Annotated in this window: 46 protein-coding genes and 1 tRNA gene (1 of these 47 only partly in view); 29 read left to right on the top strand and 18 right to left on the bottom strand. The window is 61.2% G+C overall.

All coding sequences use genetic code 11. The features are described from left to right. The 5 genes from purH to VWY60_RS19700 form a co-directional block, all read left to right on the top strand. A protein-coding gene (purH, locus tag VWY60_RS19680; protein WP_416537640.1) for a bifunctional phosphoribosylaminoimidazolecarboxamide formyltransferase/IMP cyclohydrolase crosses the window boundary here: on the top strand, nucleotides 1–811 show its 3' portion. Its footprint begins 779 nt before the window's first position; only the last 811 of its 1,590 coding nucleotides appear in the window; the start codon falls outside the window, past its left edge; its stop codon occupies nucleotides 809–811. 71 nt (nucleotides 812–882) lie between these two features. Then, on the top strand, nucleotides 883–1,365 hold the full coding sequence (gene lspA / locus VWY60_RS19685) for a signal peptidase II (RefSeq protein ID WP_340546889.1): 483 nt from the start codon (nucleotides 883–885) through the stop codon (nucleotides 1,363–1,365). 53 nt (nucleotides 1,366–1,418) lie between these two features. Next, complete coding sequence (locus tag VWY60_RS19690) at nucleotides 1,419–1,934, top strand: DUF3035 domain-containing protein (RefSeq protein ID WP_416541515.1); 516 nt, start codon at nucleotides 1,419–1,421, stop codon at nucleotides 1,932–1,934. A 293-nt stretch (nucleotides 1,935–2,227) separates the two neighbouring features. After that, nucleotides 2,228–3,652, top strand: coding sequence for a M16 family metallopeptidase (locus tag VWY60_RS19695; RefSeq protein WP_416541516.1), 1,425 nt, complete (start codon nucleotides 2,228–2,230; stop codon nucleotides 3,650–3,652). Then, nucleotides 3,649–4,968 carry a M16 family metallopeptidase gene (locus tag VWY60_RS19700; RefSeq protein ID WP_416537637.1) on the top strand — a complete coding sequence of 440 codons (1,320 nt, stop codon included), beginning with the start codon at nucleotides 3,649–3,651 and terminating at the stop codon, nucleotides 4,966–4,968. Before VWY60_RS19695 ends, VWY60_RS19700 begins: the two co-directional genes overlap by 4 nt. A 106-nt stretch (nucleotides 4,969–5,074) precedes the next feature. On the opposite strand, the gene VWY60_RS19705 is transcribed toward VWY60_RS19700, so the two are convergent. Next, nucleotides 5,075–7,411 carry an aldehyde dehydrogenase family protein gene (locus tag VWY60_RS19705; RefSeq protein WP_416534494.1) on the bottom strand — a complete coding sequence of 779 codons (2,337 nt, stop codon included), beginning with the start codon at nucleotides 7,409–7,411 and terminating at the stop codon, nucleotides 5,075–5,077. A gap of 86 nt (nucleotides 7,412–7,497) precedes the next feature. After that, nucleotides 7,498–8,487 carry a deoxyribose-phosphate aldolase gene (gene deoC, locus VWY60_RS19710; protein ID WP_340546884.1) on the bottom strand — a complete coding sequence of 330 codons (990 nt, stop codon included), beginning with the start codon at nucleotides 8,485–8,487 and terminating at the stop codon, nucleotides 7,498–7,500. Nucleotides 8,488–8,768: 281 nt separating this feature from the next. Here deoC and VWY60_RS19715 point away from each other — a divergent pair, with 281 nt between their 5' ends. The 8 genes from VWY60_RS19715 to VWY60_RS19750 all read left to right on the top strand — a co-directional run bounded on the left by VWY60_RS19715 (nucleotide 8,769) and on the right by VWY60_RS19750 (nucleotide 17,727). Further along, nucleotides 8,769–9,722, top strand: coding sequence for a metal ABC transporter solute-binding protein, Zn/Mn family (locus VWY60_RS19715; RefSeq protein WP_416541535.1), 954 nt, complete (start codon nucleotides 8,769–8,771; stop codon nucleotides 9,720–9,722). 14 nt (nucleotides 9,723–9,736) lie between these two features. Then, the gene (locus tag VWY60_RS19720; protein ID WP_416534495.1) at nucleotides 9,737–10,585 is read left to right on the top strand and encodes a metal ABC transporter ATP-binding protein; all 849 of its coding nucleotides are present in this window, start codon (nucleotides 9,737–9,739) and stop codon (nucleotides 10,583–10,585) included. After that, nucleotides 10,585–11,790, top strand: coding sequence for a metal ABC transporter permease (locus tag VWY60_RS19725; RefSeq protein ID WP_416541517.1), 1,206 nt, complete (start codon nucleotides 10,585–10,587; stop codon nucleotides 11,788–11,790). The genes VWY60_RS19720 and VWY60_RS19725 overlap by 1 nt, the downstream gene beginning before the upstream one ends. Then, a complete protein-coding gene (locus tag VWY60_RS19730) occupies nucleotides 11,787–12,716 on the top strand; it encodes a metal ABC transporter permease (protein ID WP_340546880.1) in 930 nt (309 codons plus the stop codon). The genes VWY60_RS19725 and VWY60_RS19730 overlap by 4 nt, the downstream gene beginning before the upstream one ends. Before the next feature lie 78 nt (nucleotides 12,717–12,794). After that, nucleotides 12,795–14,744 carry a DNA mismatch repair endonuclease MutL gene (gene mutL / locus VWY60_RS19735; protein ID WP_340546879.1) on the top strand — a complete coding sequence of 650 codons (1,950 nt, stop codon included), beginning with the start codon at nucleotides 12,795–12,797 and terminating at the stop codon, nucleotides 14,742–14,744. Continuing rightward, on the top strand, nucleotides 14,744–15,973 hold the full coding sequence (locus VWY60_RS19740; protein WP_416541518.1) for a DNA recombination protein RmuC: 1,230 nt from the start codon (nucleotides 14,744–14,746) through the stop codon (nucleotides 15,971–15,973). The genes mutL and VWY60_RS19740 overlap by 1 nt, the downstream gene beginning before the upstream one ends. Then, complete coding sequence (locus tag VWY60_RS19745; protein WP_416541519.1) at nucleotides 15,973–17,274, top strand: adenylate/guanylate cyclase domain-containing protein; 1,302 nt, start codon at nucleotides 15,973–15,975, stop codon at nucleotides 17,272–17,274. Before VWY60_RS19740 ends, VWY60_RS19745 begins: the two co-directional genes overlap by 1 nt. A 129-nt stretch (nucleotides 17,275–17,403) precedes the next feature. Continuing rightward, nucleotides 17,404–17,727, top strand: coding sequence for a DUF3775 domain-containing protein (locus tag VWY60_RS19750; protein WP_340546876.1), 324 nt, complete (start codon nucleotides 17,404–17,406; stop codon nucleotides 17,725–17,727). A gap of 159 nt (nucleotides 17,728–17,886) precedes the next feature. Here VWY60_RS19750 and VWY60_RS19755 read toward each other — a convergent pair whose 3' ends face one another. The 7 genes from VWY60_RS19755 to VWY60_RS19785 all read right to left on the bottom strand — a co-directional run bounded on the left by VWY60_RS19755 (nucleotide 17,887) and on the right by VWY60_RS19785 (nucleotide 24,683). Beyond that, a complete protein-coding gene (locus tag VWY60_RS19755) occupies nucleotides 17,887–19,029 on the bottom strand; it encodes a saccharopine dehydrogenase family protein (RefSeq protein WP_416541520.1) in 1,143 nt (380 codons plus the stop codon). Nucleotides 19,030–19,061: 32 nt separating this feature from the next. Then, nucleotides 19,062–20,114: a saccharopine dehydrogenase gene (locus VWY60_RS19760; RefSeq protein ID WP_416541521.1), complete on the bottom strand. Its 1,053-nt coding sequence runs from the start codon at nucleotides 20,112–20,114 to the stop codon at nucleotides 19,062–19,064. Nucleotides 20,115–20,124: 10 nt separating this feature from the next. Further along, nucleotides 20,125–20,739: a glutathione S-transferase family protein gene (locus tag VWY60_RS19765; protein ID WP_416541522.1), complete on the bottom strand. Its 615-nt coding sequence runs from the start codon at nucleotides 20,737–20,739 to the stop codon at nucleotides 20,125–20,127. Nucleotides 20,740–20,787: 48 nt separating this feature from the next. After that, nucleotides 20,788–21,438, bottom strand: coding sequence for a histidine phosphatase family protein (locus tag VWY60_RS19770; RefSeq protein WP_340546873.1), 651 nt, complete (start codon nucleotides 21,436–21,438; stop codon nucleotides 20,788–20,790). A 313-nt stretch (nucleotides 21,439–21,751) separates the two neighbouring features. Beyond that, complete coding sequence (locus VWY60_RS19775; RefSeq protein WP_340546872.1) at nucleotides 21,752–21,979, bottom strand: WGR domain-containing protein; 228 nt, start codon at nucleotides 21,977–21,979, stop codon at nucleotides 21,752–21,754. A 101-nt stretch (nucleotides 21,980–22,080) separates the two neighbouring features. Beyond that, a complete protein-coding gene (locus VWY60_RS19780) occupies nucleotides 22,081–22,785 on the bottom strand; it encodes a response regulator transcription factor (RefSeq protein ID WP_340546871.1) in 705 nt (234 codons plus the stop codon). After that, a complete protein-coding gene (locus VWY60_RS19785; RefSeq protein ID WP_416541523.1) occupies nucleotides 22,782–24,683 on the bottom strand; it encodes a PAS-domain containing protein in 1,902 nt (633 codons plus the stop codon). The genes VWY60_RS19780 and VWY60_RS19785 overlap by 4 nt, the downstream gene beginning before the upstream one ends. 270 nt (nucleotides 24,684–24,953) lie before the next feature. Between VWY60_RS19785 and VWY60_RS19790 the strand changes: the two genes are divergently transcribed. From VWY60_RS19790 to VWY60_RS19800, 3 genes are all read left to right on the top strand, one after another. Then, on the top strand, nucleotides 24,954–26,897 hold the full coding sequence (locus VWY60_RS19790; RefSeq protein ID WP_416537832.1) for an AMP-binding protein: 1,944 nt from the start codon (nucleotides 24,954–24,956) through the stop codon (nucleotides 26,895–26,897). A 97-nt stretch (nucleotides 26,898–26,994) separates the two neighbouring features. Beyond that, nucleotides 26,995–27,804, top strand: a complete 810-nt coding sequence (locus VWY60_RS19795) for an ABC transporter ATP-binding protein (RefSeq protein WP_340547244.1) — start codon at nucleotides 26,995–26,997, stop codon at nucleotides 27,802–27,804. A gap of 74 nt (nucleotides 27,805–27,878) precedes the next feature. After that, on the top strand, nucleotides 27,879–28,865 hold the full coding sequence (locus VWY60_RS19800) for a branched-chain amino acid ABC transporter permease (RefSeq protein ID WP_416536730.1): 987 nt from the start codon (nucleotides 27,879–27,881) through the stop codon (nucleotides 28,863–28,865). 57 nt (nucleotides 28,866–28,922) lie between these two features. Here the strand turns inward: VWY60_RS19800 and VWY60_RS19805 are convergent, their stop codons facing one another. After that, nucleotides 28,923–29,267 carry an SHOCT domain-containing protein gene (locus VWY60_RS19805; protein WP_416536729.1) on the bottom strand — a complete coding sequence of 115 codons (345 nt, stop codon included), beginning with the start codon at nucleotides 29,265–29,267 and terminating at the stop codon, nucleotides 28,923–28,925. Between the two features lie 102 nt (nucleotides 29,268–29,369). Here VWY60_RS19805 and VWY60_RS19810 point away from each other — a divergent pair, with 102 nt between their 5' ends. The 6 genes from VWY60_RS19810 to VWY60_RS19835 all read left to right on the top strand — a co-directional run bounded on the left by VWY60_RS19810 (nucleotide 29,370) and on the right by VWY60_RS19835 (nucleotide 36,266). After that, on the top strand, nucleotides 29,370–29,627 hold the full coding sequence (locus VWY60_RS19810) for a hypothetical protein (RefSeq protein WP_340546867.1): 258 nt from the start codon (nucleotides 29,370–29,372) through the stop codon (nucleotides 29,625–29,627). Between the two features lie 3 nt (nucleotides 29,628–29,630). Then, nucleotides 29,631–30,707, top strand: coding sequence for a branched-chain amino acid ABC transporter permease (locus VWY60_RS19815; RefSeq protein ID WP_340546866.1), 1,077 nt, complete (start codon nucleotides 29,631–29,633; stop codon nucleotides 30,705–30,707). 90 nt (nucleotides 30,708–30,797) lie between these two features. After that, entirely contained in the window at nucleotides 30,798–32,081 is a 1,284-nt protein-coding gene (locus tag VWY60_RS19820) for an ABC transporter substrate-binding protein (protein WP_340546865.1), read from the top strand. Nucleotides 32,082–32,238: 157 nt separating this feature from the next. Continuing rightward, the gene (locus tag VWY60_RS19825; protein WP_024098644.1) at nucleotides 32,239–33,075 is read left to right on the top strand and encodes an ABC transporter ATP-binding protein; all 837 of its coding nucleotides are present in this window, start codon (nucleotides 32,239–32,241) and stop codon (nucleotides 33,073–33,075) included. Nucleotides 33,076–33,089: 14 nt separating this feature from the next. After that, entirely contained in the window at nucleotides 33,090–34,307 is a 1,218-nt protein-coding gene (locus tag VWY60_RS19830) for a phenylacetate--CoA ligase family protein (protein WP_416541524.1), read from the top strand. A 198-nt stretch (nucleotides 34,308–34,505) separates the two neighbouring features. Continuing rightward, the gene (locus tag VWY60_RS19835; RefSeq protein WP_416541525.1) at nucleotides 34,506–36,266 is read left to right on the top strand and encodes an ABC transporter permease; all 1,761 of its coding nucleotides are present in this window, start codon (nucleotides 34,506–34,508) and stop codon (nucleotides 36,264–36,266) included. A gap of 31 nt (nucleotides 36,267–36,297) precedes the next feature. On the opposite strand, the gene VWY60_RS19840 is transcribed toward VWY60_RS19835, so the two are convergent. Then, nucleotides 36,298–37,164, bottom strand: coding sequence for a CobW family GTP-binding protein (locus VWY60_RS19840; protein ID WP_340546862.1), 867 nt, complete (start codon nucleotides 37,162–37,164; stop codon nucleotides 36,298–36,300). A gap of 287 nt (nucleotides 37,165–37,451) precedes the next feature. Between VWY60_RS19840 and VWY60_RS19845 the strand changes: the two genes are divergently transcribed. Continuing rightward, nucleotides 37,452–38,003 (top strand): DUF2938 domain-containing protein, encoded by a 552-nt coding sequence (locus VWY60_RS19845; protein WP_416544029.1) that lies wholly within the window; start codon nucleotides 37,452–37,454, stop codon nucleotides 38,001–38,003. 106 nt (nucleotides 38,004–38,109) lie between these two features. On the opposite strand, the gene VWY60_RS19850 is transcribed toward VWY60_RS19845, so the two are convergent. The 3 genes from VWY60_RS19850 to VWY60_RS19860 all read right to left on the bottom strand — a co-directional run bounded on the left by VWY60_RS19850 (nucleotide 38,110) and on the right by VWY60_RS19860 (nucleotide 39,643). Then, nucleotides 38,110–39,126, bottom strand: coding sequence for a Fe(3+) ABC transporter substrate-binding protein (locus VWY60_RS19850; protein WP_340546860.1), 1,017 nt, complete (start codon nucleotides 39,124–39,126; stop codon nucleotides 38,110–38,112). A 238-nt stretch (nucleotides 39,127–39,364) separates the two neighbouring features. After that, on the bottom strand, nucleotides 39,365–39,490 hold the full coding sequence (gene ykgO / locus VWY60_RS19855; protein ID WP_008562923.1) for a type B 50S ribosomal protein L36: 126 nt from the start codon (nucleotides 39,488–39,490) through the stop codon (nucleotides 39,365–39,367). Nucleotides 39,491–39,568: 78 nt separating this feature from the next. Then, nucleotides 39,569–39,643 (bottom strand) — tRNA-Val (locus tag VWY60_RS19860). 160 nt (nucleotides 39,644–39,803) lie between these two features. On the opposite strand from VWY60_RS19860, the gene VWY60_RS19865 reads away from it, so the two are divergent. Beyond that, a complete protein-coding gene (locus VWY60_RS19865; protein WP_340546859.1) occupies nucleotides 39,804–40,664 on the top strand; it encodes an N-formylglutamate amidohydrolase in 861 nt (286 codons plus the stop codon). Between the two features lie 14 nt (nucleotides 40,665–40,678). Here the strand turns inward: VWY60_RS19865 and VWY60_RS19870 are convergent, their stop codons facing one another. Then, nucleotides 40,679–41,959, bottom strand: a complete 1,281-nt coding sequence (locus VWY60_RS19870; protein ID WP_416537833.1) for a DNA polymerase IV — start codon at nucleotides 41,957–41,959, stop codon at nucleotides 40,679–40,681. A gap of 194 nt (nucleotides 41,960–42,153) precedes the next feature. Between VWY60_RS19870 and VWY60_RS19875 the strand changes: the two genes are divergently transcribed. Next, the gene (locus VWY60_RS19875; protein ID WP_416541526.1) at nucleotides 42,154–42,576 is read left to right on the top strand and encodes an NUDIX hydrolase; all 423 of its coding nucleotides are present in this window, start codon (nucleotides 42,154–42,156) and stop codon (nucleotides 42,574–42,576) included. Between the two features lie 506 nt (nucleotides 42,577–43,082). Here VWY60_RS19875 and pyrF read toward each other — a convergent pair. Next, nucleotides 43,083–43,814 carry an orotidine-5'-phosphate decarboxylase gene (gene pyrF, locus VWY60_RS19880; protein WP_416541527.1) on the bottom strand — a complete coding sequence of 244 codons (732 nt, stop codon included), beginning with the start codon at nucleotides 43,812–43,814 and terminating at the stop codon, nucleotides 43,083–43,085. Nucleotides 43,815–44,137: 323 nt separating this feature from the next. On the opposite strand from pyrF, the gene clpB reads away from it, so the two are divergent. Beyond that, nucleotides 44,138–46,756 carry an ATP-dependent chaperone ClpB gene (gene clpB, locus VWY60_RS19885; RefSeq protein WP_416541528.1) on the top strand — a complete coding sequence of 873 codons (2,619 nt, stop codon included), beginning with the start codon at nucleotides 44,138–44,140 and terminating at the stop codon, nucleotides 46,754–46,756. 77 nt (nucleotides 46,757–46,833) lie between these two features. Here clpB and VWY60_RS19890 read toward each other — a convergent pair whose 3' ends face one another. Next, nucleotides 46,834–47,391 carry a hypothetical protein gene (locus VWY60_RS19890; protein ID WP_340546854.1) on the bottom strand — a complete coding sequence of 186 codons (558 nt, stop codon included), beginning with the start codon at nucleotides 47,389–47,391 and terminating at the stop codon, nucleotides 46,834–46,836. Nucleotides 47,392–47,478: 87 nt separating this feature from the next. After that, complete coding sequence (locus VWY60_RS19895; protein WP_416541529.1) at nucleotides 47,479–47,985, bottom strand: DUF302 domain-containing protein; 507 nt, start codon at nucleotides 47,983–47,985, stop codon at nucleotides 47,479–47,481. Nucleotides 47,986–48,100: 115 nt separating this feature from the next. Between VWY60_RS19895 and VWY60_RS19900 the strand changes: the two genes are divergently transcribed. The 3 genes from VWY60_RS19900 (at nucleotide 48,101) to msrQ (ending at nucleotide 51,182) form a co-directional block, all read left to right on the top strand. Beyond that, nucleotides 48,101–49,594: an FMN-binding glutamate synthase family protein gene (locus VWY60_RS19900; protein ID WP_416541530.1), complete on the top strand. Its 1,494-nt coding sequence runs from the start codon at nucleotides 48,101–48,103 to the stop codon at nucleotides 49,592–49,594. 70 nt (nucleotides 49,595–49,664) lie between these two features. Then, nucleotides 49,665–50,585, top strand: coding sequence for a protein-methionine-sulfoxide reductase catalytic subunit MsrP (gene msrP, locus VWY60_RS19905; protein WP_416541531.1), 921 nt, complete (start codon nucleotides 49,665–49,667; stop codon nucleotides 50,583–50,585). Continuing rightward, a complete protein-coding gene (gene msrQ / locus VWY60_RS19910; protein WP_416541532.1) occupies nucleotides 50,586–51,182 on the top strand; it encodes a protein-methionine-sulfoxide reductase heme-binding subunit MsrQ in 597 nt (198 codons plus the stop codon). It abuts the gene before it with no gap. Nucleotides 51,183–51,432 lie beyond the last annotated feature (250 nt).

Below are 51,432 nucleotides of genomic sequence, written 5' to 3' on the forward strand. Positions count from 1 at the left end.
CGCCTTTGAGCTGGTCAGCGAGTTTGCCCCCGCTGATGGCCCCGCCGTGGCTATCATCAAACACGCCAACCCCTGTGGAGTGGCCCGTGGCGCAACACTGAAAGAGGCCTATCAGAAAGCCTTCGACTGTGACCGGACCTCGGCCTTTGGCGGTATTGTCGCGCTGAACCAGCCGCTGGACGGCGAAACCGCTCAAGAGATCGTCCAGATCTTCACCGAAGTCGTCATCGCCCCCGGTGCCTCGGAAGAGGCAAAGGCGATTTTCGCCGCCAAGAAAAACTTGCGTCTGCTGCTGACCGATGGTCTGCCCAACCCGCAGGATACAGGTCTGACCACCCGTCAGGTCTCCGGCGGTATGCTGGTGCAGGACAAGGACGTCGGCCACCGCGCCATGGACGACCTGAAGGTGGTCACTGAAAAGGCCCCGACTGAAGAACAGATGCAGGATCTGCTCTTTGCCTGGAAGGTGGCGAAACATGTGAAATCCAACGCCATCGTCTATGTCAAATCCGGCCAGACTGTTGGTGTTGGTGCAGGTCAGATGAGCCGTCTGGACAGTGCCACCATCGCAGGCGTCAAGGCGCAGCGCATGGCTGACGCGCTGGAATTGCCCGAAAGCCTCGCCAAGGGATCAGCGGTGGCGTCTGATGCGTTCTTCCCCTTTGCCGACGGCCTGTTGGAAGCGGCAGCGAATGGCGCAACCTGCGTTATCCAGCCCGGTGGTTCCATGCGAGATGACGAGGTGATCAAGGCCGCCAATGACGCCGGTCTGGCGATGGTCTTCACCGGCATGCGCCATTTCCGCCACTAGACACCGTTGACGCCGATCGGACCAGTTTGGTCCGGTCGGCCATCCGAAACCCCGTCAAGAGGAGCCGCGCTATGCGAGCCAAAGTGATGATCTGGGCAGCGGTATTGGCGTTGCTTGCGGATCAGATCAGTAAATATCTGGTGGTTCGGGTCATGGATGTGGCCAATCGCGGCGGCATTGACGTGCTGCCGCCGCTGCTGCGGTTCCGCTATGGTGAAAATACGGGCATCAACTTCGGCCTGTTCGGCGGCGGCACTGACACCACACGCTGGATCCTGATCGGGCTGTCTCTGGTGATCTGCCTGGTGCTGGTGATCTGGATCTCGCGCCTGCCTGCCAATGCCCGCGTCATGCAACTGTCCGCCGGGCTGGTCATCGGCGGCGCGCTGGGCAATGTCGTCGACCGGCTGCTCTATGGCTATGTGCTCGATTTCCTCAATATGTCCTGCTGCGGCATCGACAATCCCTTTGTCTTCAATGTGGCGGACATCTTTATCTTTGCGGGAGCGGCCGGCTTGATCCTATTTGACGGGCGGCAGAAAAACCCTGCGTGACCTCGCTGGGTAAATACGATAAAAGCGGCTCAAACAGGCAGGAGTAACGGGTCATGCGGATCCCTTTTGGTGTGATTGTTCTGATGGGCGCGCTGGCCGTATCTGCCTGCGGGCAAAAAGGGCTGCGTGATCTGCGCCCCTCCGGAACCGGCCCGGATGAATTTATGGTCCTGCCTGCCAAACCGCTGGAAGAACCGACCAGCTACAAGACGCTGCCGCAGCCGACGCCGGGCGCGGCCAACCTTACCGACCGCAACCCCAAGGGCGAAGCCGTCGCCGTGCTCGGCGGAAATGCCGCAGCGCTGGTTCCCGGTGATGGTGTCCCCGCCAGCGATGGCGCCTTGGTCACTGCCGCCAGCCGCTATGGCGTCGATCCCGAGGTCCGTGCGGATCTCGCCGCGCGCGATGCAAAGAAGCGCAAGCGTGAAAACCGCACGGCACGGTTCAAGCTGTTCCCTGTTGACCGCTACCAGGACGCCTATAAACGCGAGGCGATTGCGCCGGATGTGGTCAGCGAACGATTCCGCCGTGCCGGATTCGAGACCCCGTCGGCCCCGCCGGCAGAGTAACGCCGAGTCGGCAGTTTTCGGGGTTATGTGGCGATCACAAAAACGCCATTTCCCTTGCACATGCCCCCCTAGAGCGTAGTTTGATGCCAGCGATGTTGGTCCGTTTTATGGATCAATGCCAATGATATGTCGTCGGATCGGACCTGCTGCTTTGCACGCCCCCACACGGACAGGGTGGCGTATAGCATTGCCCATCGCGGGCAGGTGGCCCTGTCTGACCGGCTGCATTTGTCTATTTTGACGCTACCGGTCTACCCATTGCCGCTGGCGTACCGCAAAAAAGGAGATCACCAATGATCCCCCCTATGAAACCCGTGATCCGCCGGATCATCAGGGCCAGCGCGCTTGTTGCAGCCCTCGTAGCCATGGATTTGGCGACTCTGAGGTCCGGCAACTTTGTTCAGACAGCGCAGGCACAGGGCGCCGATGCGCCGAACGATGCAAGCGACATGGTCACAAGCTTTGTGCTGGACAATGGCATGCAGGTGGTCGTGATCGAAGATCATCGCGCGCCCGTTGTTCAGCATATGGTCTGGTACCGCGCCGGTTCCGCCGACGAACCTGTGGGCCAATCCGGCGTGGCGCATTTCCTCGAACACCTGCTGTTCAAGGCCACCGATACGATGGAGGCCGGAGAGCTGTCAGCCACGGTTGCGGCCAATGGCGGGCGGGACAATGCTTTCACCAGCTATGACTATACCGCCTATTTCCAGCGTGTCGCAGCGGATCGCCTGGGGCTGATGATGCAGATGGAAAGCGACCGCATGGTCAATATCCGCCTGACCGAACAGGATATCGAAACCGAACGCGAAGTCATTCTGGAGGAACGCAATCAGCGCACCGACAGCGAGCCGCGCGCGTTGTTTCGTGAGCAGTTGAATGCGGCGCAGTATCTCAACCATCGCTACGGGCAGCCGATCATTGGCTGGCGCCATGAGATGGAAGAGCTGGACATGGCAGATGCGCTGTCCTTTTACGGGACATACTACGCCCCCAATAATGCGATTCTGGTGGTCTCCGGTGATGTCGATCCCGCAGAGGTGCGTCGCCTTGCCGAGGAGAGCTATGGCAAGATCCCGGCCAACCCGGAGCTGCCCGAACGGCTCCGCAGCAAGGAGCCTCCGCAGACCGCTGCCCGCCGCATTATCTTCAAAGATCCGCGTGTGGCGCAGCCCTTTGTCCAGCGCTCCTATCTGGCGCCTGAACGTGACGGTGGTGCGCAGGAACGCGCAGCGGCGCTATATCTTCTGGCCGAACTATTGGGCGGCGGCAGCACGTCGTATCTGACCAATGCGCTACAGTTCGACCAGCAGGTGGCAGTCTATACCGGGGTTTTCTATTCCGATGTCTCGCTGGACGACACCACCTTCGACTTTCTGATCGTGCCGGGGGCGGACATCAGCCTTGAGGATGCCGAGGCCGCGCTTGATGCGACCTTTGCCCGGTTCCTCGAAGAGGGCGTCGATGAGGCACAGCTGGAGCGGATCAAACTGCAATTGCGTGCCGCCGAAGTTTATGCCCGCGACAATGTCGACGGGATCGCAAACCGCTATGGTCGGGCGCTGGCCTCGGGACTGACGGTTGAGGATGTGCAGGCCTGGCCCCGCATCCTGCAATCCATCACGGCGGATGAAATCATCGCAGTTGCCCGCGAAGTGCTGCGACCGGAGGTCTCGGTGACCGGCTGGATGATGCGAGATGAAGAGGTAAGCCAATGAAGGCGATAAAGCTCATCACGGCGGTAATGGCCGTCTGTTTCTTCGCCCTGCCTGTCTGGGCAGAGGTGAAAATCAAGGAGGTCACCTCTCCCGGTGGCATCACCGCCTGGCTGGTCGAGGATCACAGCATCCCCTTTACCGCGCTGGAACTGCGGTTTCGCGGTGGCACATCGCTCGACAAACCGGGAAAGCGTGGCGCGACCTATCTGATGGCCGGCCTGTTGGAAGAGGGCGCCGGACCCTTGCCTGCCCAGGACTACGCCCGCGCGCTGGAAAGCCTGGCGGCGGGGTTCTCCTATGATGCAGACAAGGATACCGTGTCCATTTCGGCGCAATTCCTGAGCGAGAACCGCAATCAGGCGATTGATCTGCTGCGTCAGACCATCCACGAGCCGCGCTTTGATCAGGATGCACTGGACCGGGTGCGTGCGCAGGTCCTCGCCGGACTGCGTTCCGATGCGAAAGATCCCAATGACATTGCCGGGCGGGTGTTCTCGCAGATGGCTTTTGGCGATCATCCCTACGGCACCGAAGGAAACGGGACCATCGAGAGCGTGACCGCCCTCACCCGACAGGACATGTTTGATGCGCATGAAGCGGTCTTTGCCCGCGACCGGCTCTACGTCGGGGCGGTGGGGGATATCACCGAGGCGGAATTGGGAGCGCTTCTCGATACTTTGCTGGCGGATCTGCCAGCGGAAGGCGCGCCAATTCCGGGACCTGCAGATGTCACGATCGAAGGGGGCGTGACTGTTGTTGACTACGACACGCCCCAATCGGTGGCGCTGTTTGGTCATATCGGCATCAAGCGCGACGACCCGCGGTATTTTGCGGCCTATCTGCTGAACCAGATCCTCGGTGGGGGATCTTTTGACAGCCGCCTGATGTCGGAGGTGCGCGAGAAACGCGGCCTCACCTACGGTGTCTACAGCTACCTGGTTCCGCGTGATCTTGGTGCTGTCTACATGGGCTCCGTCGCCTCGGCCAATGGCAAGATCGCCGAGACGGTTGAGGTGATCCAGACCGAATGGGCGAAGCTGGCAGCCGAGGGTGTAACGGAGAAGGAACTGGCGGATGCAAAGACCTATCTGACCGGGGCCTACCCACTGCGCTTTGATGGCAATAGCCGGATCGCGTCCATTCTGGCGGGCATGCAGATGGATGACCTGCCCATTGATTACGTCGCCACCCGCAATGACAAGGTGAATGCAGTGACATTGGACGAGATCAACAAGGTGGCAGCGGAGATCCTGCTGCCGGATCAGCTGCATTTCATCGTGGTGGGTCGACCTGAAGGTCTGCAATCCACCAACTGAGCTGGGCTGGCGGGATATCAAACGGAAAAAAGGGCGCTACCATTTCTGGTAGCGCCCTTTTTGCAGGATATGGCGGGTGCAGCCCCTTTGGGCTGCACCCATCGGCTTATTCGCCGTAGGGGATCCAGATGTTCTTTACCTCGGTTGCGGCTTCGAGGAAGCGGCGGCTGTGGTCCGACGTCCAGTCCAGCGCCATGCCATTGTTGACCCATGTACGCTTGAGATTACCGGCGGAGGCAGCTTCGATCGCGGCGGAGAGGTCAGAGGAGGAGAAGCTCCAGACAGCATCTACATTGAGATGGGCGGCCAGCGGTTCGGCCAGTTCGGCGTGACGGCCGGTCAGGATATTGACGACGCCACCGGGCAGATCGGATGTGTCCAGCACCTGATAGAAGTCGGTCGCCGCCAGCGGGTAGGCCTCGGATGCGGCCAGGACCACGCGGTTGCCCATTGCAATGGCGGGTGCCAGCACCGAGATCAGGCCCAGCAAGGGGGCCTCATCCGCGCAGAGTGCGCCGATCACCCCAACAGGTTCCTTCATCGCCAGGGCCACACCGCGGATTGGCACACCATGGGCCTGCCCGTCGTATTTGTCGGCCCAGGCAGCGGCGGTGAACAGGCGCTGGATCGAGGTTTCGACCTCCTGCGCGCCTTGGGACTTGCCGGTCATCCGGTCGATCCGATCGGCAAATTCGCCAGCCCGCGCAGATAGGTTTTCGCCGATGTAGTAAAGGATCTGCGCGCGCAGATGGCCCGTCGTCTTGGCCCAGCCATTGGCCCCGGCTGCGGCTTCCACGGCGTTGCGAACGTCCTTGCGGTTGCCGAGGCCAACGTGGCCCAGCAGCGCGCCGGATTTGCCATGGATGGCTTTGGAATAGCCGCCATCCGGGCGCGCCTGCTTGCCACCGATATAGAGTTTTGCGGTGCGGTCCACGGCATCAACCGGTGCACCTTCACCGTCAAAACCCTTGATCTGGTCAAGAGCTTTGACCTTGCCCTTTGGCTTGGTGTAGGCGCCAAGCCCTTCCCAGCCGCCTTCACGGCCAAAGCCGCTTTCACGGGTGCCGCCAAATCCTGCGGCCGCATCAAAGAGATTGGTTGCATTGACCCAGACCACGCCGGCAACCAGTTTGGGGGCGATGTCCAGCGCGAGATTGACGTTTTCAGTCCAGAGCGTCGCCGCCAGACCGTAGCGGGTGTTATTCGCCAGTTCTACAGCCTCGGACGGGGTGCGGAAGGTGGTCGATACCAGAACCGGACCAAAGATCTCCTCCTGCATCAGCGTGTCGGAGGGCGCCAGACCTTCGATGAGGGTGGGCGGGTAGAAACACCCGCGCTCCGGCACATCGATCTGCGCCTGATACATGCGGCCGGCCGAATTGGCGGCAACCATCTCGCTGATGGTGGTCAGCTGCACCGGGTCGACAATGGCGCCGATGTCGATGCTCTTGTCCAGCGGATTGCCGATGCGCAACTTGTCCATCCGTGCGCGTAGTTTCCTGTGGAAACGGTCGGCGACGCCTTCCTGAACAAGAAGTCGCGAGCCGGCGCAGCAGACCTGTCCCTGATTGAACCAGATTGCATCAACGAGACCTTCAATGGCGGAGTCGATATCGGCGTCGTCAAAGACGATGTAGGGAGATTTGCCGCCCAGCTCCAGCGTCAGTGCCTTGCCGCTGCCTGCGGTGGCTTCGCGAATGCGGCGGCCGACGGCGGTGGACCCGGTAAAGGCGATCTTGTCGACTTCGGCCCCGACGATCATCTCCCCCACGGCGCCATCGCCTGTCACGATGTTCACAACACCCTTGGGCAGGCCCGCCTGACGGCAGATATCAGCAAACAGCAGGGCGGTAAGCGAGGTGTATTCCGCAGGTTTCAGCACCACAGTATTGCCCATGGCCAGGGCCGGCGCGACCTTCCACGCCAGCATCAGCAGCGGAAAGTTCCAAGGGATGATCTGCCCACAGACACCCAGCGCCTCACGGTCGGGCAGTTCGCTTTCCATCAGCTGGGCCATGCCTGCGTGATAGTAGAAATGGCGCTGCGCCAGCGGCACATCAATGTCGCGGCTTTCGCGGATTGGCTTGCCGTTATCCAGCGTTTCCAGAACCGCAAACAGGCGCGCGTGTTTTTGCATCAGTCGCGCGATGGCATAGAGATAGCGTGCGCGGCCGGCGCCGCCGAGGGCAGCCCATTTGCCCTGCGCCTTGCGCGCCGCGGCAACAGCGCTGTCGACATCCGACTGGCTGGCCTGGGTCAATGTGGCCAGAACCTCGCCGGTTGCCGGATTCTTGCTGTCGAACCCGTCGCCGGGTGCGGTGAAGTCGCCGTCGATGAAATGGCCGAACCGGGCGCCCTGATCCACCAGCCAGGCCAGCGCCTCAGCTGCACTTTCGGGGGCGGGGCCATAGGTCATGGTGTCGAAAATCTCTTTGATAGTCATGTGTCGAGCCTTGTGTCTGTCGCTGCTTGCCCGGATCCGGAAGCGGGCCGGAGGCCCTTCAGGCATCCGGGGGTGGCATCTGAAGGTTAGGCCAGCGCGTGGCGGTAGCCGGCGGAATAGGCGCCGGTGACATGGTGTTCGAGCTGCCGTTCGATATCGCCCAGCAGGCTGGACGCGCCAAAGCGGAACAGATCCGGCTGCAGCCAGCGGTCGCCCAGCTCGTCCTTGATTAGCGAAAGATATACCAGCGCATCCTTGGCCTTTGAGATCCCACCAGCGGGTTTGTAGCCAACGCGGTAGCCGGTGCGCTCGTGATAGTCGCGGATGGCGCGGATCATGACCAGGCTGACCGGCAGCGTGGCGTTGACGCTTTCCTTGCCGGTCGAGGTCTTGATGAAATCAGCACCCGCCATCATGCAGATCAGCGAGGCACGCGCAACGTTACGCAATGTGCCCAGCTCTCCGGTGGCGAGGATGGCCTTTACATGGGCGTCGCCACAGGCCTCGCGGAAGGCTTTCATCTCATCATAGAGAGCCTGCCAATTGCCGGACAGCACGTGACGACGGGAGATCACGATATCAATCTCCTTGGCCCCGGCCTTCACACTTTCTTCGATCTCGGCGAGGCGCAGGTGAAACGGCGACAGGCCGCCGGGGAAACCCGTAGACACGGCGGCCACCGGAATACCCGTGCCCTCCAGCGCGTCGACAGCGGTTTCGATCATGTCGTGGTAGACGCAGACCGCGCCGGTGGTGATCGGCTCCATGCCGAGCGCGGTCATCAGGTCGCTGCGCACGGGCTGGCGCGCCTTGGCACAAAGCCGTTGCACACGCCCCACGGTGTCATCACCGGAGAGTGTGGTCAGGTCAATCAGCGTGATCGCCTTCAGCAGCCAGGCCGCCTGATAGTCTTTCTTGACGCTGCGCCGACCTGGCAGCGTGGCACAGCGACGTTCGATGGCGGAGGTGTTTGCCTCAACCCCAAGCGCCCAGTCCAGATCCAGCTCCATGCCGGGGTTACGCGGTTCGCCCACCTGCGGCAGCTGCGCGGTGTGCTCTGCAATTTGGCTTTCCATGCCGGGAATCCTCATTCGAGTTCGGTGCGAAAATCGCACGACCACCCAAGCTTGGCAAGCAAGGGCAGGGTGGTCTGGGGTAAAATTTTGACTGTTTGGACAAAAATTATCTATTTTTGCGAACCGTTCTCATTTCTTTTTGCGAATAAGTCGCATTTTCATTGACAGGACATCGCTGAGCGCTCTTATTGATGTCAGATGACAATTAGAGGATCAGCTCCATGCGTTCGACGCTCAGCACATCAATGAAGATCGCCCACAAGCTGGTGCTGGCTGCTGTGATGGCCTTTGTCGGGCTCGTTGCCACGACGTTCGGCAGCTCAGACGGCTCTGCTGCGCGGGCGGATGCCCCGCTGAAAGTGGTGGCAACAACTGGCATGATCGCCGATGCCGCCCGCCAGGTTGGCGGTGATGCAGTCGAGGTGCGCGCCCTGATGGGACCGGGGGTAGACCCGCACGCCTATCGGCAGACACGGTCCGATATCGTGGCGATGACCCGTGCAGATCTGGTGCTGTGGCACGGTCTCTATCTTGAGGCACAGATGGAAGAGTTCTTCCACGATCTGGCGCGCAAACGCACGGTGGTTGCCGTCGCCGACGGTCTGGACAAGGACAAGCTGCGCGGCCATGACGCCTATGCAGATAAATATGACCCCCATGTCTGGATGACCCCGGCCCTGTGGAAGGACATGGTCGCAGAGGTTCAGGCGGCGCTGAGTGATGCGCGTCCGGATCAGGCCGATCTTTTTGCAGCCAATGCAGCGGCGCATCTGGCAGAGCTGGATCAGCTCATCGCCTACGGCAACGACATCCTGGCCCAGGTGCCGGTCGAAAATCGGGTGCTGGTCACGGCGCATGATGCCTTTGGGTATTTTGGCCGTGACTTCGGGTTTGAGGTGCTGGGCATTCAAGGCATCTCCACCCAATCCGAAGCCGGCCTCAATCGCATTGGCGCGCTGGTCGATATGCTGGTGGCGCGTCAGATCTCTGCCGTCTTTGTCGAAAGCTCGGTTTCGGATCGTTCGATGCGTGCCCTGATCGAAGGGGCAGCGGCGCAAGGCCATGAGGTTCGCATCGGCGGAGAGCTGTTCTCCGACGCGATGGGCGCCGATGGCAGCTATGAGGGCACCTATGTCGGGATGCTGGATCATAATATGACCACTATCGCGGCTGCTCTTGGCGCCAAGGTTCCACCTAAGGGCATGTCCGGTCGCCTGTCCGGTGCCGGATTTTGAAGGGAACCGATGAGATGAGCGTGGAACTGGCCCGCGACAATGGCGCGCCCACTGCCGCTGAGGGAATCACCCACAGCCTTGACAGGTCGCCGCTGGCCATCAGGGGGCTGACCGTAACCTACGGCGAGAAGCCAGCCGTTTTCTCTGTCGATATGACAGTGGAGCCGGGACGGATGACGGCCATCATCGGCCCGAATGGAGCTGGTAAATCGACCTTGCTGAAGGCCGCGCTTGGCATCGTGCCGCCGGTTTCAGGGCGGGTGCAGGTCTTTGGCAAGCCGCTGGACAGCCAACGGGCCCGCATTGCCTATGTCCCGCAACGGGCCAGCGTCGACTGGGATTTCCCGACACGGGTGATTGACGTTGTAATGATGGGGCTCTACCGCGAGCTGGGCCTGCTGGGCCGCATCACCGGACGCCATCGCACCGAGGCGCAGGCCTGTCTGGACCGTGTTGGGATGGGCGATTTCGCCACCCGCCAGATTGGCCAGCTGTCCGGGGGTCAGCAGCAACGGGTCTTTCTGGCGCGGGCGCTGGCTCAGGGAGCAGATCTTTATCTGCTGGACGAACCCTTTGCCGGTGTCGATGCCGCGACCGAGAAGGCCATTATCGCGGTGCTGAAACAGCTGCGCGCAGATGGCAGGACAGTGGTTGTGGTGCATCACGATCTTGCCACCGTCGGCGAGTATTTCGACAATGTCTTCCTGATCAACACACGCAAAGTCGCAGAGGGTCCGGTTGCACAGGCCTTTACCGCCGAAACCCTGCAAAGCGCCTATGGCGGACGGTTGGCCACTGCGCAGGTTGACCAGCTGGCCGTGGCACCGGGATCTATTCTCCCACAGAGCGGCGGGCCATTCTGATGCTTTGGGACGCCCTGCTGCTGCAAATGGGCTATAATGCGACGCTGGTCGCAATTGGCGCCACATTGCTTGGCATCGCCGCCGGCATCACCGGAACCTTCCTTTTCCTGCGCAAACGGGCGCTGGTCAGCGATGCCATCAGCCATGCCACCTTGCCCGGTGTCGGGCTTGCCTTTCTGGTAATGGTCGCGCTTGGCGGCGATGGTCGCAATCTGGCCGGTCTGCTCCTTGGGTCGGCACTCTCGGCGATGGCCGGGCTGTGGTGCCTCAACTGGCTGACCCGCCGTACCCGTCTGGCCGAGGACGCCGCGATTGGCGCCGTGCTCTCCGTGTTCTTCGGGTTCGGCATCGCGATCCTGACGGTGATCCAGACGCTGGGGGTGGGCCGTCAGGCCGGGCTGGAGGGGTTCCTGCTTGGCTCTACGGCAGGCATGTTGTGGAACGATGCGCTGGTGATTGCGGGAGGTGGCGCGGCCACGCTGCTGTTGATTCTGCTGCTGCGGCGCCCGATGACCCTGGTGGCCTTTGACCCTGAGTACGCCTCGTCACAGGGTGTCTCCGTCTCCCGTATCGACATGATGATGATGGGGCTGGTGATGGCTGTCACCGTTGTCGGGCTGAAAATCGTCGGCCTGATCCTGATCGTGGCGCTGCTGATCATCCCGGCCGTCACCGCCCGGTTCTGGACCGAGCGGTCCGATCTGGTGGTGCTGCTGGCTGGCGGTGCCGGCGGGCTGTCAGCCTATCTTGGTGCGGCGGTATCTGCATCGGCGCCGAACCTGCCCACCGGACCTATCATCGTCCTGATGAGCTTTGGCCTCTTTGCCCTGTCGCTTCTGCTGGCTCCCAATCGCGGGGTGCTGGCGGCTGTGCTGCGCCATCGGCGGTTTCAGCGCCGGGTTCATCTGCGCCAGGGGCTGCTGGCATTGGCGCAGGATCAGGTGATCTATGAGCCGCTGACCCTGCGATTGCTGCGCCAGCGTGGCCTCTTACGCGCCGATGGGGTGCCCACGGAACAGGGCCGCGCCCGCGCCGCCAAGGCGCTGCGAGACGAACATCGCTGGGCGCTGGTGCGGAGCGACCAGACACATGAGGCGGCAGCGGCGCTATATGATGGGCTGCGCGAGATAGAGACGGTTCTGACTGCCGACCAGATTTCCGACATTGACCGCCGCATGGGCGGCCCCCGTGAGGTTCTGCCATGAGCGGCGCTGAATTTGTCCCGTTGTCCCTGACACCTCTGCTGATCGGTGTCTTTGCCGCCGTCGCCTGTGCGCTGCCGGGGAATTTCCTGCTGCTGCGTCGGCAGGCGCTGATTGGTGATGCCATCAGCCATGTTGTTCTACCGGGTATCGTTGTTGCTTTCCTCCTGACCGGGGTGATCGCAGCGGGTCCGATGATGCTGGGGGCCGCTGGAGCCGCCATCGTTGCCGTGGTTGTGATCGAACTGATCCGCCGCCTTGGCCGGATCGAGCCGGGGGCCGCCATGGGCGTGGTCTTCACCACCATGTTCGCAGGCGGGGTCTTGCTGCTGGAGCAGACCGATACATCGGCGGTTCATCTGGATGTGGAACACGCGCTCTACGGCAATCTCGAAAGCCTGATCTGGCTTGATGCCACCGGCTGGGAATCGCTGCTGGATCCGGTGGCGCTCAGCTATTTGCCGACCGAGCTGTTGCGCATGGGTCTGACCTTGATCGGGGTCACCGTCTTTATCGCGCTGTTCTGGCGCCCTCTTAAGATTGCGACCTTTGATGAGGGGTTTGCCCGCACGCTGGGTATCCGCACCGATCTGTTGGGGCTGGGGTTGGTGATCACTGCTGCAATCGCCGCCGTTGCGGCCTTTGATGCGGTGGGGTCGATCATCGTGATCGCGATGTTCATCTGCCCGCCGGCCGCTGCGCGGATGATGTCGAACCAGCTGGAGGGTCAGCTGGGCTGGAGCGTCGGGTTTGCCGTGGTTTCAGCGGTTGTCGGCTATGTCCTGGCGGGCTATGGCCCGCTCTGGCTTGGCGCTGCGGACGCCGTAAGCGCCGCCGGGATGATCGCAACGGTTTCGGGTCTGTTGCTGGCGATTGCGGCACGGTTCGGCCCGTGCCGCCACCGGGCCGGGGCGCCAGCAGGGGTCTGATCAACAGGCCGCTGACCGCGCCCGACAGGACGGATTGCGGCTGGAAGAATCGCGCGGCGGCATGCTAAATATTGCGGCATGGCATATGCAGACCCCCAAATCAGCGACAGTTCACAACCGATCATCCGGCAGCTTGATGACAGTGCCATCAACCGCATCGCTGCGGGAGAAGTGGTCGAACGCCCTGCTTCGGCGGTCAAGGAACTGGTGGAAAACGCCATTGATGCGGGGGCCTCTCGGATCACCATCGACATCGCGGATGGTGGCAAGACGCTGATCCGGGTGACCGATGATGGCTGCGGCATGGCACCCGCAGATCTGCCGCTGGCGCTGTCGAGACATGCCACCTCCAAGATCGACGGCTCTGACCTGCTGAACATCCATACCTTCGGCTTTCGCGGTGAGGCGCTGCCATCGCTCGGCGCTGTCGGACGGTTGAGCATTACCAGCCGCGCCAAGGGACACGAGGCCGCGAGGATTCGCGTCGCCGGTGGCCAGATGGAGCCGGTGAAACCTGCCGCCCTGCGCGCAGGCACCGTGGTTGAGCTGCGGGATCTGTTCTACGCCACGCCCGCCCGGCTGAAGTTCATGCGCAGCGACCGCGCCGAGACGCAGGCCATTGGCGACGTCATCAAGCGGCTGGCGATGGCGGAACCATCGGTTGGCTTTACCTTGCGTGATGTCTCCGGCGGCGGTGAGGGGCGGGTGACCTTTCGCGCGGACCCGCTGTCGGGTGATCTTTTCGATGCGCTGCACGGGCGGCTCACGACGGTTCTGGGGCGCGAATTTGCGGAAAACGCGCTCAAGATTGATGCCACCCGAGAGGGGGTCCGGCTTTTTGGCTATGCGGCCTTGCCGACCTATTCGCGGGGCGCCGCGGTGGCGCAGTTCCTCTTTGTGAACACCCGACCGGTTAAGGACAAGATGCTGACCGGTGCCCTCAGGGCGGCTTATTTCGATTTTCTCAGCCGCGACCGCCACCCGGCAGCGGCGCTGTTTCTGGACTGCGATCCGGCGCTGGTTGATGTGAACGTCCACCCCGCGAAGTCCGAGGTCCGGTTTCGCGATCCCGGTGTGGCGCGGGGTCTGATCGTCTCAGCGCTGCGCCATGCGCTGGCGGAGGCCGGTCATCGGGCCTCGTCCACGGTTGCGGGCGCGACCCTAGGGGCGATGCGCCCAGAAGCCACCTCGTCAGATCCGGCCGGCGCTGGCGGCCCGCGGATCTACCAGATGGATCGGCCGTCAATGGGCGCGCGCAGCCTTTCTTATGCAGCCCAGCAACCAGAGAGCTTCGCACCTGCTCCCGCTCATCCGGCGCAATCGGTATCGCCCGGCTTTGCTGAGCTGGCCAGCGCCTATAGCGGCCGTGTGACAGAGGCGCCCAAAGGTGCGATGGCCCCGGGTCAGCCCTCGGACAGACCCGAAACCTCCGCGCCCGGGGCCGAGCATCTGCCGCTTGGTGCCGCACGCGGGCAGGTGCATGAGAACTACATCATTGCCCAGACTGCCGACGGTATGGTGATCGTCGATCAGCACGCCGCCCATGAACGGCTGGTCTACGAGAAGCTGAAACGCCAGATGGCCGAGACCGGCGTCGCTGCGCAGGCCCTGCTGATCCCCGAGATCGTCGAGCTTAGCGAGGGGGATTGTGCCCGTATCCTGGCGGTGGCCGATGATCTGGGCCGCTTTGGTCTGGGCATCGAAGCCTTCGGTGGCGGCGCCATCGCTGTGCGTGAAACCCCGGCCATACTCGGCACTGTCAATGCCGCAGCGATGGTGCGCGATATCCTTGATGAGCTGGATGATCAGGGCGAAAGCCAGCTGGTTCAGGCCAAGATTGAAGCCATCCTCAGCCGGGTTGCCTGCCATGGGTCCATCCGCTCGGGCCGCTGGATGCGCGGCGAGGAAATGAACGCCCTGCTGCGCGAAATGGAAGCAACGCCGCATTCCGGACAGTGCAACCACGGGCGTCCCACCTATGTCGAGCTGAAACTGGCCGATATCGAACGTCTGTTCGGGCGGAGCTGATGGAGTCGGTCCTGCTCTTGCTGGAGCGCGCAGAGCCGCAGATGCTGGTGCTTCTGGGGATTGGTGGTCTGATGATGGTGGGGCTCGTCATGCTGCTGCGCAGCCATGCACGCGCTGCCGCGAGCATGGACCCGATCGCACAGCAGATGGCTCATCTGGGACAAAGCGTTCAGCAGTTGCGCGGCGGGCTACAGCATGTCTCCGACGCGCAGGCCAACGCGCAGATGCAGATGATCCAGACCGTTGAGACCCGGCTCGGCGCTGTGCAGCAGCAGGTCAACGACCGTCTCTCCGACAACGCGCTGCGGCAGGCCCGCGCGCTGGCCGAGATGCAGGAGCGCTTGCAGGAGAGCCTGCACGGGTCGACCAAACGCACCGTCACCTCGCTCACTCAATTGCAGGAGCGGCTGGCGGTGATTGACAAGGCGCAGGACAATATCACGAAGCTGTCGGGTGATGTCCTGGGGCTTCAGGACATCCTGGCAAACAAGCAGACGCGCGGCGCTTTTGGTGAAATCCAGCTGAATGATATCGTCTCCAAGGCGCTGCCCTCTGACAGCTATGCCTTTCAGCACACGCTGAGCAACGGCAAGCGCGCCGATTGCCTGATCCATCTGCCCAATCCCCCCGGTCCGATCGTGATCGACAGCAAATTTCCGCTGGAACCCTATGAGGCGCTGCGCAACGCCGAGACCCCGGAGCAGCGCGCTAGCGCCTCGCGCCAGCTGAAGGCGGCATTGCGGGGCCACATCCGGGCGATTTCAGAGAAATACATACTGGAGGGCGAAACGGCGGATGGCGCGCTGATGTTCCTGCCCTCCGAGGCTGTTTATGCCGAACTCCATGCCAATTTTTCCGACATTGTGCGTGAGGGCTTCTCCGCCAAGGTCTGGATCGTTTCGCCAACCACCTGCATGGCCACGCTGAACACGATGCGCGCCATTCTAAAGGATGCGCGGATGCGCGAACAGGCCGGCGCGATCCGCAGCGAGCTGGGGCTTCTGCATAAGGATGTCGAACGTCTGGGCGACCGGGTGGGTAATCTGGACCGCCATTTCGGCATGGCGGCAAAGGACATCGCGGAGATCAAGATCAGCGCTGACAAGGCCGGACGCCGGGCGCAGCGGCTGGACAACTTCGACTTTGAAGAAATTGCCCCGACATCAGCTGGCATCGGTCAGCCCCCCGATCCGGTGAATGTCGTTCCGCTGGGGCGTTCCGATAGCTGATGCAACAGACCACCATCGCTCCCCTGCTGAACACGGCCTCAATCGCGGCAGAGCGGCTGGTGTCGGTTCTGCGGATCGCGGTGACGCTGGGCCTGTTTGCCGTATTCGTGGTGACGATGGCGGGGGTGGATTTCAGCTCTCTGGCGCCCTTCCTGCATCGTCAGCTGCTGTTTGCGCTATTGACGATGTTTGCCTATCTGACCCTCGGTATCGTTACCTTTGCTGCGACGACATTCGGGTGGTTCCGGCCCTGGATGTCCTGGATCAGCGTGACGGCGGACTGTGCCTTTCTGCTCTTCAATGTCTGGTTCAGCCTTGAGAACAGCAACTACCCCGGAGGCGTGGCGCTGCTGCTGCCGCCGGCCTGGCTGGTTCCGCTGGTGCTGGCCTACGGTGTCATGCGGATGGACCCGCGCCTGCAGCTGTATACGACGGTTCTGCTGACCGGTGGGCTGGGGATCCTGATCTTCTGGCCGGTGACCCGGCTGGATGTGGGGCAGATGGGCAGTCTGTACAGCGTGCTGGACAGCCCGGCAAACGTGATGAAGCTGACAATGATCCTGCTGGCCGGATTGGTCATGGTTGTGGCGGCTGCGCGGATGCGGCGATTGTTTTACCGGGAGCTGACGGCGGCCGAGGCGCGCGCCAACCTGACCCGCTATCTGCCGGCGCAGGTGGCCGATCAGCTCGCGGATGGCGGGCTTTCGGCGCTGCAACAGGGCCAGCGCCAGCCGATGGCCGTGATGTTTGTCGATATTCGCGGCTTTACCCGCTGGTCGGAATCACGTGATCCGCAGGAGGTCGGAGATTTCATCACCGCATTCCGCAATGAGGTGGAATTCAGCGCCACCCGGCATGGCGGAATGATCGACAAATATATGGGCGATGCGGCAATGCTGCTGTTTGATGATGCGCCTGTGGCGCGCGGCGGCGCAAATGGCGCCGCCCGGGCTCTGGCCTGTGCGGCGACGCTGAGCGAGGCCATTCACCGCTGGTCGGACCGGCGCGTCGCTGCGGGCGAGCCGCCGGTGGACATTGGCATCGGCGTTCACGCAGGTGAGGTGTTTTCTGGTGTTGTCGGCAATGCGGCGCGGCTGGAATATTCGGTCTTTGGAGATGCGGTCAACACCGCCTCCCGCCTCGAGCAGCACAGCAAGACCGTTCCGCAGACCATCATTGCCTCAGCCATTACGTTTGAGATCGCAGGTATCGCCCCCGCGCGCCAGCGTTGGGTTGCCCTGGCGCCGGTGACGTTGCGCGGGCGCAGCAGGCTGATCGAGATCTACGCCAAAGACAGCTGATCCGTCGCGCGCCGGCCTCCCCGGGGGCGCGGTCTGGCGGCTTCTGCGGTTCTTGCCCCAGATCAAGGACAGCCACGCGGCAATGGGGTCTGATCCTCATGAACAGCGCGGACAATGGAGGACGAGCCCATGCTGGAGATCAGTGCCCGAAAGGTGGCGCAAGTGGCCATGATGGCGCGCGAGCTATCGCGCGCCGAGGGGGAACTCAGGGCGTTTATCGACCGCATGGGCGAGGATGAGCAGGCCGAGCTGGTTGCGATCATGTGGATTGGCCGAGGCAGTTTCGACGCCGACGATCTGGAGGAGGCCATCGCAACCGCTCAGCAGGAGGCGACCACGCCGACTGCGGATTACCTGATCGGGACACCACATCTGGCGGATAATCTGGAATCCGGCTTGGACGCGCTGGGGATTGATGTGCAGAGCGTTGAAGAGGATGTCATCGGGCGCTGAGCGTTCCGCTGAAGGGTTGCGATGGCAGATCGGTATGGCAGGGGGCGCCGAGGTGCGGCGCCCGCATGGCCTGTCGCGCCGGGGCTCTGCCCCGGACCCCGGGATATTTGGGGCCAGAAGATGGCTATCTTCCGTGCAGTCGGTAGCCGGGGCGTGGGTTCAAGACGTGCTGTCGACCACCTCGAGATGCTGGGCCAGCGCACCGATCTTACCCATCCACTGATCCACCAGATCGGCGTCGCTGGGCGCGGCGCTGACGCCGGGAGCGATTTTGCCGTTGATGGCAGCCTCGATGGCGAAGGACACCGGGTAGGAGACCAGCCGCGCCATCGCCGTGCCGCGTTCGTCACCCCAGGCATCCATCACATAGGTCTTGTGCCAGACTTCGGCACCGTCTTTTTCGGCTTTCAGCCCGACGCAAAGCACCACGCGGTCTGGCTCACCGTCGTCATAGGCATTCTCTGCCCAGAATTGATCCGACATTTCCTTGAGCCGGGCATCGCCTTCGGCGCCCGATAGTGTCTCGACCTCCTTGAAGACATCCGCCCAGGCATCGGCCCAGCCGTTGAGGCGCAGGGTGCCGCGAACGAATTCTTTTACCTTCCAGTCCGCGCCGAATTCATACTGCGCCATGAAAGGGAGCGAGTCGCGGTTCGGATAGACTTCGAAGCTTTCGGATGCGGGCAGCGGTGCCTCGTAGGAGGAGATCGCATCCCAGGGGCGGGCGACGTCCAGCGCCTTGAAATCGCGGATCGACTTCGACGGGGAGCGCAGCGCCTTCAGCACGCCGAGCGGCGACCAGCTGAATTTGTAGCGGAACGGGTTCGGTGTCTTGGGGATGCCGCCGCAGTAGGAGATAAAGCTGATCTCATTGTCCGCATCGAAGGCCTTGGAGGTCTTATAGTCGGCAACCAGCGCATGGGCCATCAGGTGGTCGATGCCAGGGTCGAGGCCAACCTCGTTGATCAGGCAGACACCGGCGTCCTTTGCCCGCTGGTCCAGCGCGCGCATCTCCGGGGCGATGTAAGAGGACGACACGAAATGGGCGCCATGCTCAATCGCCAGCTCAGCCAGCGGCACATGCCAGTCACCGGGCAGCATCGAGACGATCACATCCCTGGGGCTGAGCATCTGGCCCAGATTGGCAAGGCTGAAGGCATGGATATTGGTTGTCAGATCGCCGATTGCCTCGCGCGCCTTATCGGGAGTGCGGTTCCAGACCGCGACGTCATGGCCCGCCTCAAGCAGGCGGCGCAGGCCAGGGATTGCGGACAGGCCGGTGCCGCACCAATGGATTGTCATTGTCAGTCTCCGTTGTTTGATTCCGGCGATGGTCAGCCCGGAAGATGGTCCTTGAAGGTGGTTTCCGCCCGGCCCCAGACGCCACTGGCAAGATCGGTAAGGGTCAGCAGGGAGGGCAGCAGCTGGGCTGCATAGTCTTCGGAGCTTTCGACCGGCAGCATCGAAGGCAGGTTATCAATCGCCAAGACGTCCAGTACGGGATCCTGGGCGACCCGCAGGGCAGGGGCCTCCCATGTGGTGGCGCGGTCATAGACCGGAACCGGGTTGTAGTCGCTATCGGGATCGCAGGCGACATCGCCGATGGCGGTCAGCCGACGATCAGCGGTCAGCGCCTCTTGCGGGACGAAGACCGGCGTGCCGGGGCGTGCGAAGATGCAGTTGAGAAAGAGATCATGGGCCAGAATTTCGGGAAAAGGGCCGCCGCTGGCGGTTTCTGCCATATCCCATTTGGTGACCGCGACACCCATCGCCTCGCAGAGATCGGCGGCCCCGGTGCCGACCCGGCCTAGGGCGCCAATGACGATGGCCGAGGGGCGGTCGGTTTTCAGACCATCCAGCTCTGCGCTCAGCTCGGCAAGCAGCGCATCCTTGCCCTCGTAGACGCCAACCGGGCCGCAGAGCTCACCGCGCTGCTGCGCGGCCCAGGTTTTCAGCGTGACGGCCGCACCGGCATAGCCGGCCCAATAGCCGAAGGCCGCAACCCGGCGGCCACTTTCATCGACCAGATATTCCAGATCGTAGAGCGTGCCGCCGCCGGCCTGGAACCGTTCAAGAAGCGCTTTGCCGGAGTGCTGCCCCTTGTAGGCATGTCCGAACATGATGTGGCGGTGCGGCAGCGGAGTGCCGTCTTCGGGCAGTTCTTTCAGGCCGAAGATGATGGCGTCGCGGGGGGCGTCGGGCCAGCTGTTCTCTGCCGCGATCTCGCAGCCGGCGTCAATGTAGCCCTGCAACGGGATGGCGCGGACCGTGCTTTCCTCGACCGTGACCTTCAGCCCGGCGTCGATGAGCGCTCTGGCACCTTCCGGCGTCAGGCCAACCCGTTCTTCATTCGGGCGCTGTTCGGCCCGTACCCATAGATGTGTCATGTCTTGTCCTTTACAGCATGCCCTTGGCGGTCACCGCGTGCACCGAGTCACGCTGTTCCATAGCCGCCATGAAGGTCTGAATTTTCGGGTAGTTGGCGAGGGTCACGCCGTCGCCCTCCAGCCAGGTGCAGATCACATAGAGATAGCAATCCGCCAGGCTAATGGTGTCGCCCAGCACGTAAGGGCCGCGCAGTCCGAACTGGCTGATATAGTCGCAGGAGGCGGCCATGGTCTGTGGCACCTTGGCCTGCATGTCCTTGAAGCTGGAAGTCTTGTTGGCCCAGCGGCTTCCGCGCAGTTTATGGGCGTGGTTCACATGCATGGTGGAGGCGAGATAGAACATCACCTCACGCATGCGGGCCAGCAGGACCGCCTCGCGGGGGCGCAGAGCGGCATCGGGGGCCATATCGGCCACATATTCCAGCAAGGCGCCGGTTTCCGTCAGGATGCCGCCATCCACCACCAGCGCCGGGACACGGCCCTTGGGGTTGATCTGGGCATAGGCGGTGCCAAGCTGTTCCTTGGTTGCGAAGTCAATACGGATCGGCTCGTAGTCCAGTCCGGACTCTTCCAGAGCGATGGCGACGGCCACCGAAATCGTCCTGGGTGCATAATAGAGCTGCATCATCCTGTCCCTCCCTCAGATAGTGCGGTCCCCGGTCGGATGTCGGGCCTACAGATGGGTCTGTGCGTAATGCCGATCCGGGGCTTCCAGATGGGGCACCGCGTTGAACAGCACCGGGCTCAGCTGACCGCCGATCGCGTGCAGCCGGTGCATCGAACTGTTCATGATCGCGAGCGCCATGCGCGCCATTCCGGTGGTATCCAGCCCCATCGCCTGCCGCATGGCCATCGCGATCAGCCCGCCGGATGTAACCACCAGGGCCGGCCCGTCGCCTGCGGAGATCTCGGCCAAGGCGGAGCGAGTGCGGGTTTCAAAGTCTCGCCAGCTTTCTGGCGGGTTGGTGATCTCATCCGCAGCCCAGGCGGAGAAAACCTTGGGCATGTGCTCGATGAACCCTTCCCGTTCGGTCGGGATCTTCAGCCCGTGCTGGGCCTGCATCGCCTCGGCCAGATTGAAGTATTCCATTTCGTTCAGTCGCGGATCCTGCACCACGTTTTCAAGCCCCATGGCAGTCGCGGTTTGCAGATGGCGGGTCAGCGTGCCGCAATAGACGCGGGTGTAATGCGCGCGCGTCTCGCTCAGATGCGCGCCAAGCCAGCGTGCCTGCTGATGGCCCAGATCGCTCAACCGGTCATAGCTCGCTTCGTCGCGGGCGCTGGTGTTGGCCTGTCCGTGGCGGATCAGCGTGATATGCGTCATGGCGTGTTCCTTTGCGTCCGGGCAAGTCTTAAGCAAGCTTTCCAACGGTGGAAAGGGCCAGTTGTCGATTTCGGATCCAATCCAGTAGGGCGGCACGGTGACAGGCAAATTTGGTCCGGTTCGGACCAAATGTTTCGCGTGCGAAACAAACGAACAAAAGCTTAACGAAGAACCACACAAAAGACCTTGTTTTACAGCTGTTGCGCAATGGGCGCGCGGGGGATTGGGCCGCCGTAAACCGGCGCGCTGTACGGTGGGTGAAAGGGGATCTTGAGCTGATGGGCGACGGCGGTATGCGATGGCTTATCGCCGATCAGGCGCGGTCATAGCCCCGTTTCAGCATCCGTTTGCGGTGCTGATCCGCCGCGATCGAGGCTTCGCGCAGGTTGCCGTAGATATTGATGGCGCTCTGCCCGCTGCCGCCGGCCACCCCCCATTCCCTGAGAACGGAGACTTCAGCGAAGAGGTTCATCGCAAGTTCGATCCGGTAGAAGCGCGGGACCCGCGCCGGGTGTTGGCGATAGAGCAGACAGGTAGCCATACCCGAATCATATCGCCGTCGATTCGCTGCGTCCAGTCCGAGCTTTGGCCAGAGTACTCCCAGAGCTTTGGCGGCTGGATTTCGAGCCGACGGCGGCGTGATCAGAGCCAGCTGACATCGCCGAGGAAGATATAGCCGGCGCCGTAGATCGTCTTGATCAGGCGCGGGTTCTTCGGGTCTTCGCGCAGCTTGGTGCGCAATCGCGAGATGCGCACATCCATGGCCCGATCAAAGCTTTCGCCAGCACCACCGCCGAGGCTTTCTTGCATCTGGGCGCGGGAAATCAGCCGTTTCGGGCTTTCCAGGAACAGCCGCAGCACCTCGCCCTCGGCATGTGAAAACGGGGTCTCTGCGCCGCTGTCGTCTTCAAGTATGTAGCGATCGAAATGCGCGGTCCAGCCAGAAAACGAGGCGCTGTTTCCCGTGGTTGCCGCAGTGCGGGGGCCCCCGCGCAGCCGGGCGCGGATGCGCGCCACCACCTCGGCCGGGTCAAAGGGTTTGGTGATGTAATCATCTGCCCCGAGCTCCAGCCCGGTAACACGGTCCTGTACCTGTGCGCGTCCAGAAATGATGATCACGGCCGCCCCCTGTTCCAGCGCGAGGCGATGCACCAGCGCCAGCCCATCGGTATCGGGCAGCGAGAGATCGACAAGGCAGACATCGGGAGTCACCCGGTTGAGAGAGGCCTCAAATTCGCGGGCGCGGGCAAAGCTCTGGGTGCGAAATCCGGCTTCCTCCAGCGTGTCGGTCAGGATGCGGCGGATCTCCGGCTCGTCGTCAAGAATGGTGATCAGGGGTCGGCTCATGCGGCGGGTTCCGATTTGATCAGCGCTGAAAGCTGATGAGTGGTAAAGGGTTTCTGCAACACCGGGCAACGTTTCAGCGCCATGCGGAACAGAGGATCGCTGGTCGGCAGGGACGTCATCAGAATGCAGGGCAGGCGAGAGCCCTGCAAGCGGTCGACCAGGTCGATCCCGGTGGCGCTGCCCTGCAGCTTGATATCCGACAGGACCAGAGAGATGCCATCGATATCTGCGGTCAGCGCGCAGGCCTCGTCGACGCTTGTGGCCTCAACCACCGCATAGCCGAGATCTATCAGCATATCGCGGAAGGTGGCGCGCAGCTCCTCGCTGTCCTCCACCAGCAGCGCCAGCCCGCCGGCGGCATCCGGTGCCAGCCGATAGGGAATGCGCAGGGTCACGCTGGCACCGGAAACGGTATTGCCGATCCGCATGTCCCCACCGGTGGATTTGGCCATATCGTAGACCATCGGCAGGCCCAAACCTGATCCTTCGCCGCCCTTGGTGGTGAAGAAAGGGTTCAATGCCTTCTCCAGCGCGGTTTTGGAAAAGCCCGGTCCGGTGTCGGTAACGCTGAGTTCAAGCCAGGTTTGCCCGACGACATGGGCGCTGACAGTGATCTGACCCTGACTGCCGCAGGCGTCACGTGCGTTCAGAATAAGGTTCAAAAGGGCATCCTGCAGTTTGCCCGGATCCAGCAGCAGTCGCACATCCGGCGTGTGATCCACGATGCTGAGGCCCATGCCCTGCGGTAGCGAAGGCGTCGCCAGCACCTTCAGCTCTTGCAAAAGGCCGTGCAGATCGGTGGCGCGCGGACGCAGGCTGCGGTGTCCGGTCATCTCGGCAATACGGTTGAGGAGGCGCCCGCCACGGCGGGCAGCGGAGAGCGTGGCCTGAACCAGATCGGCCGCCTCCGGGGTCAGATCGGATTTCGCCAGTTTGCCCTGCATCCCGAGGATGATGGTCAGGAGGTTCGAGAAATCATGCGCCAGCCCGCTGGTCATCTGTGCGGCCATCTCGCGGCGGCGGGCCTGTTGCAGGGCGACACGGGTCTGAGTTTCCTCGGTCACATCCATCGACAGGATGAACACGCCGCCGGTGTCATCGGGGGTGAAGGCCACCCGGATCCGGCGGCTGTCATGGCTTTCAGTGAACTCGAACACCGGGCTTTCGCCCTGGTAGGCCGCCATCAGATGCGGTGCAATCTTGTCATAGGCGGCCGCGCCGAGCGCCTCTGCGATATGCGTGCCGAGGATTTCGGACGGACGGCTGGGAAACACCGAACTGAGGCGCCGGTTGGTATAGGTGTAATAGCCCTCGGCGTCGACATGGGCGATATGGGCGGGCATCATCTCGGTCGTCAGGCGGGTGCGCGCTTCCATCTCCGTGAGCTGACGCTTCGCCTCTTCCAGTGCGGTGATCGTCGCGGCCAGTTTGCGGTTGGTGGCTGACAGCTCTTCGGTATGGGCGATCAGCTGATCGGACATTTCCTCGGACCGGGCCCGCAACAGCTGTTCAATTCGCTTGGTCCGGGTGATGTCGGTGTAGACCGTGACCCAGCCCCCCTGAGGCAGAGGTGCCCCTTCGATAGAGATCACCTGACCGTTGGCGCGTTCGCGTTCCAGATAATGGGGCACGAAATCCAGCGCCTGATCAACGCGCTGCTGCACGAACCCCTCGATATCATCGACCGGGCCATATTCACCGCTGGTGGCAATATACCGGATCGTCTCGTCAAAGCGTGCACCCGGGGTGATCAACGCATCGGGCAGGTCGAACATCTCCTGAAAACGCTGATTGCACACAACAAGGCGCAGCTCGCTGTCATAGATCGACATCGCCTGGGCAATCAGGTTGAGCCCGGCGGTGGTCATTGTGGCGCGGTGTTTCTCGGATCGGTTCATGCTGTCTCCCCGCTGCATGGCTAGCACCCCGACGGGCCTGCGCAAAGAGCTTAGCCTGCGACAGGGGGCCCCGGTGGGACGATCTGCGTTCGCTGGGCGAACGGCTGTTACAATTCGTAAGATTTGGGAAAACTTCAGGAAAAAGTTGACGCAATAGCATGAGGCCGTCCCTAATCGGGATCAGAATCGCGGTTAGCGATCAGTCCGGCCGCATGGGTCGGAAAGGGGAGGAGAAAGAACGTGGCTCAGACGCAGTCGGGTGCCGCAGGGATGATGTCCCTGCCGGCGCTGCTTGAACGCAATGCGGCGCAGTTTGGCGATCGCCAAGCCTATCGGGAAAAGGAATTCGGCATCTGGCAATGCTGGACCTGGTCCGAGACCCAGAAGGAGATCGAGGCGCTGGCGCTTGGGTTGATCAATCTGGGCGTCAACGAAGGCGACTTTATCGCCATCATCGGGCGCAACCGTCCGTATCTCTACTGGGCGATGGTTGCGGCACAATCCGTGGGCGCGGTGCCGGTGCCGCTCTATCAGGACGCGGTGGCGGAAGAGATGGCCTATGTACTGGGCCACTGCGGTGCGCGGTTTGTGATCGCGGGTGATCAGGAACAGGTCGATAAGGTCATCGAGGTTCAGGAAGAGCTGAGCAATCTGGAGCAGATCATCTATCTGGATCCGCGTGGTATGCGCAAATATGATCACCATGCGCTGCATCAATATTCCCACGTTCAGGATCAGGGCCGCGCGGCGCGCGACGAATGGGCCCCCGATCTGGAAGCCCGCAAGGCCAAGCTGACCTACGACAGCACCTGCGTCATGCTCTACACCTCCGGCACCACGGGCAAGCCGAAGGGTGTCGTCCTGTCCAACCGCAACGTGATCGAAAGCGCCAAGAACTCGGCGGAGTTCGACCGGCTGACGGCGGGAGAGAACATCCTGTCCTATCTGCCGATGGCATGGGTCGGGGATTTCATCTTCTCGATCGGGCAGGCCTATTGGTGCGGCTTTTGCGTGAACTGTCCCGAAAGCGCCGAAACGATGATGACCGACCTTCGAGAGATCGGTCCGACCTATTTCTTTGCGCCGCCACGTGTCTTTGAAGGCCAGCTGACCAGCGTGATGATCCGTATGGAAGACGCGAGCACGCTGAAGCGCAAGATGTTCCACCACTTCCTGGCACATGCAAAAAAGGTGGGCGGCGACATTCTCGACGGGCGTCCGGTAGGCCTGATGGACCGGCTGAAGTACAAGCTGGGCGATCTGCTGGTCTACGGTCCGTTGAAGGATACGCTGGGCTATGGCCGTATTCGCGTCGGCTACACTGCTGGTGAGGCAATCGGGCCGGAAATCTTTGATTTCTACCGCAGTCTGGGCATCAACCTCAAACAGCTCTACGGCCAGACAGAGGCGACGGTGTTTATCACCGTGCAGCCTGATGGCGAGGTGCGCGCAGATACGGTGGGGGTTCCGGCCCCGGATGTGGAGATCAGGATCGCCGAGAATGGCGAGATTTTCTATCGGTCGCCGGGCACCTTTGTTGAATATTACAACAACCCGGAATCCACGGCCTCGACCAAGGATGCCGAGGGTTGGGTGGCCACTGGTGATGCGGGTTTCTTTGAAGAGGGCAGCGGCCATCTGCGCATTATCGACCGTGCCAAGGATGTCGGAAAAATGGCGGATGGCGCGATGTTTGCGCCCAAATACGTCGAGAACAAGCTGAAGTTCTATCCGGATATTCTGGAGGTCGTGCTGTTCGGCAATGGCAGGGACCGCTGTGTTGCCTTCATCAATATCGATCTGACGGCAGTCGGCAACTGGGCAGAACGGAACAATATCGCCTATGCGTCCTATCAGGAGCTGGCGGGGCATCCGAAAGTTCTGCAATCCATCAAAGAGCATGTTGAAAAGGTCAATGAGTCCGTGGCTCAGGACCGGATGCTGTCCGGCTGCCAGGTGCATCGCTTTGTTGTGCTGCACAAGGAACTGGACGCAGATGACGGCGAAATGACCCGGACGCGGAAGGTCCGCCGCGTGGTGGTCGAAGACAAATATGCCGACATCATTGCGGCTCTTTACGATGGCTCGTCACAGATTTCGACACGCACCGAGGTGACTTACGAAGATGGCCGCAAGGGCGCGATCAGTGCCACGCTGGATATCATTGATGCCAAGGTCGTACCGGTGACCCCACAAGCGGTGGCTGCCCAATGAAACGGATTATTACAGGCGCTGCGTCGATGCGGTCGGCGGCGGCGCGGAGCCACAGCACATCAACCAACAAGGCGAAAGGCGTGGTGTCGTGAAGGATATGGAAGACGGCTATATCACCGAGGACGGGCGCAAGATCGGCGGCGTGGTGATGGAGATGAAAAACATCACCCTGCGCTTTGGCGGCGTGGTGGCGATCAAGGATATCTCGTTTGATATTCGCGAAGGCGAGATCCGGGCCATCATCGGCCCCAACGGTGCGGGCAAATCCTCGATGCTGAACGTCATCTCGGGCTTTTACGTCCCACAGGAAGGCGAAGTTCTGTTTCGCGGCAAACCCCGCCCGCAGATGCGCCCCTACGAGGTGGCCCGTCAGGGCATCGCCCGGACATTCCAGAATATCGCGCTGTTTGACGGGATGAGCGTGCTGGACAACGTGATGACCGGGCGGCTCAACTTTATGAAGACCAATCTGCTTCAGCAGGCTATCTGGCGTGGCAAGGCGGAGGCCGAGGAGACCGAAAACCGGGCGGCGGTTGAGCGGATCATCGACTTTCTTGAGATCCAGCACATCCGCAAAACGCCTGTGGCACGGCTGCCTTATGGTCTGAAAAAGCGGGTTGAGCTAGCGCGGGCGCTGGCGGCGGAGCCAAAGCTGCTGCTGCTGGATGAACCTATGGCGGGGATGAACGTCGAGGAAAAAGAGGACATGTCCCGCTTTATCCTGGATGTGAACGACGAGTTTGGCACCACCATCGCGCTGATCGAACACGACATGGGCGTGGTTATGGATCTGTCCGACCGGGTTGTCGTGATGGATTACGGCAAGAAGATCGGCGACGGCACGCCCGAGGAAGTGCGCAACAATCAGGATGTGATCGACGCCTATCTGGGGGTCAGCCATGACTGATGAGCGATTGGGTGGAAAAATTTTCGAAAATTTTTGGCAAGTTTCTTTGAGGAAACTTGCAGGAGGAGAGCGGGATGCCTGAACAACTCGTCTTTGCGATGGAGGTCACGCTGAATGGCCTGATGGCTGGAGTGCTCTATGCGCTGGTCGCGCTGGGGTTTGTCCTGATCTACAAGGCCTCGGGGATCTTCAACTACGCCCAGGGCGTGATGGCATTGTTTGCCGCGATGACTCTGGTTGGGATCATGAACGGGCAGGTTCCGTTCTCCCATGTGATCAACGCGATCTTTGGCGGGCATGTCACCCATTTTGGCTGGACCGTGCCGTCCTTTGTGGCGATCGTCATGACGGTTGGGGTGATGGTTCTCCTGGCCTGGATGGTCCAGCAATTCGTGATGCGCCATCTGGTTGGCCAGGAACCGATCATCCTCTTTATGGCCACCATTGGACTTGCCTATTTCCTCGAAGGGGTGGCGGATCTGATGTGGGGCTCGGAGATCAAGACGCTGGACGTCGGTCTGCCGCAGGGCATCAACCTGTGGATCGACGAGACCACCTATCAGATCTTTGATTATGGTTTCTTCATCGACAATCTCGACATTGTTGCGACCATCATCGCGGCACTGCTGGTGGCGGGGCTGGTGGCCTTTGCGCAATATACCAAACAGGGGCGCGCCATGCGGGCGGTGGCCGACGACCATCAGGCGGCGCTGTCGGTTGGCATTTCGCTGAACTTTATCTGGGTACTGGTCTGGTCTGTCGCGGGGTTTGTCGCGCTGGTCGCCGGGATCATGTGGGGCACGAAGTCCGGCGTGCAGTTCTCGCTGTCGCTCATTGCGCTGAAGGCCCTGCCGGTATTGATGCTGGGCGGCTTCACCTCGATCCCCGGCGCAATTGTTGGCGGGCTGATCATTGGCGTAGGCGAAAAACTGTTCGAATTCATGGTCGGCCCGATGGTCGGGGGCGCGACGGAAAACTGGTTTGCCTATGTTCTGGCGCTGCTGTTCCTGGTGTTCCGCCCGCAAGGTCTGTTCGGGGAGAAGATCATTGAACGGGTCTGATGCGCCTTGGCATGGCGTGCGGCCCCGATCTTTCGGGACCGCGTCGCGGTGGCTCCGTCAGCCTTCCAGACGTCGGAAGGCCGCGATGACGATGGCTGCAAACACGGTGACAACCAGCGTGAAGGCTATCGTCAGATCGCCGATCAGCTGTCCGACAAGCACCGTCATGGCCGCCGCCGCGCAGAGCGCAAGCAGCAGCATGCCCCAGGCACCCGGCGCAACATCGCCTGAAGGCCGCACTGCGGTCCGGGCCACTGGCTGGCGGCTGGCCTGCGGCAGCACCGTTGCCTCCTCGACCGTGTTCAACAGCCGGGTCTTGGCCTTTGTGAACTCCTCGGGAGATATCTCTCCCCTGTCCCGCGCAGCCTCTAGCTGCCGGATTTCCTGCAAGATTGCACTCATCGTTCCCACTCACTTTTCCCACGATGAAGGTGGCAGAAAGATTTGGACGAAATGTGGCGAAAGCCAGAAATCCGAAGAAATGGTTAACGCCGGAGGCGGCCGATGACGAAGCTGATCGCCATCATCAATGTCATTGCCTGGGCCGGGTTCTGGGCCTTTGGATATCTGGCGCTGACCGCCGAAGGGTTTTCCGAAGCACAGATGGTCACAGCATCGCTGTTGGCGGCGGCGGGGCTGATTACCGGGGTTCTTGCCTATCTGCGACTGGCCCGTGCTGCCGAGTTAAGCGGTTACGCCAGCAAGACAAATCAACTCGACGCGGGTCTTAGAAACCGCGCGCAGCAAGAAGGGAGCATCTGAGTCATGTTCTATCGTGAAGCCGGAGATTTCAAAACCTCCTACCAAGATGACAGCCAGACCTTCCCGATCAAATTCGACCGGATCCGTTATTATGTGGTGCTGGCACTGGCGTTTCTGGTGGTTCCTTTTGTGATAAATGACTATTGGGCCAACGCCATTCTGCTGCCGTTTCTGATCTATTCGATCGCGGCGATCGGCCTCAATATCCTGGTGGGATATTGTGGTCAGGTGTCGCTGGGCACCGGTGGTTTCATGGCGGTGGGGGCCTATGCCTGCTACAAGCTGATGACTGCCTTTCCAGAGGTGAGCATGTTCATTCATGTGTTGCTGGCGGGCGGGATCACTTCGCTGGTCTGCATCGCCTTTGGCCTGCCGTCGCTGCGCATCAAGGGATTCTATCTGGCGGTGGCGACACTGGCGGCGCAGTTCTTTCTGGTGTGGCTCTTTAACCGGGTGCCTTGGTTCTACAACTACTCGGCCTCCGGCCAGATCAGCGCGCCTGAGCGGGATGTGTTCGGCATCCTCATCACCGGCCCCAATGCTCCGGCCTGGGCCACCTATATGTTCAGCCTGATTTTCCTGGCGTTTTGCGCACTGGTGGCCCGCAACCTGACCCGTGGCACGATTGGGCGCAGCTGGATGGCGATCCGTGACATGGACATCGCCGCCGAGATCATCGGGGTGAACCCGCTGAAGGCCAAGCTGTCGGCCTTTGGTGTGTCGGGCTTCTTTATCGGTGTCTCCGGCGCGCTGTTCTTTTCCGTCTATCTTGGTGCGGTTGAAGTCGGCGAGGCCTTTGGCATCAACAAGTCGTTCCTGGTGTTGTTCATGGTGATCATCGGCGGTCTGGGGTCGATTTTCGGCTCCTTTGCCGGGGCGGCGTTCCTGGTGCTGCTGCCGGTGGTTCTGAAGGTTGTCGGCGTTGATGTGCTGGGCTGGCCCACCGATATCGTCGCCCATATTCAGCTGGTGATTGTTGGTGCGTTGATCGTGATCTTCCTGATCGCCGAACCGCATGGCATCGCCCAGCTGTGGCGCGTTGCCAAAGAAAAACTGAGACTCTGGCCGTTCCCGCACTAAGCGGGGTCAGCCAGGCAAGACCGCGGGGAAACAACAAGATCAAACCCCGTTTCGACCCACATCGGACAATTCAAGGGAGGATGAGACCCGATGAAAATGAAACTGACGACTCTGGCGCTGGGCGCCATGATGGCCGCTGGCCCTGCGATGGCAGACCTGGTGTTCCCGTCGCTGAGCTATCGCACCGGCCCCTATGCCGCCGGTGGCATCCCCTTTGCCGACGGCTATGCGGATTACTTCACCCTGGTCAACGAGCGTGACGGCGGCATCAATGGTGTGAAGGCCAAGGTCATCGAATGCGAGACCGGCTATAACACGGAAAAAGGTGTGGAATGCTATGAGGCGACCAAAGGCGAAGGCGCGCTGGTCTATCAGCCGCTGTCCACCGGCATCACCTATCAGCTGATCCCGAAAGTTACGGCGGACGGCATCCCGCTGCACACCATGGGCTATGGCCGGACATCGGCAGCAAATGGCGAAGTGTTCAGCAATGTCTTCAACTATCCTGCCAACTACTGGGATGGTGCGTCAGGGATCATCAACTATCTGCTTGAGGAAAACGGCGGTGATCTGAACGGCAAGAAAATCTCGCTGCTGTTCCATAACTCCGCCTACGGCAAAGAGCCGATCCGCACGCTGGAGGAGCTGTCCAAGAAGCACGGCTTCACCCTGTCGACCCTGCCGGTGGATCACCCCGGTCAGGAACAGAAGTCCCAGTGGCTGCAAATTCGCCGTGATCGCCCGGATTTCGTGATCATGTGGGGCTGGGGTGTCATGAACCAGGTTGCCATTCAGGAGGCCGCCAACATTCGCTATCCGATGGAGAATTTCATCGGTGTCTGGTGGTCCGGCGCCGAGCATGACGTGATGGCTGCGGGCGACAAGGCCAATGGATACAAGGCCGTGACTTTCCACGGTGTTGGTCGTGACTTCCCGGTGTTCGATGACATCCAGACGCATGTCGTTGACAAGGGGCTTGCGGCTGGTGCCGGCGATCAGATCGGTAACGTGCTCTATAACCGCGGCATGTATGCGGCGATGTTGGCCGTTGAAGCGGCCAAGACCGCACAGGAGATCCATGGCACCAATGACATCACTCCGGCGATGATGCGTGATGGCATGGAAGCTCTGGAGATGCCCGAGGCGCGGATGTCGGCGCTGGGTATGCCGTATTTCGGCCCGTCCTTTAACGTCTCCTGCGAGAACCACGGTGGCCCCGGCCTGGTTGGTATGACCCAGTGGGATGCCTCGAGCAAAACCTGGAACCTGATCAGTGACTTTGCCCCGAGCGATCGCGACGTGATCCAGCCTCTCATCGAGGAAGATTCCATGGCTTATGCCAAGGAAAACAACATTGAGGTGGGCTGCAAGTAACCCAGTTTGGTCTGCCCCCGGTTTTCGGTCGGGGGCGGACCTGGCGAACCGCGTCGCTGCTGGCGCGCATATCATCCGGTGCGGCGCGCAAGGGCCGCACCCACAGACAGACCCGGAACAGGGCGACCGGGTCAGGACCGCGTGAGGACAACAACAGATGCTGGATACAGCCAAAACCACCGATGTTCAGGCAGAGACCCTGCTTGAGGTCAACAACATCGAAGTGATCTACAACCACGTGATCCTCGTTTTGAAGGGCGTCAGCCTGAAGGTGCCCAAGGGCGGGATCACCGCGCTATTGGGTGGCAATGGCGCGGGCAAGACGACAACACTCAAGGCAGTGTCAAACCTGCTGCATTCGGAGCGGGGCGAGGTCACCAAAGGGTCGATCAGCTACCGCGGCGAGCGGATTCAGGACCGCGATCCTGCCGAACTGGTCAAGAAAGGCGTCATTCAGGTGATGGAGGGCCGTCACTGTTTTGAGCATCTGACCGTTGAGGAAAACCTGCTGACCGGCGCCTATACGCGCAGCGATGGCAATGCGAACATCCAGCGCGATCTTGAGATGGTCTACAGCTATTTCCCGCGTCTGAAGGAACGCCGCCGCAGTCAGGCCGGCTATACCTCTGGCGGGGAGCAGCAGATGGTGGCCATGGGGCGCGCCCTGATGAGCCGCCCTGAGACGATCCTGCTGGACGAGCCGTCCATGGGGCTGGCACCTCAGCTGGTGGAGCAGATCTTTGAAATCGTGAAGTCGATCAATGAAAACGAAGGGGTGACCTTCCTTCTGGCTGAGCAGAACACCAATGTGGCGCTGCGGTATTCGCACTATGGTTACATCCTGGAGTCTGGCCGTGTGGTCATGGATGGCCCGGCGGCTGAGCTGCGCGAGAACCCGGATGTGAAGGAATTCTACCTCGGGATGTCCGACGAAGGACGCAAGAGTTTCCGGGATGTGCGGTCATACCGCCGCCGGAAGCGGTGGTTGAGCTGAGGCGGGGTGCTGACATGACATATTTTGACAGCCTTGAGACCCGCAGTGCAGACGCCCGTGCCGCTGATTTGGCGGAACAGCTGCCACAACAGATTGCCCGTGCTATGGCCGCGCCGGGTTATGGCGAAAGCCTGCGTTCTGTAAATGCGGCGACAATCACCAGCCCGGAGGATCTGGCGGCTCTGCCTGTGCTGCGCAAATCGGATCTGAGCAAGGCGCAGGCCGCGCATCCGCCCTTTGGCGGGTTCACCGTGAAACCGGCCAGCGGGTTTGCCCATATCTTCCAGTCGCCCGGCCCGATTTACGAACCGGGTGGTGTGGATCATGACTGGTGGCGCATGGGACGGTTCCTGCATGCGGCCGGGATCGGTGTTGGCGATGTGGTGCAGAACTGTTTCGGCTATCATCTGACGCCTGCCGGGATGATCTTTGAGAACGGCGCGCGTGCGGTTGGTGCAGCTGTATTGCCTGCGGGCACCGGTCAGACGGAATTGCAGGTCACTGCGGCGCGTGACGTCGGGGCGACGGCCTATGCCGGGACGCCGGACTATCTGAAGGTGATCCTCGATAAGGCCGATGCCATGGGCGTCAAGCTGGGCTTTACCAAAGCGGCAGTGGGCGGTGGTGCGCTGTTCCCCTCCCTGCGTCAGGAATATGCCGATCGGGGGATTTCCTGTCTGCAGTCATATGCGACGGCGGATCTGGGCAATATCGCCTATGAAAGCGCGGCGATGGAGGGGATGATCGTCGATGAGCAGGTTATCGTCGAAATCGTCACCCCCGGCACCGGCACCCCGGTGGCCGCCGGAGACGTCGGCGAGGTTGTGGTCACCACGCTCAATCCCGACTATCCGCTCATTCGGTTTGCGACTGGCGATCTGAGTGCGGTTCTGCCGGGCGAATCTCCCTGTGGACGCACCAATATGCGGATCAAGGGCTGGATGGGCCGTGCGGACCAGACCACGAAGATCAAGGGCATGTTTGTACGCCCAGAACAGGTCGCCGCGCTGGTCGACAAACATGCCGAGATCGTCAAGGCACGCGTTATCGCCAGCCGAGATGGCGAGATGGATGCGATGACCGTTCAGATCGAGGCACAGGATGGGGACGAAAGCGCCTTCTCGCGCTCGGTCGTGGAGGTGCTGAAGCTGAAAGGGCGCGTGGAAGTGGTCGCGCCCGGCGCCCTGCCCAAGGACGGTTTGGTGATCGAGGACCAGCGCAGCTACGACTGATCCCCTTTCCTGTGGGGACACCACCCGATCAGGGTATCTGCTGGCGCAACCGGGCTCCTCCCACCGGTTGCGCCAGTTTTTTGTGACATCAACAGCGATAGAGAGAGGCGCGGCGAATGGCTGCGCTTTGGCTTTGTCGCTGGTATTTCCGACGAAAATGATCGAAATAGAGGGCTGCACTGAGGTAGTCCCGTATCTATGCCAAAGATCACACCCATCTCCCCCACCTCCACAGAGGCCACGCGCTCCGCCAGGGCGCCGATTTTCGATGGCGCAGCAACGGCCGGCGCCGTCCCGTCCGCGGATGCGCCTAATCGGACACGTGGGCGGCGGAAGAAACCGGGGGGGGCGCTGTTTGCGACGGTGGGCTGGGTTGTGGCTCTGTCCTGTCTGTTGCCAATGCTGGCGGTTGCGCTGGCCGCTCTGACCGGTGGCACCGATACGATCCGGCATCTTATGGAAACTGTCTTGCCGGGTTATGCCGGTACCACTTTGGTTCTGGTCTTTCTGGTGGCACTGGGAACCGGGCTGGTTGGGGTAGGAGCGGCCTGGCTGGTCACTATGACCCGGTTTCCGGGCGTGCGCGTGATGGAGGTGGTTCTGATCCTGCCATTGGCCTTCCCGGCCTATGTGCTGGCCTATGCCTATACCTTTGTTCTGGATCATCCTGGCATCGTGCAGACCACCTTGCGGCAGATGACAGGCTGGGGACCACGCGACTATTGGTTCCCGGAGATCCGCTCTGTGGGAGGGGCGGCGGTGATGTTGGTGCTGGTGCTTTACCCCTATGTCTACCTGCTGGCTCGGGCGGCTTTTCTGCAACAAAGCGCGGGTGCGTTTCTGGCGGCGCGCGCACTTGGTAATACCTCGCTACAGGCCTTTTGGCGGGTCAGCCTGCCCATGGCGCGCCCCGCGATTGCGTCCGGTGTTCTGCTGGCGGTGATGGAAACCATCGCTGATTTCGGCACGGTGAGCTATTTTGGCGTGCAGACCTTTGCGACAGGGATTTATACCAGCTGGTTTTCGCTGGCCGACCGGGCGGGTGCGGCGCAGCTGGCGCTCTGTCTTCTGGGATTTGCGCTGACGCTGGCGGTAGCGGAGCGCGCAACGCGAGGTCGTGCGCGCTATCATCATGCGGGCAAGCATCAGGCCAAGATGCCGCCGGTGGAGCTGCATGGGGCGAAGGCGGCTCTGGCCTTTGGGCTGTGCGTCCTGCCTGTCCTTCTCGGGTTCCTGCTGCCAGTGGTGATCCTGGCGCAGATGGGGCTGGAGTCGGAGCAGAACCTGCTGAGCAAACGGTATCTGGGCTTCCTGCAGAATTCAGTGACGCTGGCGACGACGGCGGCTTTCCTTACCGTGATGGCGGCGGTCTGCCTCGGCTTCTACCAACGGCTGCGTCCGGGTCGGCCGTCTGCTCTTGCCGGTTACGTCTCAAGGCTCGGCTATGCGGTGCCGGGCGGGGTGATCGCGGTTGGGCTGATGGTGCCGTTTGCAGCCTTTGATAACGCGTTGGATGCCTGGATGCGGGCGAATTTCGAGATCAGGACCGGACTGCTGATTACCGGCTCGATCTGGCTGCTGGTGGCGGCCTATATGGTGCGCTTTCTGGCGGCGGCATTGGGTGCCTATGAGGGAGGGCAGGCCACCGTTCATGCCAATATGGATGCGGCTGCCCGCTCGCTGGGGCAAAGCCCGCTGGGTATGTTGCGCCGGGTTCACCTGCCTATCCTGACGCCCAGCCTGATGACGGCTTTGCTGATTGTCTTTGTCGATGTGATGAAAGAGCTGCCAGCGACGCTGATTATGCGTCCTTTCAACTATGACACACTGGCAGTGCAGGCCTACCGGCTGGCCTCGGATGAGCGGCTGGAAGGCGCGGCAGTGCCATCGCTGGTCATCATGCTGGTCGGGCTGTTGCCGGTGATTCTGATTTGCAGGCAAGTGGGCCGACGCAGCTAGGCTATCAATGCTGGCGGCGTGGCGCAAGCCTTTAGCTCTGCCACCAAGCCTCGATTTCCTCACGGGAAATCCGGGCCGCCGGGCCAAGGGCAACCAGAACGGTTTCCTCGGCATCGCAGCGCTTGGCCGAGACCTGCCGACCAACCACATGCAGCTCATAGCCGCCGCCATTGGTGAGGATAAATCCCTTCATCCGATAGATCCCGCTTGGCCGGTTTGCCAGCTTGTCACCCAGGCGGCACCGATCCATCGGCTCGGCGCTGCGGTGGTGCCAGGTCGCATAGGCGTGGTGGGCGGATTTTGCAGTTGCCCTGCCAACCGGCAGTGGGACCACGTCAAACAGCAAGTCGGCAATCGGGGCGTCTTCGAGAATCGTCGGCGTGCGGGCGCCCAGCTCGTCCAGCCGGGTCATAACAGCGTCAGAAGGGGCGTCGCATTTGCTGATCAGCACCAGGTCCGCGGCACGGATCTGCTGACTGGTCTGCTCGCGCAGCAGATCGTCGTTCAGCAGATCGCAGAGGTTTTCGCCATCGGCGACGGTGATGATGCCGCCATAGGACAGCTGGCTCTCGTTCACCACGGTGTTGGCAATGGCGACCGGATCGGAGAGGCCGCTGGCCTCGATCACGATATGATCCGGGCGGCTGCCCTCGGCCAGAATACGATGCAGCGCGGCGGTCAGATCTTCGCCCAGGGTGCAGCAGACACAGCCGTTGCTCAATGCGATGGTCTGTGAGGTTCCGTCCTGCAACAGGCTTTCATCAATGTTGATGCGCCCAAAATCATTGACCAGAACGGTCAGACGCAACCCGTGATCATCGCTCAGCAGACGGTTGATCAACGTGGTTTTTCCAGCGCCGAGATAGCCGCTGATGATGGTGACCGGAATACGTGTCATTGGTATTCACCCGATGGAGTATTGTGGTCACGCATGGCTAGTTTCTCGCTCTGCATCTGTGAATTCGACCCGAAGCTATAGGTGGTCTTTTCCAGCCCGTCCACCCACGGCGCGACGTGAGGTAAAGGACTATGGATAGCGGTCATTCGGCGGTTTTCGCGTTCGTATCGGCTTTGCTGGGGGGGTACCTCAGACAATGCAATTGGCGGCCGGCGGTCCTCAGCACCTAAAATCACTGTGACCCGAGGGTGGATGTCCCCTGCGGGAACCAAAATCACACAAGAGGGATGGATGCCGTGTTGAACCGCAATGACTTGATAATCCGCATTGTTCTGCTGGGGGTGGGGGCAACTGCCTTCATGGATCTGTGGGCCGTCGTCGCCGATGCGCTATTTGGCGTGCCGCAAAGCAATTTTGCCGTGGTGGGGCGTTGGCTGGGGTACATGCCGGATGGGATCTTCACCCATGAAAGCATCGGCAAGGTCCCGCCGGTGGCGAATGAGGCCGCAATCGGCTGGACTGCGCATTATGTTGTGGGCGTGATTTTTGCGGCGCTGTTTGTCGCGCTAGGCGGGCAGCGCCAGCTGCTGAAGCCGGGGCCGGTTGCGCCGATTCTTTTTGGTCTGGTGACGGTGGTTGCGCCATTCTTCATCTTGCAGCCTGCCTTGGGGGCCGGAATCATGGCTTCGAACAAACCGAACCCGGACATTGCGCGGCTGAAGAGCCTGATGTCGCATTTCTCGTTCGGGTTGGGTCTCTATGTCGTCGCCTATGGCCTGTCGCGCCTCGCGCCGAAGGGTCAGCATGGATCAAGTGACCAGATTTCACCGGCAGAATAGACAGACGACTGCCGCGTTGGAAAACAAGAAAGGCGCAGGAGAGTCTCCTGCGCCTTTCCCGTTATTCGGCTGTGGTGGCTGCTCGGCCTTGCAGCGACCGGGGCAGTTACTCCCAACCCACCTGGTTGAAGATCTTCTGTGCGGTGGGGATGTTCTGCGCTACGTCCGACAGCTGCACGTCATCGGGTTTGAAGTGGCCGAGTGCCGCAATGCTGGGCGCAAGCGCAACACCCGGAACCGCCGGGTACTCATCATTGCCTGCGGAGAAATACTGCTGCGCCTGATCGGAGGCGAGGTATTCGAGGAACTTGATCGCGTTCTCCTTGTTCGGTGCGTTCACCGCAACACCGCCACCGGACAGGTTCATGTGGGCGCCTTCTGCGTCCTGCGCAGGGAAGACCCAGCCGATCATGTCACGTTCGGCGGACAGACCTTTCACGTCTTTGCGGATGGAACGGGCGAAGTAGTAGCTGTTGCCAACGGCGATTTCGCACTCGCCGGAGACGATGCCGCGCAGCTGATCGGTGTCGCCGCCCTGGGGCGCGCGGGCCATGTTGGCAACGACGCCTTTTGCCCAGTCGGTTGCGGCTTCTTCACCGTGATGCGTGACGATGGAGGCCAGCAGAGTCTGGTTGTAGGTATTGGTCGAAGAGCGGATGCAGATCTGACCTTTGTAGGCGGGATCCGCGAGGTCGAGGTATGTTTTCGGCGGGTTGGCGACATCTGCCTTGTCAAAGAAGATGATGCGCGCACGCTGGGAGAAGCCGAACCACTGGTTGTCCGCATCCTGCAGATAGCCGGGAACGCGGGCTTCCAGGATGTCGCTGTCGATGGCCTGAAGGAGGCCTTCGTTCTTGGCACGTGCCAGACGCGATGTATCAACTGTCAGCAGGATATCGGCGGGGGAGTTCGCGCCCTCGGCGCTCATCCGGGCGATCAACTCGTCAGCCTTGCCTTCGATCCGGTTGATCGTGATGCCGGTGGCCTCTTCGAAGTCGGAATAGAGCCGTTCGTCGGTATCGTAGTGGCGCGAGGAGTAGAGGTTCAGCTCACCCTCGGCAGCGGCAGATGTTGCGACGGCGGCGACCAAAGCGCCTGCAAGAATGGTGGTCGATTTCAGCATGGTACTTCCCATCTATTCAAAACACTCGGGGGGATCTTGGCCACTGGCGTCGAACCCGACTGATTTGCTCAGATAAAGAGTTTCACAAAAAATGCAAAGCAAAACTGACAAAAACAATCAGAAAAAGAGGTGGGCCGTTACAACCCTCTTGAGGTCACCGGCAAGAGAGGCCTGAAAACACAAAAAAACCGCATCCGAAGATGCGGTTTTCTCAAATCAGCTATGCTGCGTCTGGCGATCAGCCCTGGCGTGCTTTAAAGCGGCGCTGGGTCTTGTTGATCACATAGACACGGCCCTTGCGACGCACAACGCGGCAATCACGGTGCCGGTTCTTGAGCGAGCGGAGCGAGTTCTTGACCTTCATGGCCTATCTCCTGTTCTGCGGCGCGAACCAGCGCCTGGGTTGCGGGGCTCCGATCGTAGGACCAGAGCAATGAATTCATGGTGGGCGATACAAGGTTCGAACTTGTGACCCCTTCGATGTCAACGAAGTGCTCTACCACTGAGCTAATCGCCCATGAATACCCACGCTTTCGGCCGGCCCCAAATTGAAAGGGGCGCGGATGACCGCGCCGGTGAGGGGGTCTATAAAATGAGTCGGAGAGGGGTGCAAGAGCTTTTGACCGCAGAAATTTCCGGTCTATGCTGTTTCTTGTATTTGAGCCGCCGGAGCCTGCATGTCTGACACAGTATATTTGGTGGAAATGCCACAGGAATTGCGGTCTGGGGTGGTTTTTGCCTCGCCGCATAGCGGATCGGATTACAGCGCGGCTTTTCTGGCGCAGACGATTCTCGATCCTTTGCAGCTGCGCAGTTCAGAAGACGCCTTCGTGGATGAGCTGTTTGCCGCCGCGCCGCGATTCGGGATGCCACTGCTGACCGCGCGGGCGCCACGGGCCTATGTCGATCTCAATCGATCAACCGAAGAGCTGGATCCGGCGCTGATCGAAGGCGTCATCAAGCGGGGGCAGAACCCGCGTGTGGCCTCTGGCCTGGGGGTGGTGCCGCGCGTGGTGGCCCATGGTCGGGCGATCTATCATGGCAAGCTGAGCCGGGCTGAAGCAAGCCACCGGATTGCCACCTATTGGCGCCCCTACCACGCGGCTTTGCAGCAGCTACTGGACCAGGCCCGCATCGGCTTTGGCCAGGCCGTGCTGATTGACTGTCATTCGATGCCGCACGAAGCGATTTCGGCCGCAGGACGACGGGGGGCTGGGCTGCCGGATGTTGTGCTTGGCGATCGTTTCGGCGCGGCAGCTTCGGCCGAGATCATGGACCGGGTCGAAGCGGCGTTTGTTGGCGCAGGTTTGCGAGTCGCGCGAAACACGCCTTTTGCCGGGGCTTATATCACACAGACCTACGGGCGCCCGTCACGGGCGCAGCACGCGGTGCAGGTCGAGATTGACCGCTCACTCTATATGGATGAGGCGCGGATTGAGAAAACCTCTGATTTTGCAGCGCTGCAAAAGGTGCTGTCCGATGTGATTGCCGAGCTGTCGCAGCTGAACTGTGAACCGATGCCGCTGGCTGCGGAATAAACACAGGCGGCTGTTCAGCGCAGGGCGCGACCCTTCTGGATGGCCGATTTGCCGAAGCGTTCGCGAATTGCATCCGTGGCCCGCTCCGCCTTTGCGCGCTGCCCGGCCTGTGGATCCAGAAGGTCGCCGGTGATATCGGCCTGCGTTTCGGGCACCAGCTCGGAGATGCCGCAGCCAAGTAGCCGGTAGGGGCCTTCGTCGCCGACCTGATCCAGAAGCGCCCGCGCCGTTCGGTAGATCATGTCGGCAATCTGGGTCGCATCTCGCAGAGATTGCCGCCGGGTGAGGCTGCTGTGATTGGCGCGCTTCAGCTTCAGCGTCACCACCCGCCCTGCAAGCTGTCGGGCTTTGGCACGGTCAGAGACTTTTTCGGCCAGCCGCCACAGGTGACCGTCCAGCACCTCCAGACTTGCGGTGTCCTCGTAGAAGGTGGTTTCGTTCGAGATGGATTTCACCGGCGCATTGGCCGACACCCGCCGCCGGTCCTGCCCGCGCGCGAGATGCCAGAGCCGTTCCCCCATCGAGCCGAACCGCGCGTTCAGATCAGTGCGGTCCCAGCGCAGCAAATCCGAAAAACTGCGGATGCCGGCTTTGTCGAGCGACGCCTGAGCGGCTGGGCCGATACCCCATATCAGGCGCACCGGTTTGTCTTTCAGGAAATCGGCTGTCTCCTCTTTGCCAATCACCGAGAATCCGCGCGGTTTGTCGAGGTCGGAGGCGACCTTTGCCAGGAATTTGTTGTGTGACAGCCCGATTGATCCTGTCACGCCCAGCTCGTCCTTCATGCGTTTGACCAGCCGTGCCAGCATCACCGCAGGTGGCGCGCCATGCAGCCGCTGGGTGCCAGACAGATCCATGAAGGCCTCATCCAGCGACAGGGGTTCCACATCAGGCGTCAGCTCATCCATCATCGCTCGGATCTGGCGGCTGACCTCGACATAGACATTCATTCGCGGCTTTATCACCACGGCGTCCGGGCAAAGCTTGAGCGCCTGAAACATCGGCATGGCCGATCGCACACCGCGAATGCGTGCCACATAGCAGGCCGTGGAGACGACACCACGCCGCCCGCCCCCGATCACCACCGGTTTGTCGGCAAGCTCGGGATTGTCGCGTTTCTCAACGCTGGCGTAGAAGGCGTCGCAGTCCATATGTGCAATCGACAGCGAGAACAGCTCCGGGTGCGCCTTGATCCGTGGGCTCTGGCAGCTTGGGCAGCGCTTTGGATTTGGTGTCTGGCCGTTTTTTGGTTTGAGGACACCATAGGACAAGCACTCCCGGCACAGCACCTGCAGGCGCCGGGGCGCATGGCTGGGCGTCTCCAGCTCAGACGGGGCCGTGTGATCGGGCGGTATGTGCGATTGGTCTGACATGGGGCGGAGGCGTTGCGGCCGAAAGGGTCGGGGAATCTGATGGTGCTGCGGGGGCGCTCAGAGTAGCCTCTGCCACAGCAATTGTCTTTAGATCATCTGACATGGTGAGAGCAGCAATGACATTCAACGGCGCCAAGCTGGCGCTTTTCATTGGCGATAGGCTGCTGGTGATCGAGCGTGATGCCTATCCGCATATTCCCTACCCCGGCCATTGGGATTTCCCAGGCGGCGGGCGCGAAGGCGAGGAAACACCGGAAACCTGCGCGCTGCGCGAAACGGAAGAAGAGGTTGGGCTGGTCGTGCAGGAGGCGGATCTGGTGTGGCGGCAAAGCTATGAGCGGCGCAATGGTGTCGTCTGGTTTTTTGTCGCGCATCTGCCTGCCGCGCGCGAGCGCGACATTCGGTTGGGCGATGAAGGTCAGAGCTGGGCGCTGGTGCGTCCTGAGTGGTACATCGGGCATGAGCTGGCGGTGCCGCATTTTGCGGAATATCTGCAAAGCTACCTGACACGCCCCGCCAAAGCTGGTGGCATAGGATAAAATGTGCGGTATCACCCTTGGCGGATCGCCTGTCAGCGGCTGAATATCCGGGGCTGAAAAGAAAGAACCCCCGCTGCTGTAGCGGGGGAGGTGACGAACCTCAGGAAGAGCAAGGCCGTCAGGGGAGTGTCTCCCGTATAGGGTCGGTCATTTTGACCGCCGGGCAAAGGCTGTAAGGCAGGATTATGTAATTCTGCCTTTGATTGTGTGCTTTTGCGGGCACAGGACAAAAGGGCGCAATCTGCTGCGGTGAAACGCAAAATACTGTTGTAATACTGAAGGTTGACCCTAGGTAATCTTGGCGTACATGTGGCAGAATTCCCGTCCGGCATGGGTCTGATGAAAAGTTTTATTTCGGCTAGATCTTTGAGTGGCGAGTGGGACTGCCCGCCGCCTTCGGGTCAATCTGACCAGAAAACCCGCCGGGCAGATCTGTGCCGACGGGTTGCCCGTGTTGAATAAGTGTAACTGATGCCGTGTGGGACGCGCCGCAGGCGGGGGCCGGTTTACCGTGGCAGACTGGCCAGAATATCTTCGGCGGCGCTGCGCGGGGCGTCTGCTGCCCAGATCGGGCGACCGACCACAATATGATCGGCGCCGGCCTCCAGCGCATTTGCTGGGGTTGCCACCCTTTTCTGATCTCCAAGCGCCGCACCGGCAGGGCGGACGCCGGGGGTGACGATCAACTTGCCTGTGGCTTCTGGCAGGGCGCGGATCAGCGCCGCTTCCTGCGGGCTGGCGATCACGCCATCGGCCCCGGCCGCGAGAGCTAGCCCCGCGCGCTCTTGTACCAGATCGGGAATGTCGCCTGATTTTATCAGGGCTTCATCCAGATCGGAGCGGTCCAGCGAGGTCAGAATGGTGACACCAAGGATCTTGAGACTTGTGCCGGCGGCACCTTCCTTGGCTGCGCGCACCACATGGGGATCGCCATGCACTGTGAGAAAGTCGAGGTCGAACTGGGCCAGCCCCCGAACCGCGGCCTCAACCGTGGCGCTGATATCAAACAGTTTCATATCGAGGAAAATTCGTTTGCCGCGCTCCTGTTTCAGCTCATTCGCAAGCGCCAGACCACCACCGGTCAGCATCCCCAATCCGATTTTATAGAAGGAGACCGCGTCACCAAGCGTGTCGGCCAGCTGAAGCCCGGCAAGCGCATTGGGCACGTCCAGTGCAACGATCAGCCGGTCGTCGGCTTTGGCGTCAGGGGAAGAGTGGCTGGTGGAAGAAGCGGACATGAAGGTTCCTCGTCTTTTGTGCGGCGGTTCAGGCCGTGTGACGGTAGGGGTGGTCTTGGGATCGCACTGCTTTTAGTGCCGCCGCCTCGGTTGGGAAAGGGAAAAACGGGCCCGGCGGGGCGGTGGCAGGGTGCGACAAACCGATCGAGGGAGTGGCTGAATGAGCAAGCGGTTGATCTGGGTCAGGGATTTGGTGACATATTTGCCGCATAGTAGCCTTGAAGAGACGATAAGACCTCCCACATTGGACAGGAGGCCCCGACCGGGACGTGCCGCAGAGCGGGCGTCACCAGAAAAGGGGGCGCTTATATAAGGAGAGCAAGATGGACTTGAACAAGTTCACTGAACGGGCGCGTGGTTTTGTGCAGGCGGCCCAGACGATTGCGCGACGTGAAGATCACCAGCGGCTGATGCCAGAGCACCTGTTGAAGGCGCTGATGGATGATGACCAGGGGCTGGCAAGCAATCTGATCACCCGCGCCGGTGGTAACCCGACCCAGGTGGTCCAGGCGCTGGAACTTGCGGTTTCGAAGCTGCCGAAGGTGCAGGGCAATTCCGCAGACATCTATCTGGACGGCCAGACCGCCAAGGTGCTGGATGAAGCGACCAAGATTGCCGAGAAGGCAGGCGACAGCTTTGTCCCTGTCGAGCGGGTGCTGATGGCGCTGTGCATGGTGAAATCCAAAGCCAAGGAAGCGCTGGCGGCTGGTCACGTGACCGCCCAGGCGCTGAATGAGGCGGTGAATGACATCCGCAAGGGGCGCAAGGCAGACAGTGCCAGTGCCGAAGATGGCTATGACGCGCTCAAGAAATTTGCCCGAGATCTGACCGAAGCTGTGCGCGAGGGCAAGATTGACCCGATCATCGGCCGCGACGAGGAAATTCGCCGCGCCATGCAGGTGCTGAGCCGCCGGACCAAGAACAACCCGGTGCTGATTGGTGAGCCGGGGGTTGGTAAAACTGCGATTGCCGAAGGTATGGCGCTGCGCATCGTCAATGGCGATGTGCCGGAATCCCTGCGTGACAAACAGTTACTCTCGCTTGATATGGGCGCATTGATTGCCGGGGCCAAATACCGCGGCGAGTTTGAGGAACGGCTCAAGGCGGTGCTGACCGAAGTGACCGACGCAGCAGGCGAAATCATTCTGTTCATCGATGAAATGCACACGCTGGTTGGCGCGGGTAAATCCGATGGCGCGATGGATGCGGCCAACCTGATCAAACCGGCGCTGGCGCGGGGCGAACTCCACTGTATCGGCGCGACCACTCTGGATGAGTACCGCAAATACGTTGAGAAAGACGCGGCGCTTGCCCGGCGGTTCCAGCCTGTCATGGTGACGGAACCCACTGTCGAAGACACTATTTCGATCCTGCGGGGCATCAAGGAGAAATACGAGCTGCACCACGGTGTCCGTATCGCGGATGCGGCGCTGGTCGCGGCGGCCACTCTGTCGCATCGCTACATCACCGACCGGTTCCTGCCGGACAAGGCGATTGACCTTGTTGATGAGGCGGCGGCGCGTCTGCGGATGCAGGTCGACAGCAAGCCAGAAGAGCTGGATGCGCTCGACCGTCAGATCCTGCAGATGCAGATCGAGGAAGAGGCGTTGAAACTCGAGGATGACGCGGCCTCCAAGGATCGGCTGGATACCCTGCAGAAAGAGCTGTCGGACCTGCAGGAGAAATCCGCAGAGATGACCGCACAGTGGCAGTCCGAGCGGGACAAGCTGGCTTCGGCCCGTGAGCTGAAGGAGCGGCTGGACCGTGCGCGAGCGGATCTGGATGCAGCCAAACGTGAAGGCAATCTCGCCCGCGCAGGGGAGCTGTCCTACGGCGTTATCCCAGGTCTGGAAAAGCAGCTGAGCGAGGCCGAAACCTCTGACCGTAACGGTTTGATGGTCGAAGAGGCCGTTCGTCCGGAGCAAATCGCCGGCGTGGTCGAGCGCTGGACCGGGATCCCGACATCCAAGATGCTCGAGGGCGAGCGCGAGAAGCTGTTGCGGATGGAGGTGGATCTGCATGGTCGTGTGATTGGTCAGGACACTGCGGTCACGGCTGTGGCCAATGCGGTGCGGCGCGCCCGAGCCGGGCTCAATGACGAGAACCGCCCGCTGGGGTCGTTCCTGTTCCTTGGCCCGACCGGTGTCGGCAAGACCGAGCTGACAAAGGCGGTGGCTGAGTTTCTGTTCGATGATGACAGCGCCATGGTGCGCGTGGATATGTCCGAGTTCATGGAGAAACATTCGGTAGCCCGCCTGATCGGCGCGCCTCCGGGATATGTCGGCTATGATGAGGGGGGCGTTCTGACCGAGGCCGTCCGGCGCAAACCCTATCAAGTTGTTCTGTTTGACGAGGTGGAGAAGGCCCACCCGGATGTCTTTAACGTGCTGTTGCAGGTGCTGGACGATGGGATGCTGACCGATGGACAGGGGCGGACCGTCGATTTCAAACAGACTCTGATTATCCTGACCTCCAACCTCGGTGCGCAGGCGCTCAGCCAGCTACCGGATGGGGCGGATGCCGCCGATGCCAAGCGGGATGTGATGGACGCGGTGCGTGCGCATTTCCGTCCTGAATTCCTGAACCGTCTGGATGAGACGATCATTTTCGATCGCCTGGGACGCAAGGACATGGATGGCATCGTCACGCTACAGCTGGCGCGGCTTGAAAAGCGGCTTGTGGGTCGCAAGATCGTGCTTGAGCTGGATGAGGGTGCAAAGACGTGGCTGGCGGATGAAGGATATGATCCGGTGTTCGGCGCCCGCCCGTTGAAACGGGTGATCCAGCGGGCCTTGCAGAACCCATTGGCGGAGATGCTTCTGGCCGGAGATATCCGCGATGGCGACACGGTGCCGGTAAGTGCCGGTGTCGAAGGTCTGATCATCGGCGATCGCATCGGCTCCACCGATCGGCCGCGCCCCGATGATGCGGTGGTGCACTAAGCTGGCATGAAGAAGGAAGGCCCGCCGATCCGGCGGGCCTCTCTTATAAATGTCTGCTCATTGCTATGCGCCGCCGTTCAATTTCTGGCCATCACGGCGGTGGCCCCTCTGCGCCGCAGGACGGTCAGGCGGGGTTCCCAGTCATACCGGGGATCCTTGGCCGTTGCGGACCAATACAACCTGCCGCCATAGCGCCATGGGTCCAGCACGATGCCGCCGTAGATATCCGCTCCCTTCGGGGCGATCACGGCGCTGCTGTGTTCAATCCGAAAGCTGTTTCTTGGCTCTGCGATGGCCCGCAGAACCGTGAGGCTTTGAAACCCTTCGCTTTGCAGCCGGGCCTGCATGTCCTCGGCGTAATGATAACAAAGGCCGCGTTGTTTGACGCCGGTATTGACGAGGGTGTTGTGCAGGATCGGTGAGGTTGTCACCTGATACTCCTGCGCAAGCGCGGTAGCGTGGCGATAGGCAATCAGCGCGGCTCTGGCCGCTTCTTCCGGATCGACTTGCGGGCCAAGTGCTTCAATCGCGTGGCGAAGCTGGCCGACCTCATCCGATTGGGTGTCCGTGCCCGGTGCGCAGGCAGCGATCATCGTGCCCGCGAGCAGCAGAAGCGAAACAAGGATGGACTTCATGCAGGATCTGTCCGCTGTCAATTTCCGTGGTGATCAGACTATCAAAGCCGGCGCCAGGAGGCAGCGGAAAAACTCAAACGATGGGTCTTACTCCTCGATTGCCTCCAGGACGATGTCATTCAGCAACGACTGGATCAGCTGCATGTCGCCATCAGGGAAAGCGCGAAAGCCGATTGTCGTGATCTCGCTGCCGGGCTGCTGTGCGATGAAGATATCGTAGGGGCAGAAGGTGATATTCATCGGATTGGCTTCCATCACCTTGCGCGACAGGCTGGCGGAGCAGAAAGAATAGACCTCGGCCTTTTGGAACAGAACGACGTCAGAGCCGACATCCTCGCGCGTCCGCTCCAGCATCTCTCCCACATGGCTGATATGATCGACCACAAACCCACGATTGGTGATCGCGCTTTCCAGCCCAAAGGTGACATCATCGAAGGCGAGATCGGTCTGATAGCTGACCATATCCGCCGTTATTGTCGGCTCGGCCGTGACCGGGAGGGATAACGCGATGAATGCCCCGTAACCCAGCGACAGAAAGCTGGCGAAGCGGCGTCCCGTGCGAAATGCAGCGGTTATTACGGTGGATTTTGTCATGGTCCTCTCCCAATGTGATCAAAGGTGACTTGCCCGCCCGGTGGAATACACCAATTTGGTCTAGGGCGAACGGGCCGATGGGCAGCGCGTTCCATTATCATATGGGAGTTTTTGCATGGGTTTCGCGGCAAATGCCATAGAATTCCTCGCATATGCCTTTGTCTTTGCTTTGGGGGCGCTGGCATTGGTGGCTGCGGGGCTGTTCGTGGTTGATCGGGTGCAGACCGAGGACGCGGTGCGCCGCAATTATCCGGTGATCGGTAGGTTTCGCGGCCTGTTCAGCACCTTGGGAGAGTTTTTCCGCCAGTATTTCTTTGCCATGGACCGCGAGGAGATGCCCTTCAACCGCGCGCAGCGCGAATGGGTGGGACGTGCCGCAGAAGGAAAGGGGAATACCGTCGCCTTCGGCTCGACCCGCAATCTGAACGTGCCGGGGACGCCAATCTTCGTGAATGCGGCATTTCCGGCCTTGGATGAGGGCAAGGCCTGTTGCGAGCCGCGCCTGATCGGGCCAACCGCCCGCCAGCCCTATATGGCACCCTCGTTCTTCAATATCTCCGGCATGAGTTATGGGGCGCTCTCTGCGCCGGCCGTCCGTGCCCTCAGCCATGGGGCAAAAGAGGCCGGTGTCTGGATGAACACCGGCGAGGGTGGTCTGAGTCCCTATCACCTGGAGGGGGGCTGCGATGTGGTGTTCCAGATTGGTACTGCCAAATACGGCGTGCGCGATGAGAACGGCGGGCTGAGCGACGAACAATTGCGCAAGGTTGCCGCCCATGATGCGGTGCGGATGTTTGAGCTGAAGCTGGCGCAGGGGGCAAAACCCGGCAAGGGTGGGATCCTTCCCGCGGCCAAGGTCACCCGGCAGATTGCCGAGATACGCGGCATCCCGGAAGGCGAGGACAGCATCTCCCCCAATCGGCATCCGGAGATTGCCAGTTACGATCAGCTGCTGGATATGATCGCGCATCTTCGGGAGGTCACAGGCAAGCCGGTGGGGATAAAGCTGGTGGTCGGTGCTGAGACGGCCCTGCGCGAGCTGTTTCTGAATATTGCCGCCCGCAGGGACGACAGCGCGCCGGATTTCATCACCGTGGACGGTGGCGAGGGCGGAACCGGAGCCGCACCTATGCCGTTGATTGATCTGGTTGGGATGTCTGTCCGGGAGGCACTGCCGCTTGCGTGCAATCTGCGCGATGAATACGGGCTGAAGGACCGCATTCGCCTCATCGCCTCTGGCAAGCTGGTCAATCCGGGCGATGTTGCCTGGGCGCTGGCGGCAGGCGCCGATTTTGTGACCTCGGCGCGGGGATTCATGTTCTCGCTGGGCTGTATTCAGGCGCTGAAGTGTAACCGCAACAGCTGTCCGACAGGTATCACAACCCATGACAAGCGCCTGCAAAAGGGGTTGGTGGTCGAGGAAAAATCCACCCGCGTCGCACGCTATGCCAAGGAGATCATCCATGAGGTTGAAACCATCGCGCATTCCGTCGGCGTGACCGAACCGCGTCAGCTGCGTCGCCGACATGTCAGGATCATGCAGGAAGATGGGCGCAGCCGGCCGATGAATGAGCTTATGCCAGGTTACAGTGCCATCGCGGAGACGTGAGAGGATATGTTTTGGACTGTGCCGCCCGCTGGCTTAGATCCTGCAGATACCCATACTAAGGAGACGCCGCATGGCCCACCGCTGGAAGAACGATCTGAGTGACGGCGACGTCACGCCTTATTCGGCTTTTCTGAACCGACGCCAGATCATGGCCGGTCTGGGCGGCGCTGCGGGGCTTGGTCTGGCGGGTTTGGCTGGCGGCACCGCACAGGCCGCAACGGAGGCGGAGCTGGAACCCAACAGCTGGGAAGACGTGACCAGCTATTGCAACTTCTATGAGTTTGGCACCGGCAAGGGGGATCCGGCTGCCTATGCCGGTCAGATGACAACCCAGCCCTGGAGCGTCGAAATCGATGGCCTGGTCGAGCGCCCGGGCAGCTACTCCGTGGAGCAGATCATGGAGGCTATGACGCTTGAGGACCGAATCTATCGCTTCCGCTGTGTTGAGGCCTGGTCGATGGTGGTGCCCTGGCAGGGGTTTGAACTGGCGGATCTGCTCAATCTGGCCGGGGTGCAGGAGGGCGCGAAATATGTCGCCTTCGAAACCCTCTACAGGCCGTCGGAAATGCCCGGCACAGCCTATAAGGTGCTGGACTGGCCCTACCGGGAGGGCCTGCGCCTTGATGAGGCGCAGCACCCGTTGACGATCATGGCCACTGGCATCTTTGGCAAATCGCTACCCAATCAGAACGGGGCCCCGCTGCGACTGGTGGTGCCATGGAAATACGGGTTCAAGTCGATCAAATCGATTGTCCGTATGACTCTCACCGATCAAGAGCCGCAGACCAGCTGGAACATGGCAAATGCGGGCGAGTACGGCTTCTATAGCAATGTGAACCCCAATGTGGACCATCCCCGCTGGAGCCAGGCCACCGAGCGCCGCATTGGCGGGGGGCTCTTTGCTCGCCGCGAGCCGACCCTGATGTTCAACGGCTATGAAAAAGAGGTGGCCGCGCTCTACGAGGGTATGGATCTGGCAAAGAACTTCTGAATGCAGCGCATCAACGATACAATTCGGGTCGTGCCCATCTGGCTGATCTATCTGCTGGGTGTGCTGCCCGCAGGCCTGCTGTTCTATCAGGGGCTCTCTGGCGCGCTTGGCCCTGAGCCGATCAAGGCGCTTGAGCACGAATACGGCAAACTGGCGCTTCAGCTGCTCGTCGTCACCCTCGCTGTGACACCGCTGCGTCGGCTGCTCGGGCTGAACCTGATGCGGTTTCGCCGGGCCGTCGGTCTTTTGTGTTTCTTCTATGTCAGCTGTCACCTGCTGGTCTGGCTTCTGTTGGATGTGCAGCTGCTCGGTCAGATTCTTGCCGATATTGTTAAGCGCCCATATATCACCATCGGCATGGCGGCCTTTGTTCTGATGCTGCCGCTCGCTCTGACCTCCAATAACGCTTCGGTCCGGCGTTTGAGAGGTAAATGGCGCAGCCTTCACCGGCTGACCTACCCGGCCGCTCTGTTCGGGGCCCTGCACTATGTGATGCTGGTGAAAGGCTTCCAGCTGGAACCGCTGATCTACATGGGGCTGATCCTTCTCCTGCTGGCACTCCGCCTGCCGGCGGTCCAGCGGTTGAGGCCCGCCTGAGTCGCGGTGCGAGGCGTATCTCCATCGCAGAAGGCTCCTGCCCGTGCGTATGGCGAGTCGAAACATCGCAGCGAATAGCCCTCTCGACTCGCCCGGACATGAGCGCAGACGACAGCGACTCGGAGCTGAAACCGGTTGCAGCTTTGTTCCTGCTGGGAAAATGGCCCGATCCTGCCAGGGAAATGTGGTATCCTCGATGGAGAATTTTTCGTAAGCATCTGAAAATAATAGACTTTTGAGAAATTCATCA

Source organism: Phaeobacter sp. JH20_26, from assembly GCF_048056275.1.
Lineage (GTDB): Bacteria > Pseudomonadota > Alphaproteobacteria > Rhodobacterales > Rhodobacteraceae > Phaeobacter > Phaeobacter bryozoorum.

Bases quoted from the DNA above. Each gene is read 5' to 3' on its own strand.
- VWY60_RS19790 (WP_416537832.1), top strand. From the start codon at position 24,954: ATGATGTCCCTGCCGGCGCTGCTTGAACGCAATGCGGCGCAGTTTGGC.
- VWY60_RS19695 (WP_416541516.1), top strand. From the start codon at position 2,228: ATGATCCCCCCTATGAAACCCGTGATCCGCCGGATCATCAGGGCCAGC.
- VWY60_RS19840 (WP_340546862.1), bottom strand. From the start codon at position 37,164: ATGACACGTATTCCGGTCACCATCATCAGCGGCTATCTCGGCGCTGGA.
- VWY60_RS19780 (WP_340546871.1), bottom strand. From the start codon at position 22,785: ATGAGCCGACCCCTGATCACCATTCTTGACGACGAGCCGGAGATCCGC.
- mutL (WP_340546879.1), top strand. From the start codon at position 12,795: ATGGCATATGCAGACCCCCAAATCAGCGACAGTTCACAACCGATCATC.
- VWY60_RS19705 (WP_416534494.1), bottom strand. From the start codon at position 7,411: ATGACTATCAAAGAGATTTTCGACACCATGACCTATGGCCCCGCCCCC.
- VWY60_RS19730 (WP_340546880.1), top strand. From the start codon at position 11,787: ATGAGCGGCGCTGAATTTGTCCCGTTGTCCCTGACACCTCTGCTGATC.
- VWY60_RS19785 (WP_416541523.1), bottom strand. From the start codon at position 24,683: ATGAACCGATCCGAGAAACACCGCGCCACAATGACCACCGCCGGGCTC.
- VWY60_RS19770 (WP_340546873.1), bottom strand. From the start codon at position 21,438: ATGACGCATATCACGCTGATCCGCCACGGACAGGCCAACACCAGCGCC.
- VWY60_RS19745 (WP_416541519.1), top strand. From the start codon at position 15,973: ATGCAACAGACCACCATCGCTCCCCTGCTGAACACGGCCTCAATCGCG.
- ykgO (WP_008562923.1), bottom strand. From the start codon at position 39,490: ATGAAGGTCAAGAACTCGCTCCGCTCGCTCAAGAACCGGCACCGTGAT.
- VWY60_RS19720 (WP_416534495.1), top strand. From the start codon at position 9,737: ATGAGCGTGGAACTGGCCCGCGACAATGGCGCGCCCACTGCCGCTGAG.
- VWY60_RS19825 (WP_024098644.1), top strand. From the start codon at position 32,239: ATGCTGGATACAGCCAAAACCACCGATGTTCAGGCAGAGACCCTGCTT.
- VWY60_RS19740 (WP_416541518.1), top strand. From the start codon at position 14,744: ATGGAGTCGGTCCTGCTCTTGCTGGAGCGCGCAGAGCCGCAGATGCTG.
- VWY60_RS19775 (WP_340546872.1), bottom strand. From the start codon at position 21,979: ATGGCTACCTGTCTGCTCTATCGCCAACACCCGGCGCGGGTCCCGCGC.
- VWY60_RS19850 (WP_340546860.1), bottom strand. From the start codon at position 39,126: ATGCTGAAATCGACCACCATTCTTGCAGGCGCTTTGGTCGCCGCCGTC.
- VWY60_RS19765 (WP_416541522.1), bottom strand. From the start codon at position 20,739: ATGCAGCTCTATTATGCACCCAGGACGATTTCGGTGGCCGTCGCCATC.
- VWY60_RS19845 (WP_416544029.1), top strand. From the start codon at position 37,452: ATGGATGCCGTGTTGAACCGCAATGACTTGATAATCCGCATTGTTCTG.
- VWY60_RS19815 (WP_340546866.1), top strand. From the start codon at position 29,631: ATGTTCTATCGTGAAGCCGGAGATTTCAAAACCTCCTACCAAGATGAC.
- lspA (WP_340546889.1), top strand. From the start codon at position 883: ATGCGAGCCAAAGTGATGATCTGGGCAGCGGTATTGGCGTTGCTTGCG.
- VWY60_RS19890 (WP_340546854.1), bottom strand. From the start codon at position 47,391: ATGAAGTCCATCCTTGTTTCGCTTCTGCTGCTCGCGGGCACGATGATC.
- VWY60_RS19725 (WP_416541517.1), top strand. From the start codon at position 10,585: ATGCTTTGGGACGCCCTGCTGCTGCAAATGGGCTATAATGCGACGCTG.
- VWY60_RS19810 (WP_340546867.1), top strand. From the start codon at position 29,370: ATGACGAAGCTGATCGCCATCATCAATGTCATTGCCTGGGCCGGGTTC.
- VWY60_RS19760 (WP_416541521.1), bottom strand. From the start codon at position 20,114: ATGACACATCTATGGGTACGGGCCGAACAGCGCCCGAATGAAGAACGG.
- VWY60_RS19800 (WP_416536730.1), top strand. From the start codon at position 27,879: ATGCCTGAACAACTCGTCTTTGCGATGGAGGTCACGCTGAATGGCCTG.
- VWY60_RS19755 (WP_416541520.1), bottom strand. From the start codon at position 19,029: ATGACAATCCATTGGTGCGGCACCGGCCTGTCCGCAATCCCTGGCCTG.
- pyrF (WP_416541527.1), bottom strand. From the start codon at position 43,814: ATGTCCGCTTCTTCCACCAGCCACTCTTCCCCTGACGCCAAAGCCGAC.
- deoC (WP_340546884.1), bottom strand. From the start codon at position 8,487: ATGGAAAGCCAAATTGCAGAGCACACCGCGCAGCTGCCGCAGGTGGGC.
- VWY60_RS19750 (WP_340546876.1), top strand. From the start codon at position 17,404: ATGCTGGAGATCAGTGCCCGAAAGGTGGCGCAAGTGGCCATGATGGCG.
- VWY60_RS19690 (WP_416541515.1), top strand. From the start codon at position 1,419: ATGCGGATCCCTTTTGGTGTGATTGTTCTGATGGGCGCGCTGGCCGTA.
- VWY60_RS19865 (WP_340546859.1), top strand. From the start codon at position 39,804: ATGTCTGACACAGTATATTTGGTGGAAATGCCACAGGAATTGCGGTCT.
- VWY60_RS19900 (WP_416541530.1), top strand. From the start codon at position 48,101: ATGGGTTTCGCGGCAAATGCCATAGAATTCCTCGCATATGCCTTTGTC.
- clpB (WP_416541528.1), top strand. From the start codon at position 44,138: ATGGACTTGAACAAGTTCACTGAACGGGCGCGTGGTTTTGTGCAGGCG.
- VWY60_RS19700 (WP_416537637.1), top strand. From the start codon at position 3,649: ATGAAGGCGATAAAGCTCATCACGGCGGTAATGGCCGTCTGTTTCTTC.
- VWY60_RS19835 (WP_416541525.1), top strand. From the start codon at position 34,506: ATGCCAAAGATCACACCCATCTCCCCCACCTCCACAGAGGCCACGCGC.
- VWY60_RS19805 (WP_416536729.1), bottom strand. From the start codon at position 29,267: ATGAGTGCAATCTTGCAGGAAATCCGGCAGCTAGAGGCTGCGCGGGAC.
- VWY60_RS19875 (WP_416541526.1), top strand. From the start codon at position 42,154: ATGACATTCAACGGCGCCAAGCTGGCGCTTTTCATTGGCGATAGGCTG.
- VWY60_RS19820 (WP_340546865.1), top strand. From the start codon at position 30,798: ATGAAAATGAAACTGACGACTCTGGCGCTGGGCGCCATGATGGCCGCT.
- msrP (WP_416541531.1), top strand. From the start codon at position 49,665: ATGGCCCACCGCTGGAAGAACGATCTGAGTGACGGCGACGTCACGCCT.
- VWY60_RS19795 (WP_340547244.1), top strand. From the start codon at position 26,995: ATGGAAGACGGCTATATCACCGAGGACGGGCGCAAGATCGGCGGCGTG.
- VWY60_RS19895 (WP_416541529.1), bottom strand. From the start codon at position 47,985: ATGACAAAATCCACCGTAATAACCGCTGCATTTCGCACGGGACGCCGC.
- VWY60_RS19830 (WP_416541524.1), top strand. From the start codon at position 33,090: ATGACATATTTTGACAGCCTTGAGACCCGCAGTGCAGACGCCCGTGCC.
- msrQ (WP_416541532.1), top strand. From the start codon at position 50,586: ATGCAGCGCATCAACGATACAATTCGGGTCGTGCCCATCTGGCTGATC.
- VWY60_RS19715 (WP_416541535.1), top strand. From the start codon at position 8,769: ATGGCCTTTGTCGGGCTCGTTGCCACGACGTTCGGCAGCTCAGACGGC.